We start from the raw sequence: 41323 nt of genomic DNA on the forward strand, positions 1-41323 counted from the left end.
TGGCTAATTATGAAACAATTAGTTTATAAAATATGCTTTTTGACTGTCCAGTTTAAAAATAAAAAGCAATTCATTGTAGAATCGAAAAAACTATTTTAATAACGCGTGATCTGCGGGTAATTTGTTTTTTATCCAGATGGCCAACCTATGCTTCATACTGAGTAAATCTTCTGAATCCTCTCCCAAGGAAGCAATTAATTTATCATTCACGAGTAGCCGGTAAATAATTTCAACTTTCTCTTTTTGGCCCATGGTTTCGCTAAAACCGTCAAAGCCCCGGTTCTTAGCATAGGTTTCCCCTACGCTAATGGCCATTTTAAGCAACTGCTGTTCATTTTTTATTTTTTTCAAAAATAATTCCTTAACGCCAAAGCTCAGATATTCAGATTGTTAAGATGGCTTATTCTGAGCTCTTGATTCAATCAGGGTAAAACCATATCCCATTCTTCTTCGGGGAAAAACCCAATTGCTGCAAATAGTTTTCATGTTTTAGGCTGTCTGCCTTTGCAAAAACCGCCCCATAGCCAAACTGAGTCTTTAAACGTTGTCCCTGTCCCAAAACAAAATGACCAATTCGACAATCTCGATAGGCGGGTATAACAAAATCAAAATCAACAATAAAATTATTATTTTCATCAGCATAGCCTGAAAGTAAACCCGCCACTTCCGTATTTTCCATCATAAAATAATAACGACGTTGGGTTTGCTGCATTTTTTTGAAAAAACGCGGAAAGTGGAATTCAATATCTTGACGATGGTATTCAAGGAAAAAATCCACATAATTGGAGGGCATGCTCACTTCTAATACAGAGAAATGTTGCTCGGCTTGCATTAGCATTTTACGCAAATAGACAATATTGGTGATCGCAATAAAACCATTTAAGAATGCCACAGGAGATGCCCCTATGATTATTCCATAGATGCAAAAGGAAGATGCGCCAAATAAATTGTACCAACGCAGCCTTACAATGGAATCTCGAGTAAGTGAAAACGCAATTAAAGCAGATGCACAGTAGCCAAAAATTTCTACGCCAGTGAGTTGCAAGGGTAATATCCTATTCTTGTAGTCGGTTTTAAAACCATTTCAATTAAACATAGTTTGATTATACGTGAGTTCAACGGCAATTCCTGCTTATCTAAACAATAATTGCCGCCCACCTAACAACTAAGCATAATTAATATCAACTCACGATTGCTTGGCTTAGCAAGGTTATGGGACAATATGCACAATCGAAGTTATAAAAGCCAAACACATGCCAGCACAACTGATAAATGGAAAATCAATTGCCAAACAGGTAAGAGAAAATGTTGCTTCCCAAGTAGAAGCTATAACAGCGGCAGGAAAGAGACCTCCCGGCCTTGCAGTCATTAAAGTCGGTCATGATCCAGCTTCTGGTGTATACGTTGCCAATAAACGTAAAGCCTGTGATGAAGTGGGTTTTGTTGATAAGGCCCATGATTTACCAGCTAATATTACCCAGCAACAACTGTTAGAGCTAGTTGACTCACTCAACCTGGATCCTCAAGTCGATGGAATTCTGGTGCAGTTGCCTCTTCCAGCGGGTTTAAATGCCGAAGAGGTATTAGAACGTATTCGTCCTGATAAAGATGTAGATGGATTCCACCCTTACAATATCGGTCGTTTAGTGCAACGTATGCCAGCCCTGAGGCCCTGCACACCAAAAGGTATAATGACCCTAATTGAATCAACTAAACGTCCAGCAAAAGGATTAGATGCGGTCATAGTAGGGGCATCAAATATCGTCGGGCGTCCTATGTCTCTTGAGCTACTGTTGGCGGGTTGTACAGTTACCACTTGTCATAAATTCACCCAAGATTTAAAAAGCCATGTAAAGCGTGCTGATATTCTAGTAGTCGCAGTAGGTAAAGCAGAATTTATTCCTGGTGATTGGATTAAACCTGGTGCGATTGTCATCGATGTGGGTATCAATCGACAAGCGGACGGCACCTTAGTGGGCGATGTGGAATTCGACGTCGCTAAAGAGCATGCCGGATGGATTACCCCGGTTCCTGGCGGTGTGGGCCCAATGACTGTGGCGAGTTTAATTGAAAATACCTTAGAAGCATATGTGAAGTACCGTAGCTAGTGACGGACCTAGGTGAAGAGTTTGCTAACCAAGGGATTGAAGAAACCAAAGCCTGGTTAAATCAAGTGGTTATCGGCCTTAATTTTTGCCCGTTTGCCAAGCGCGAAGTGCTACGTAATTCGATTCGCTTCACCGATTGCGATACAAAAAAATCTAAAGAGGTGCTCAGCTCTTTTGCTCAAGAAGTGCTTTGTTTAGACAAAAATGCGCAAATTGAAACCACGTTAATGATACTTACTGGCGGCTTTAAGCAATTTTTTAGTTATCTAGACATAGTAGATTTAACCCAGACCTGGTTAGATGAAAACGGCTATTCAGGTGTCTATCAAATTGCCAGCTTTCATCCTGATTATGTTTTTGAAGGGGAGCCTGAAAACTCCCCAGCAAATTACACTAATCGTTCACCCTACCCCATGTTGCACCTGCTTCGAGAAGAAGGCTTAGACAAAGCAATTCGCTCTTATAAAAACCCTGAACAAATACCACAAAACAACATCAATAAAGCGCACAATATGGGTGAAACCGCACTGAAGGCATTGCTGTTATCCTGTATGAAACCCTAAGTCTTTAGATGACCCATTAAAATACAGCAAAATAACAAAGCCTCGACTTTTAGGGTTACGATTTCATTCTGAGTTTTGTTCGTCCCCCTTGCAAAATGCGCTATTGAGGCGACTCACCTTCATCAATTGGAAATTCCTGGGGCTGTTGAATTTGAGTATTTTTGTCTTCGATGAAATCGTTGTACTCTTTTTGTATTTGCCCTGCAGAAAAGCTAGACAACTGATAATTCACGTCATACCAGTACTTGCCCGCATCCCCCTCAAAGCGAGCGAAAGTGGCCCCCTCGACTGCCCACAGCCAGATATTAATTATCCTGCCATCTTCTAAACCAACTTCAAACGTAGCTGTCACCGACTGAGGATCAAATACAACCTCTTCTGCTATTTTCTCAAATTTCAGATTAACCAGGTTGTCTACATAAGCACTTAAAATACTGTCATATTTAAGTTGCTCTTTTTCACCTATCTCGCTTAATTGGAACTCATCTTCTTGCTGGAAATCTTTGACAATTTCAAAACCTAAGTTCCCTTCACGGCGGACATAACTTATTTGCTTAGAGGAGATATCCAAAATAGGCTGCTTGAGCCAAGAATTTTGATCTGTTGGTAAGCTTATGATGCGATCCAATAACCATGTTTGCTTTTCCCCCACTAATCGGACGTAGGAGCCCTGCCCTAAACTCGCCCGCAAGCCAATTAGGACCTGATAAGTTTGCGAGCCTACAGCTATTTTTACCAGTGTGGCTTGACTGTCTACTGCGTTTATATCTTGCAACCCCAAGCGTGCAAAGTTTTGACTCTTGGCGGTTTTGGCTTCAAATAGTACCGCTTTTGATAAACCATCCACCAGTTCAGATAAAGCCTCTTGTTGTAGTGGGTACTCACGTTCACGGACTGGCAGTATCGTTACCCACCCATCGGCATCCTGACGAGCATCAACTAAGATTCCATTTGCATTGGCAAGATGAATTTTTTGAATCTTTTGTGCTTGTTTAGCCAGCTCAGGAAACAACTTCACTTTTTCTCCAGAAGCTTGATTTTCCCCCATTGCTAAAAAGTAGATAGCCGCCACTAAAGCAGCAATAATAACCACTAACGACATCAATTGCTTATTCATAGGGTAAACCCTCATCACCTTTAGAACGCGTCCTCATTAGCCTTGCAAGCAACATCAGAACAAGCATTAACACTATGGGAGCTACCGCAATGTTAATGAACTTCAACCAATTGCCAAGCTCCTCTATGTCTTTGTCCAATTGGTGGCGGACTTCGCGCAACGCTTTTCGGATTTCGGTACGCTTTTCAACAAATTCATCTAATGCTTGTTGCTGTTCTGGCGTCATCACCAGACCAGCGCCTTCAACTTGTTGATTTTGCAATTGCGCGAGTTGTTGTTCCGTCTCATCCAATTGTTGCTGCAAAAGCTGCTCTTGCTCTCGGAACTTGCGCTCTGCTTCTACTTTCAATGCATCTACAGTGTTAAACGGACGCGCGAAAGTGCCTCGGCTGCGAATACTGATAAGCGCATCACTGCCACTCAAGTTCTCTACCGCATTGGTAACAAAATCGCCATTATTGGCAAAAGGTGTATAAACCGTTTCCCCAAAGAAATTGGCCTGCTGTACCCAGAATCGGTCAGCCAACAAGTCTGTATCTCCCACCACAATGACATTTATTTGATGAGTAGAAGACATGTGTGTGCTATCAAGTGTGACGTCATCTGGCGCTTGCTTGTATGCCGAAGACGCTCTGCCTTGTAATCTCGCAGCCAATACGTGGTTTCGATTTTGGTTTTTAAACTCCCTTGCCAACGCATTGGGATCTTGCAACGACGAATACGTAAACACGTCCATAAAACCAGAATTTGCTGAAGAACGCATTAAGGGGGTCCACGAAAGAGAGCTACCATTAGATTTACTGAACGTGCCAAATGAAGCTCCATTAATAATCTCCAGATTTGCAGTGGTAACATCGTCACGGTCAAGTTGTTGAGATTGAACCCCAACAAAACCAAAGTGCCTGGCAACCCCACCATCAGCTGTACGAATATCTAACCCTAGCTCGGCATCAAGTAAAACCTGACTATCATCGAACTGCAGTCCCCAGGCATCAAACAAGGTCGCCAAATTCGAGCTATTTTCAGCCGATGCTCCCATACCGGCCATCATTGCCATGGGATCAGATTCATTTTTTGGATCAACAAAAGCAAGCAATTTTCCGCCGTGCATGACGAATTGATCAATGGCATACAATAGTTTCTCATTTAACGATTGAGGATGAACTAACATCAGCACATCGGTATCCTCGGGAAAGGTTTCATCACTATTTGAGATTTGTTCCACTTGATACAATTGTTGTAACTGGCTGTAAAACGTCCAAGCCGGGTCGAATTGTCCTGTCATGGGATTTTGTCCACCAGCAAGGGGTAAATCCGTCACTAAGGTTATTTTAACCGACTCAGGTTGAGACAACTTGTGAATTAATTTACTGATTTCATACTCGAGAAATTTTTCTTTTTGTGGATCAAAGAAACCAATAGTTTCTTGATCATCTAAAGCATTGGTTGCGGCTAACCCTAAATAAACAGCATCTCCCAAATTACCCAAAGTTGCAGCAGTAAGCCCAAATTCATTGGCTTGATCTTCTGCTTCTGAAAAAGGTTCTGGATCAACAATGTGTAACTTGATTTTACCATCCGCCGCTTTTTCATATTCTCGCAACATGGTTTCCACGCGATTCGCATAATTGCGTAAAGCCGTCATGCTCTTAGATGACTTATCTGAGAAGAAGAAATACAAATTAATGGGTTCATCAATGTGAGAAACAATTTCCTTACTGCCATCAGATAAAGAATAAACCTGGTTTTCAGTCAAATCGAGGCGAAATGGACTCAACAACTGATTATTAAGTACCGTTAAAGCAAAAAATAAAACGGCCAATAAAATTAGAATTATAGAGGTGGAAAATTTACTCATACTATTAATCCGCCTTTTTACGTTCGATTATCAATAAACTGGCGTACAACCAAATTACAATTGAAATGCAGAAATAGCCCACATCATTGAGGGCAATTACCCCTTTGGCAAGTGACTCATAGTGCGTTAAAAAACTAAACGAGGCCACCGTATCAATCAACATAGATGGCGCCCAATTTTTAAATGCATCCAACACAATGTTGCTACCGCTAACGACAAACAAAAAACACACAACCACTGCCAATATAAAGGCCACTACCTGATTTTTAGTCATCGCTGACATACACATTCCAATGGCTAGGAATGCACCTGACATTAACCAACTGCCAATATAAGCCGCAACGACCACCCCATTATCAGGTTCGCCGAGATAATTAATCGTTAGCCACAATGGGAAGGTAAGCAGCAGTGATAAGCCCAGGACAGCCCATGAGGCTAAGAACTTTGCTATAACTGCTTGCAAACTACTCACAGGTAAAGTCATCAACAGTTCAATACTTCCACTTTTGCGCTCTTCAGACCAAGTACGCATGGCAATTGCTGGTACTAGAAATAAATATAACCAAGGATGGAAGTTAAAAAATGGGAGTAAGTCTGCTTGTTCCCGTTCGTACAAACTCCCTATAAAAAATGCAAAAACTGCTGATAAAATCAGAAATATTGTAATAAAAACGTAAGCAACAGGCGTAGCAAAAAAACTTGCAATTTCCCGTTTAAATAGCGTCAAAATCATGCCCATTAATCTTTCCCTCCCTGTGTCAATTCTCTAAACACTTGATCAAGACGACCTGGTTCAACATACAAGGTATCTACTGGCAAACGCCGTTCATGAATATGCTTATTTACATCGTGCAAAATATCTTTGCCCGGTTCAGTCAATAAGGTCACTTTTCCAGACGCGCGATCTGATAAAATATCAACGATGCCTGGTACATCTAGAAAACCAGAGGTATCAGATGGATAGCTTAAGTGTAAGGTGATGGCATTGTGATATTTGGATTTTTGGATGAGTTCTTTTGGCGTACCATTAAATTTCATCTGGCCGGCCGCAATGATCATCACTCGATTACACAAGGCCGAAACCTCTTCGAGTATATGAGTGGAAATAATCACTATTTTGTCTCTGGCAAGATTTTGTATAAGTTCACGTACCTGATGTTTCTGGTTGGGATCCAGACCGTCTGTAGGTTCATCTAAAATCAATATCTGTGGATCATGCAACAGCGCCTGAGCTAATCCCACACGACGCTTAAATCCTTTAGACAAATTATCAATGGGCTTATCTAACACCGATTGTAAATCTATTCTATTGATAACATGGCTAATGCGTTGCCGTTTTAGGTCTCCTTTTAAGCCTCGAATCGCGGCAATAAAATTTAAAAACTGCAAAGGTGTCATATCCCCATATGCAGGAGCGCCCTCTGGCAGGTAACCTATTTTCTGTTTTATTTTTTTGGCGTCTTCGTAAATTGATAAATCGTCAATTAAGATGTCGCCATCATCAGGTGTGATAAACCCCGTAAGCATTTTCATCGTGGTAGATTTGCCCGCACCATTGGGACCTAAAAATCCAACTACATCGCCTGGCTGGATATCAAAACTAAGGTGATTAACAGCGACAAAATCACCAAAAATCTTCGTTAAATTTTTTACATAGATCATGCTATTCCCATTATGATCAGTGAGTTATCCACATTGCTATTGAATATGGTACTCAGAAAAAAGAAATCAAGAATTTACGCGAACAATTAAGAAAAATTTTTATTATATGTAAGACGTCAGAATCTCACACTTCATTGCAAAAAAGTGTATTAAAAATGCAATCTAATGCCAATATTTTTTAGAGTACCAAAAAAAAAGACCTAAACTCGGTAAAATGTTAATTTAATCCAAGTTTAAGTCTAAGGTTGGTTCGGGAAGTGAACAACTAAAGCATAACAGAAATCCTTTGTTATTGAGGTTTCAATTTAATGTCATTGTGTTGCAAAATGTGTTTTCCCCTTCCCCCACCAAAAATAAACCCCATGAAATACAAAGGTCTACATGTCTATTGAAATAAGCCCCATTGGCTATATTAACACCCCATACAAAGAGAAGTTTGCTATTCCCAGGCAGCCAGGCCTGGTAACTGCGGCCAGGGGGCAGATACATTTTTACCAAGCATTTAATTCTGTTGACTTTATTCGAGGTATCGAACAATTCAGCCACTTATGGTTAATATTTCAATTTCATCAAACTGCCAATAAATCCACCTCGCCATTGGTGCGGCCACCGAGACTTGGTGGAAATGCAAAAGTTGGCGTTTTCGCCTCCCGCAGTACACACCGTCCCAACAACCTAGGAATGAGCGCAGTAAAACTAGAAAAGATAATCAGCGAAGATGGGCAACAGAGTTTACTGATTTCAGGAATGGATCTGTTGGATAACACCCCAATTATCGATATTAAACCCTATATTCCCTACTCAGACAGTATCCCTTTAGCTGAAGCGGGTTATGGACAAACTAGACCTCAAGACTCATTAGTCGTTAAATTTTCCCAAGCTGCCAATGAGCAGTTGATTATCCACCAACCGCAATATCCACAACTAACTGTCTTGATTGAACAAATTTTAGGACAGGATCCTCGTCCTGCGTATCACAAAAATAAACCCAGTGAACGTCTATACGGAGTCACACTGTATAATTTAAACATCCAATGGCGTGTTGACGGCAAAACGTGCGTAGTAGAGCATATCAACAAAGTACAAAACGAAGGGCTAGTACCTTGAGCCGTTCTCATTTTTAATTACTCAATCCCCTAAATACTCATCGCTTAATCAACGCCTTTTTTCACAACGGGGATAATATCTCTTTTGCCTTTTAGAGGGTGCTGGTAGAATGTCGTCCGTTTTCGATTTAACAGCAAAATAAGGATCTACTAAGCTGATGCGTACCAGCCAATATCTGTTATCTACCCAAAAAGAAACTCCTGCCGATGCGGAAGTCATTAGTCACAAATTGATGTTACGAGCGGGTATGGTTCGTAAGCTTGCTTCTGGCTTATATACATGGCTGCCAAGTGGATTACGTGTGCTTAATAAAGTGGCTGATATTGTTCGCCAAGAAATGAACAAAGCTGGGGCAATTGAAATGTTAATGCCTGTTGTTCAACCTGCTGATCTATGGCAAGAAAGTGGCCGATGGGATGAATACGGTCCTGAACTCCTGCGCATCAAAGATCGCCATAACCGCGATTTTGTTTTGGGTCCAACTCATGAAGAAGTTATCACCTCGTTAGTCAAAAACGAAATTAGCAGTTACAAACAATTGCCCATTAACCTTTATCAAATACAAACTAAATTTCGTGATGAAGTACGTCCTCGATTTGGCATAATGCGTGGTCGCGAATTCACCATGAAAGATGCCTACTCATTTCATACATCTGAAGAATCATTGCAACAGACTTACGATAAAATGTTTCAGGCCTACTGTAATATTTTCGAACGACTCGGTCTGGAATATCGCCCTGTAATTGCTGATTCTGGCTCCATTGGTGGTGCAGTTTCCCATGAATTTCATGTTTTAGCAGAATCAGGCGAAGACGCCATCGCATTCAGTAATGGGTCTGACTATGCGGCCAATATTGAAATGGCCGAAGCAATTTCACCCGTAACAGAAAAAGCTCCCGCTATGGCGGTTAAAACACAAGTTGCTACGCCTAATGTGAAAACCATTGAGCAAGTCTGCGAGCAATTTGACATCAGCCCAGACAAAACGGTTAAAACGCTAATCGTACTTGGTGAGCAAGATGATAAAGGTCAGCAAGGATTAGTAGCACTGGTGCTTCGCGGTGATCACACGTTAAATGACATCAAAGCCGAAAAACTTGATTCTGTCTATGCACCTTTAACAATGGCAAACGACCAACAAATATTCCAAGACTTAAATTGTGAAGCCGGTTCTATTGGGCCCCTTGAACTATCAATCCCTGTCATTGTAGATAAAAGTGCAGCCCACTTAACGGATTTTGTATGTGGGGCGAACAAAACAGGGTTCCATTTCACAGGCGCGAACTGGGATAGAGACATTGTTGACTATCAAGTTGCCGATTTGCGCAATGTTGAAGCTGGTGATCCTTCTCCCGACGGACAGGGCTCACTAGAAATCAAACGTGGTATTGAAGTTGGTCACATCTTCCAATTAGGTGATAAGTATTCCGAAGCCATGGGCTGTGGGGTGTTAAACGAGCAAGGCAAACACCAAGTATTAGCTATGGGATGTTATGGCATAGGTGTATCGAGAATTGTTGCCGCCGCCATAGAACAGAATCATGATAAATACGGCATAATTTGGCCTGAAGCTATAGCGCCTTTCAAAGTTGCATTGATCCCAATGAACATGCACAAATCCCACCGTATTCAGCAAGTAGCGGAATCACTTTATGAAGAACTCGTCGCCGCAGGAATAGATGTACTTTTTGATGATCGTAAAGAACGCCCAGGCGTGATGTTCAATGATATGGAATTAATCGGTATTCCTCACACTATTGTTATAGGTGAACGCAACCTAGACGAAGACAACGTTGAGTATAAACATAGACGTACAGGCGAAAAGCAGATAGTTAGTATCAAAGATGTTTTATCCCTATTGCAAAAACAGTAGTCAAAAAATAAGAGTACCAAGATCATGCTTGGTACTCTTTTGACTAAGTTCTATTTCCATATACTTTTCAATAACTTTGAATAAGTTTACATCTTATTTTTTGAATTTCTCAGTGATAGTCTATGCTAATATTTACGCATAACAGGTTCGTGTGCACAAACGGCAAAAAAGAGATGGCATATGCAATTAACGTTTTACGGTGTTAGAGGTTCAATTCCAGCGCCGGGTCCAGAATATGTAAAATATGGTGGCAATACAGCCTGTGTGCACATTGCGTTGGATGATGGCACGGACATTATTCTAGATGCCGGAACGGGCATCAAAAACCTTGGTCAAAAATTAATATCCAAGCAATCGGATGTACATTTATTGCTAACCCACAATCATTGGGATCATATTCAAGGGTTTCCGTTCTTTGCACCTATATATCAGCCGGATAGAAACATATTCATCACCCCGGGTATGACAACATTAGATGAAAGTAATGCCATTTTAGAACAGATGTCTGGTAGTTATTTTCCGGTTCATCACAACACATTGCAATCCAATATCGAATTAAAATCAATACCAGAGGGCATCAATAGTTGGAAAATTGGCAGCGCTAAAATTTCTCGTCACCCTATGAATCACCCTGGTAGTGGAAGCTCATACTTAATAGAAGCCGATGGCGCTAAAGTGGCCTACATAACGGATAATGAACTTTATCCCCCCTACGTCAAAGAAACTGATTTTTTACAATGGGTTGAGTTTGCAATGAGTGCGGATATTATTATCCATGACGCTCAGTATATGTTATCGGATATGCCTGGAAAATCCGGTTGGGGGCACTCGGTAGCAGAAGAAGCAGTTAAGTTGGCGCTAGCTTGCAGGGCTAAACGATTAGCACTTTACAGTCATGATCATATTAGAACTGACGATGATATTGCTGCCATTGAATCCCATTGTCAGGAAGTCATAGCCATTGCAGAGGATGATCTACAAGTATTTGCTGCTGCAGAAGGAAAGACCATAGTTTTCTAGAGGTAAAGTAATGTTCTTACTTTGTCGAAACCATCAGGTTTACAGTCTAATTTTGCGGTATGCTTTGGTCGACAACGCAGTTTCGTCCTTTTTCTTTAGCAAAGTATAAACGTTCGTCGGCTTTAACTAGCAATTCATCCAAATCGGTGCCATCAGTACCGTAATGGGATATTCCAGCACTGAAGGTAATATTGATTTTTTGTTTATTATAAATAAAAGGCGTTTCCATTAACTTTTTGCGTAATGAATCAATTTGTTGAAAACTATCTTTTGATTTAGACGCTTGCATTACTAATGCAAATTCTTCACCACCAAAGCGCGCTAGTAAATCGCTTTTTCGGGTATATTTTTTCAGAAATTCAGCCACAAAACGTAAAGCTGCATCCCCACCATGATGGCCGTATAAGTCATTTACATTTTTAAAATAATCCAAATCAAAAAGCACCACAGACATATCAACTTTATGCCTTTTTGCATAGTCACTGGTGGATGCAAAAGAATCAAACAATTTCATTCTATTTGCTAGCCCAGTCAATTTATCAGTGCCGGCCAATTGCATTAGTCGCTCTTCGTTAGTCTCCCTATTACGCTCATAAACATGAGCTAAGGCAATCATAAGCACGCCACTCAATATCACATTTAAAGACACCGTAATATTCAATGGAATATCATCTGTTAGAAATTTTAAATGGAATATCGTAATCCCTAAGGTCATAAAAAAAATCGAAAAGTAGAAACCAATTTTTCGTCCCATTAGCAAATAGGAGATCACAGGGATCGTCAAAATCCATACGTAAATAGATTGGGAAGAATTAGGCACTGATAAGGCGTACATCATTATCGAAAAGAATGGTAAAAGATAAGCCATTACCCATATTTGAAAATGTTCAGTGCGGACAACACGTCGCCACACGAAAAACGAAAAAATTCCGTACACAATTTCAAGAAAAGCTAAGGCGTAAACCCCGCGATAAATATTAATCAAACCAAAAACAAAGCCGCCCACAAAGGTTATCAGCAACAATACTAGTAAAACCTTGCGGCGGTATTCGGTATTATGATCAAAATCGCTAAGCATAAACAGTCTCGTACAACAAAAATAAGCCTACGGATTTACTTGAATTCGAACCGCCAATCCATGGGTCACTTACTTCAAAAGAGAAAAAATAATTTTGGAGTAAACATTAGTCTAATGTGTTTAACATTAAAAAGGTATGTAAACTATGCCGAATATGTAAGAAAGTTGCCAATATAAGGAATAAGCCTGCAGTTTTTTGCCGCTAAATGACTAAGTTACGCCGCTTTATAACAGTTTTTCCCATTCAGTTTCGCTGCATACAAGGCTTTGTCTGCCCGATTAAACAAGGTTTCGTCAGTATCACCAAATTGATACATGGTACTGCCGATGCTACAGGAAATATTGTATTTAGCTAAAACTGTATTTCGGTTCATAAACCCTTGAATACGTTTAGCTATTTTACTATTTGTCAGTTCATCGCTACCCGGCAACAAACAACAGAATTCATCACCACCAAAGCGAAAAGCATAATCGCTATTGCGTAAGGATTGATTTAATACATTCGCAACTGCAATCAATACCTGATCACCTTCTTGGTGGCCAAAAGTATCATTTACTAATTTGAATTTATCCAAATCAATCACCAGTAAACCAAAGCTTTCACTGGCACGTTTAGCATGACTAAGCAGTCTTAATAAAGACTCTTGATAGTGTACTCTATTGCCCAGTGATGTCAGGTGATCTTTGAGCGCTAGTTGTTTAACACTATGAAATTCCAGTGCATTTTTTAAAGGAAATTTAAATAATCGATGTAAATCAGTGAGTATTGCCGTTTCTCGTAAACTCAATACATTCGAAAATGAGTAGATTAGGGTAGCAAAGATTTTATGCTGACTAACTTGATCTAATGTTTTGTTATTTTTAGATTTTTCAGTATTACCAAAGGTCAATAAACCATCAGGAAATTTAATCGATAAGCCCTGTAGATTTATTTTTGCCTTCAATTGACGATAAAACAGTTGTGCGATTTCTTCTAAATCAATACTGGTTGATAGTTGCAACATGATTTGGTGCGACTCAGTATGACTTAAGCCACTATTATGCATACCTGAGCTGAACAGATTATTATCTTTCAACCCAGCGTCAAAAACCGGTGTCATGTGTTCCAAAACCAGTGCTCCTGCCAATTTTTTGGCGAATAAAGGGCTTAATACCCATTTAGTTAATTAGAAAAGTCTTATTACTGGTTAATTAGCAATCACTGTGCCACAGATTACTGCTAATATTAAAATAACTGATTGGCGAGATATTAAGTCACAAAAATCCCGTTAAGCCTGCCTGTATAGCACCACAATTAGCAAAGTTAAGAGCTCAGATTTATGCATGCGGGTTTCGCAAACCCACTAATATAAATGACTGCTGCCATTTTGACTGTGTGGTGATTCAGACGGATGAATTTGTCGCCTATTCTTGTTTACTTAGCTTGTCGCGTAGCATCAGATCCACTGGCTATGTTGTAACAACGAAAAAATCGTCGAGTCTGTGGAGACAGCCCCTTCAGCCTAACGATGTTATTGAGCTCATAAGGAAAACCTCATCCGCTGGACCACATTAAACATTTTTGATTAGCGGGGCATTTAAAAACGCTGTTAGCCTTATCAATTGGGCGATTTTTAATCCATGGGTTTTAGTTGCTGTGACGATTTTCATATGTTGGCTTTTTTCGTTGGCACGGAGTCAAAAGAAGGAAAATATGTGGAATAGAGGGGGTTTGCAGAACTTAGTCAACGCTACTTGTGAACGGGCTATTTTTCAACAAGCAATGAATAATATGGCATTATTAGATAAAGCTTGCGCGCTTGAAATTGATAGCTTAGCTGCTTATCAACGCGTCATTAAAACCATAAGCATAGAAGCCTTAAATGAAAATGCAGCCTGGTTACAGCTGCATAGAATGAACGCTTATCAAGTTCAGGTAAGTTAGCCTGAATTCCCCGGCAATTAAATTTTTGTTAACCAACCATGGGTATCCGGAGCTTCACCCCATTGGATTTGATTTAGCGCTTGACGCAATTGAATGGCTTTAGGACCCGCTTCTCCAGTACCGACTTTAATATCTTGGCCTTTATGGATTAAGGTGCCCACTGGAGTCAAAACCGCAGCCGTACCAGAAAGTGCAGCTTCAGTGCCTGGCTTTGCCACACGTTCTAAGAGTTCGTCTACAGAAAGGTTACGTTCACTCACTTTCATACCTAAGTCGGCGGCAAGAGTCAGTAGCGTACTACGTGTAATTCCATGTAAAAATGAGCTATCCAAAGCTTTGGTGATGATTTCATTACCATCGATCAAAATAAAGTTTGCAGCGCCGGTTTCTTGTACATCACCATCCGGGCAAAATAGAATTTGGTCAGCATCAAATTTTTCTTTGCCTTCGAGTATGGGTCCTAGAGCACTAGCATAATTGCCACCACTTTTGATCATACCCATATGAGGCGCACAACGCATACCATCCTCTGCCAATAGCAGTCTTAATGGACGAGCTCCTCCCGCAAAGTAATCACCCACTGGTGATAACAGAACATACAACATTGAAGTCGCTGACGGTGCTGCTGCTTTACCAATAGAAGGTTCTGTACCGATATGGGTTGGACGAATATACATAGAACCAGGAGGCTGCGGCACTTCGTCAGCGTATTTCGTTACCATTTCAACGATCATTTGCGACAATTGATTTTCATCAACTTCCGGTAAAAACAATAATTTGGAACTTTGTACCATTCGTTTAATATTTTCTTCCATACGAAAAATATTCACGCTGCCATCTTTATGTCGAAATGCTTTTAGTCCCTCGAAACATGTACTGGAATAATGTAAAACATGGGCCCCAGGATGCATCTGAATACTTTCAGCGCTGACAAACTCAGCCTTACTCCAGTGATCATTTTCAAAGGTAGTAAGTGCCATTTCAGGCATAAAAACAGTTCCAAATGCAGCCATAACAGTCTCAAATCTCCAAAATATTAATAAGATCAATTTACCGATAGAATTAAAAGTAATCCCATCAAGGATTATATATTCGATTTTACGCTAGAAGCAGGGGCAAACACTAGCATTGTAAGGATAAAAATATATTTTAATGCTTAGCAATCCATATCCGCTCATATTTTGAACTAAAAATGCACAGAGATACATCAAAGTTGTGGTGGATTGACCCGAAAATGAATACTTGAAGTGAGCTCAACAGGCACGTCATTGGCAAAAATAATTTGTTGTTCACATATCACTGCAATCACTCTATCTTGCCAGCATAGAAGCAAACTACGCTCTCTTTCCCATACTGGCACATCCCACTGTTTAAACCATTGTTTCAACAATTTTGAATGGCTCGAACCAAGTGGTTTGAATTTCAGGCTGTTAGCACGAGATTTAATCATCAATTGCCCGACGTACTTCTCTGCAATGCGTAAATGCCCTAAATCATTGGGTAAATCTGTGCTCGCTGTAGTTAAAACAAGATCCACTTCAGATTCTAACACTTGCTTCTTTACACAATATAAGTGTTCTCTAAAGCGTCGCAGCTGATAAAGGCCGATATCAATCATCGGGTTGCCATCTTGTTTGGCACATAAGAGTTTTGGTAATTCGCCTAAGGCGGTGTGAGAGGGCATCTCGACTTTCTGTTCAGAAAGCCAATATCGTACTATTTGATTCTGCCAAGGGGTTGAAAGATCGAGTAACTTATTAATATCAATGGCAAACCGTGAATTTATCATTGATTGCAAATGTTTAGCATTAACTTCATCAAGAAGTTGCTGCTGTTGTGCACATAATTGGGCTGAGCGGCTGGCAGCAGAGGCTAGATTTGGCCAGCGTTCTAACATCGTTGGAATGACTTCCGAGCGCAAAAAGTTGCGGTCGAATCGAGTATTTTGATTTGACTCATCTTCGATCCATTGCAAGCCTTTTTGTTGCGCCAATTGCAATATTTCACGTTTTTCCAATTCAAGAAACGGTCGAGCCAGTGTAATGCTATTTTCACTTACTGCTGATTGGGCCATGGCTGAGAGCCCTTTAGGGCCTGCACCACGTTTTAATTGCAACAAAATTGTTTCCAGTTGATCTTGAACATGTTGACCTAGCAAGATCAAACCATCATGTTCCGTCATGGCCTCTAAGGCTTGATAACGAACTTTTCGAGCAGCAGCTTCCAGACCGCCATTTGCCCTAGCGTCCACCTTCACCTGCTGAACTTTAAACGAAATATCTAGATCTGCGCACACTTGCTGACAATGCCGTTGCCACTGATCCGCATTGGGGCTTAAGCCATGGTTAACGTGTATTGCCAAATAATTGTGTGCGGGATATTGGCCCATCAGTTCTGCCACCGTTACCAGCAACAAATGAGAATCCACCCCACCACTGTAAGCAACAACAACTTGCCTGCCAGATCCTTCAAGAAATTGAGAAACACATTCTGTGATACGATTTTGTAGTTTCATAAGGCAAAAACCGCCTTGTAAAAACAAGACGGTTTGGAAACGCGATTAATGGTTAGCTTAACAATAACCAAAAGACATGATTCGCTCATAACGTTGTTCGAGCAGTTCATCTTTAGATAAGCTCATCAATTGTGATAATTGTTGCTTGAGGGTTGCTTTAAGGTTTGCAGCCATGGCGTCATGATTACGATGGGCTCCGCCTAAGGGCTCCTCTACGATATTGTTAATCAATCCGAGGTCTTTTATCTGACCTGCACTGACACCCATAGCTTCAGCTGCCAACGGCGCTTTTTCGGCACTTTTCCATAGTATGGACGCGCATCCTTCAGGAGATATAACCGAGTAAGTACTGTATTGCAGCATATTTACTCTGTCACCAACACCAATGGCAAGTGCTCCACCTGAGCCACCTTCACCAATCACCGTACAGATAATAGGCACATTCAAGTCCGCCATTTCTTTAAGATTACGGGCAATGGCTTCACTTTGTCCACGTTCCTCCGCACCAACTCCGGGATAGGCTCCAGGGGTGTCGATGAAGGTAATAATAGGTAAATTAAATCGCTCCGCCATATGCATTAAACGTAGGGCTTTGCGATACCCTTCAGGTTTAGGCATACCGAAGTTGCGGCGGATTTTTTCATGGGTATCACGGCCCTTTTGATGACCAATCACCATAACGGGTTGACCATCAAAGTCTGCTAACCCACCAACGATAGCTTTATCATCTGCAAAAGCACGATCACCAGCTAACTCATCAAACTCTTCAAAAAGGCGCGGAATATAATCCAGTGTATAAGGTCGCATTGGGTGCCTTGCAATTTGTGAAACCTGCCAAGCTCCCAAATCGGAAAAAATTTTAGCAGTCAGTTCTGCACTCTTTTCCCGCAACTTAGTGATGGACTCTTCAATGCCGACATCAAACTCACCGCCTTGATTGACTAACCGTAGTTCTTCAATTTTTGCTTCTAAATCAGCGATAGGTTTTTCGAAATCAAGATAATTCAAACTCATTCCAAACCTTATATTTGTTTACAAACACACTATTGGTGTTAACTAAATTGCAGCTCTACCGCTTGTTTAGGTAGCATTTGCTGCAATTCATAAATTAATTGGTCTTCTGGTGTCACGTACCACTGCGCACCAAATGCTAAAACCATTTCTGCATCGGGATGAACAACCCGCATATTAACCGGACAACTTCCACCTTGATAATTTTGCAGAACTGCTTGCAGTTTAGCCACTCTTTCATCGTTACACCAGTCAGATTCTACTTCTAACCCTAGGCATTTTACATTTTTCTCTCGAGCCTGCACGATATCCATAGCGTCACGACCGGATATTGTATTGCCACCTGAGAAATCATCAAAGCTGACCTGTCCGGAAATCAGCAGAATTCGGTCAGGTTGAAGCAGTTCTTCGTATTTCTCAAACATGTCTGGAAAAAAGCGCGCATCCATTCGAGCACTTTTATCATCCAAAGTAACAATTGCCCAACGTCGCCCTTTTTTGTTAGTCATCACTCGAACGCCAATAACTAAGCCAACGGCGACAGAGGTAGTATCCTTGTTGGTGGGTTTTAAGTCCACCAAACGAGCTGAACTATAATGTTTCAGCTCTTTTTCATACTGATTTATTGGATGACCTGTTAAGTATAGGCCAAGAGTTTCTTTTTCTCCGTCTAACCAAATTTTTTCTGGCCATTCAGGTACATTTGCAAACGCCTGTTCTACCTGATCCGGCTCTGTGGTCAATAAACCGAACATATCAGATTGACCATGAGATTCAGCTTTGGCATGTTGATCTGCCGCTGCAATCGCTTCTGGCAAGGTCGCCATGATACAGGCACGATGAGGCCCTAAATTATCCATAGCGCCAGCCATCACTAACTTTTCAAGGACTCGTTTGTTTATTTTCTTCAAATCAACCTTAGCACAAAAGTCAAATAAGTCAGAAAACTGAGTATGCTCTTTACGAGCAGCAATAATCGCTTCGATAGGACCTTCCCCTACCCCTTTAATTGCACCAATGCCATAAACGATACGGCCTTGTTCATCTACCGTAAATTTATATTGTCCGGCATTCAAATCAGGTGGCAGAATGGTCAATCCCATCCGGTTACATTCATCCACCAAAGTAACAATCTTGTCGGTATTATCCATATCAGCTGACATTACCGCGGCCATAAACTCGGCAGGATAATGGGCTTTCAGCCACAAAGTTTGGTACGACACTAGGGCATAAGCCGCGGAGTGGGATTTGTTAAAACCATATCCAGCGAATTTTTCCACCAGATCGAATATTTTCATAGCAAGATCGGGATCGATATTATTGCCTTTAGAGCCTTCGGCAAACACACTACGTTGTTTCGCCATCTCTTCAGGTTTCTTCTTACCCATTGCTCGGCGCAACATATCGGCACCACCAAGACTGTAGCCCGCCATGGCTTGGGCAATTTGCATAACTTGTTCTTGGTACAGAATGATGCCGTAGGTCGGTTCCAATATTTCTTTTAAACAATCATGTTGATATTCTGCATCTGGATAGGAAATTTCTTCTCTACCGTGCTTTCTATCTATGAAGTTATCTACCATCCCTGATTGCAAAGGACCAGGTCTAAATAGTGCTACTAATGCGATAATATCTTCGAAGCAATCAGGCTTAAGACGTTTAATTAAATCCTTCATCCCCCGTGATTCTAATTGGAATACTGCGGTTGTTTCGGAATTCAACAGGGTTTTAAAGCTTTTAGGGTCCTCTAGTGGAATCGCAGTAATATCGATTTGCTTGCCGCGACCTTCGGCAATCATGTCGATGGCCCACTGAATAATGGTAAGTGTACGTAATCCTAAGAAATCGAACTTCACCAGCCCGGCTGTTTCAACGTCATTTTTATCGAATTGAGTAACCGGATTTTTACCTTCATCATCGCAATATAGTGGCGCAAAATCGGTAATTTCAGTTGGGGAGATGACCACCCCTCCGGCATGTTTACCGGCATTACGAGTGACGCCTTCTAAGATCCTAGCCATATCAATTAGATCTTTTACTTCTTCATCTTCTTGATAAAGCTCTGGCAACCTTGGCTCAACGGCAAACGCTTTTTCTAAGGTCATACCTGGATCAGAGGGGATTAACTTCGAAATCCTATCGACAAAACCATAGGGATGGCCTAATACTCGTCCTACATCTCGAACTACCGCTTTAGCGGCCATGGTACCGAATGTGATTATTTGCGATACGGCTTGACGACCGTACATATCGGCCACGTGATCAATCACCTCATCACGTCGGTCCATACAAAAATCAACGTCGAAATCAGGCATGGATACCCGTTCAGGGTTGAGGAATCTTTCGAATAATAAATCAAATTCTAGGGGATCCAAATCGGTAATATCAAGGGCGTAGGCCACAAGAGAACCTGCACCTGACCCACGTCCTGGCCCTACAGGAATACCATGATCTTTACTCCATTGGATAAATTCCATTACGATCAAGAAGTAACCGGGGAACCCCATTTGGTTAATAACGGTTAATTCAATTTCTAAACGCTCATCGTATTCGGGTCTTTTTTCTGCTCGTTCTTGTTCGTCGGGAAACAAGAACTTTAAGCGTCTTTCTAATCCTTCCCAGGAAACTTTAACGAGATAATCAGCATCAGACATGCCGCCAGTGGGGAATTTAGGCAAAAAGTATTCGCCCAAGGTCACGGTTACGTTGCAGCGTTTGGCTATTTCAACGGTATTTTGCAACGCTTCTGGAATATCGGAAAACAGCTCACACATTTCTTCAGGGCTGCGCAGGTATTGCTGCTCACTATAGAGTTTAGGTCGTCGTTTATCATCGAGTGTATAACCATCATGGATACACACTCTAATTTCATGGGCGGCAAACCCCTCTTTGGCGATAAAACAAACTTCATTGGTGGCAACCACAGGCAGATCATGTTCCAACGCCCAATCGGTAGCGCGTTGAATATATTCTTGCTCACCCGGGCGACCAGTGCGATTAAGTTCTAAATAGTAACAATCCTGAAAGTGACTCTCATAGAATTGGGAAATTTGTGCAGCTAAAGGCATATTACCTTTGGTTAGTACTTGCCCCAGATCACCCGACAAGCCACCCGAAAGTATAATCACCCCTTCTTTATGTTCAACCAGCCATTGTTTATCAATGACGGCTCGGTTTTGCACATGACCTCGCTGATAAGCTTTAGAAATGAGCAAGGTAATATTTTTATAGCCTTGGTTGTTGCTTGCCAGCAAAGTGAGTCTAAATAACTCCTCTCCTAATTCTTCGCTTTGGACCCAAAAATCAGCGCCGATGATGGGTTTAATCCCGTTAGCATGGGCGGCATCGTAATATTTCACTAAGCCACACATATTCATCTGATCGGTAATTGCCACTGCGGGCATGCCCATTTCTTTTACTTTTCCAAGAATAGGCTTGATCTTATTCAGACCATCCATCATCGAATAATCGGAATGGACGCGCAAATGTATAAAATTTACTGGGTCTTGACTGACTTCAGACTGCACGGATAACTCCATTTTGTTGTATCAAAACCTGTTGCACTGGTTTAAAACTCATACGGTATTCTTGTGTTGGACCCAGTTCAGCCAAACGTAGCAAGTGGGCTTTGGTGGGGTAGCCTTTATGTTGATTAAAACCATATTCTGGATATTGTAAATGTAATTCCGCCATTTCCCTATCACGGGTAACTTTAGCAATAATAGATGCAGCTGAAATCTCAGCAACGCTGCCATCTCCTTTTACAATAGCTTCACTAATGTATTGCCAATCAGGACATCGGTTTCCATCGACTTTAACTAGATCAGGTTGTATTGATAAGCTTTCTACCGCTCGTTTCATGGCTAACATGGTGGCATGTAAAATATTAAGATGATCAATTTCTTTGGGGCTTGCTCGCCCCACCGACCAGGATAATGCGTTTTCAATAATTTCATCGAAAAGGAGATTGCGCTTTTTTTCACTTAGCTTTTTAGAATCATTCAATCCTAAAATAGGCTTATTGGGATCAAGTATAACCGCAGCAGTGACCACATCGCCCACTAAAGGACCACGACCTACTTCATCCACTCCGGCAATCCGCAAAGCATCATTCATATTGGGCACCAATTAATTTTAGGACTGCCGCAGCGGCTTGTTTATCTGCATCTTGTTTCAACATTTTATGCAACCCTACGAATTCCTCCGGGACCTTTAAGCTGTCTCCGCTAAACATGGGGATCAGGTACTTGGAGATAGTCTCTGGATTGACCTCTTCTTGCAACAATTCAGGGACTATGGGCTTATCTGCCAACACATTTGGTAATGAGAAATAATTAGGCTTATACATTACTTTCATGATTTGGTGTGTCAGCCATTTCAACCGATAGGCAACCACCATTGGACGTTTGCATAACATGGCTTCTAAAGAAGCTGTACCCGAAGCAAGTAAAATTCCATCCGCCGCTATCATAACGTTACGAGACTGCCTCATGACTACAGATATATGCATGTTTTTAGGATATTTTGGTGAATCTTTAAATGTCGCTACTATTGCTTCAATTTGATTTTTTCGCGACTCGTTTACCGCTGGAATAATCACATGCAAATCATCAACTGTGGCACAGACTTTACTTGCACTTAGCAAGAATATCTCAAGCAGCATACTCACTTCCCCCCCGCGACTGCCAGGTAATAACGCCAATACTTTTGCGTTTTCACTTAGTTCCACGCCATCTAATTGTTGACGAGCCAGTGCCTGATCGGGGTAAAGGGCGATGTCATCCGCCATAGTGTGACCAACAAATTGACACGGGAAGCCATGTTTGTCGTAAACCGCTTTTTCAAATGGGAAAATACTGAGTACCAAATTGGTTGCCTCAGCGATACCAAATATACGATTTTCACGCCAAGCCCAAACGGTTGGACTGACATAATGAACGGTTTTAATGCCTAGTTTTTTGAGTTTCTTTTCTAAGGGAAGGTTAAAATCTGGAGCATCCACGCCTATGAACACATCTGGCGGATCTTCCGTAAAATGTTGCAAAACGGATTTTCGAATGAATAACAGTCGTCGAATGCGAGACAGTACTTCGACTATTCCCATTACCGAAAGCTCTTCCATATCAAACAGGGTCTTGCAACCTTGTTCAAGCATATTTGGCCCAGCGATCCCTGTAAACTGCGCATCAGGATGAATGGCAAGGATCTGTTTTATCATACCCGCAGCTAAAACGTCACCAGAGGCTTCTCCGGCAACGATAGCAATTTTTAATGGACGCTCAGACATATCAGGTTGGCTCGCAGTTTGCGATAAAAACTAAACACTAAGTTTAGCGGATAATTCCTCGATTAGAGTTCGCAACAAATTCGGCCATTAAACCCACTTCTTTTGTGGTTTCTGCCATCTTGCGTAACTCTTGCACAGCTTCTTCGGCTCGATTACCATTTCGATAAAGTACTTTATAAGCACGTTTAATACTCATTATCACCTCTTTATCAAAGCCTCTGCGACGTAAACCTTCAGAGTTAATTCCGGCAGGCGTATTATCGATTCCGTTGATCATTACATAGGGAGGAATATCGCGTAATATAATCCCACCGCCACCGGTAAAGCTATTAGAACCAATTTTACAGAACTGATGCACAGCGGTATTACCACCTAATATAACAGAACTGCCAACATGCACATGACCAGCCAAGGTTGCATTGTTTGCAAAGATATTATCATCGCCAATCACACAATCATGGGCCACATGGGCATAAGCCATAAACAGATTATTAGAGCCTATTTTAGTAAGGGATTTGTCTTGAACAGTACCACGGTGGATAGTTACTGATTCCCGAAAAACGTTATTATCACCGATTTCAAGGCGAGTTTTCTCGCCAGCATATTTTTTATCCTGGCATTCTTCACCTATGGAGCCAAATTGGAAAAAACGATTGTTTTTACCAATCGTACATGGCCCTTTTATAACCACATGTGACTCGATAACAGTTCCACTGTCAATCTCAACATCTTCACCAATAACGGAATATGGTCCTATTTGAACGTCTTTTGCTAATTTAGCAGACGGATGCACAATAGCAGTATCATGGATCACAGGTTACATCTTCCTCATTGCACACATAAATTCAGCAACACAGGCTTCTTGGCCGTCGACACTGGCGACGCCCTTAAATTTCCAAATACCGCGTTTTTCTTTAACCACACACACATCAAAATCTAATCTGTCACCAGGAACCACTGGACGTTTAAAACGCGCGTTGTCTATTCCTGCATACAGGTATAATTCATCGCTATTGCCTGCCGTTTTAAACCCTAGGATACCAGCCGCTTGGGCCATGGCTTCAAGAATTAAAACACCAGGAAATATAGGCTTGCCAGGGAAATGGCCAGTGAAACACGGCTCATTAAAGGTTACATTTTTATAGGCTTTGATGGTTTCACCTAGAACGTATTCAGTCACTCTATCAATCAGTAGAAAAGGATACCTATGGGGTAAAAGCGCCATAATTTCTTCGATTTCGATAGTGTTCAAATTGTCGGCCAAAGGCTGATCTCCTTTATGAAGTAATGGTGTCGCCCCAATTACTTTGTAGTTTGTTGTTTTTCTAAAACTTTGACACGTTTAGCAATAGACGAAATTTTCTTGAGTTGAACCGCATTTTTACGCCACTCTAAATTTGGTACCGCCGGCATACCAGAAGAATATAAACCAGGTACGGTTACACTCTTGGTCACCATGCTCATTCCAGTAAAGTGCGAGTTATCGCAGACTTCAATATGTCCGTTAAAGCCACACAGCCCTGCAACGCTGCAATTTTTACCCAATTTAGTACTGCCAGCTATCACTGAGCATGCTGCCATAGCCGTATTTTCGCCAATCTCAACGTTATGGGCAATTTGTATTTGATTATCAATGATCACGCCATCGGCAATAATCGTATCCTCTAGGGCACCACGATCGATGGTGGTACTAGCACCAATCTCAACACGGTTACCTATGACAACACGTCCCAATTGCGGAATTTTAATCCATTTACCTTTATCATTAGCATAGCCAAAACCATCACTGCCAATAACGGTAGCAGATTGGATTAAGCAGTGCTCCCCCATGACAGTGTTGTGGTAGATAGTAACATTTGCCCAAAGCTTGGTTTTGTTTCCTAATTGGCAGTTTTTGCCAATAAAGGTACCCGCTCCTACTTGAACATCGTCACCCAGCACAACCCCAGACTCAATGACGGCTTGTGCTCCCACGCTTACATTTTCACCCATAATCACATCATCTGCTATTACAGCTGATGGATGAATACCTGATGCGGCATCAGGAGTCGTATCAAGGGCCTGTGCAACTAACGCGAATCCTACATATGGATTTGCATGAACCAGCGCTGTACAAGGACAATGGGATAACTCATCTGGATGTAAAATAACCGCCTGTGCTCTAGTGTCAGCTAGATGACTACGATACTTGCTATTCGATAAAAAGGAAATCTGACCAATGCCTGCATTCGCCAAGGTACTCAAACTATTAATCTGGGTATCTTCAGTATCATTGCCAGATAAATGGATGGTAGCGCCAATAAGATCTGCCAATTGTTTTAAACTGAGTGACTGCATACAGGCTCCGGTGGTTATTTCATTTGACTAACTTTTTTCAATACTTTTTCTGAGATATCGTATTGAGGAGTAGCAAAAACAACCGCTTGTCTGTCTAAAACCATATCAATTTTCTCTTCAGTGACAACCGCTTGAATAGCTTGCTGAAGAATAGTCACGATTTTAGTGTTTTCTTCTTGTCTACGTTTTTGTAATTTTTCCTGCAATGGTTTTGCTAATGCTTCAAATTCAGTATTAGCAGCTTGTAAACGCTCCTGCTCCGCTTTAATTTGCGCTTCGCTCATTGTAGGTGCGTTTTTCTTAAGTGTTTCTAGGTCAGTCGCTATTTTCTGACGCATAGCATCGACCTTTGAACCTTCGTCTTTAAATTCAATTTGTAATGCTTGCTGACTAGCAATTGCTTGCGGCATTTGCTGAATAACCGCTTCACGACTCACAACTGCAATTTTCTGTTCTGCGTAAGCAACTGAACTTAATAAAGCACTACTGAAAAGTGCAGTAACAACTAAGGTTTTAAATATTTGTTTCAAGGGAAACTCCTTCCTGGTTTAAATTATGTTCTTAGCTCAAGCTAAGTATATGATTAATAATCTTTGATTAAAGTCGTGTTTAAAATGTTTGTCCAATATTGAAAGAGAAGAATTTAACGTCATCTCCAACACGTTCTTGTAGAGCTCTTGAGAAGCTAAACACCATTGGTCCCATCGGTGAAAGCCATTGTACAGAAACTCCATAAGAAGCTCTATAGCGAGTCCAATCACTGTAATCGGCTACAGGGTCTTCACTAATCTGGTCTAAATCGCGATACAAGCTATAGTCGAACTCAGTATCCCACACATTACCGGCATCAATGAATAGACTTGAGCGTACTGAATTATCGAACTCTTCGCCCACAAAGGGAGTAGGTACAATTAACTCTACGCCACCGAGTAACATAGCATTACCACCTAAGGAGCGAGAAGAAACGGCAACTTGGTCAGATTCAGGACCTAACAAGATAGTTTCTCCGTCGGGACCAACAATACTGGTTGGAGATAATTGCACGCCACGTGGTCCTACGGTGTTATTTTCGAAGCCACGTAATGTATCGCTACCACCAGCGGTGAAGTTCTGAGTAAATGGTAGTATTTGTTCAATCCCATTTGTTTCACCATAGCCATTACCGTAGCCCGCACGTAATCGAGTCAGTACAGACCAACGTTGGTCACGACTAAGAGGGAAGTAGAACTTAGTATCAAATATCGATTTGAAATAATTGACGTCAGAATTAGGGGTAGTAATGCTAAAAGATGCACTTTGTGACGAACCTGCCGTTGGGAATATCCCTCGGTTTAAGGTACTACGTGTCCAAGATACTGATGCTAAAAAGCTTGAGTAATCAATAGGAGCATCTGGATCATCTTCATTTACGAATTGATTGTAGAAACGATCAGTCTGTTCATAGTTACTGCGTCGAGACAGCTCGACATCACTAAAGCTTAGACCAAAGTTAATTCGGTTAAATTCGTTGATTGGGTAACCTGCATTTACACCAATACTGTATTGTTTACTGTTGTATTGAACGAGGTTTGCACTACCCGCATCAAACTCACTGTATGAAATACTGCCACCTAAACTGATTCCATCAATGGTGAAATAAGGGTCAGTATAGGATAGCTGAATACTCTTTTGATAGGATACCGTACTCACATTAAATGCTATTCGTTTACCCGTACCTAGGAAGTTATCCTGTTGAATACCCGCTTGTAAGCTCAGTTTTGTTCTATCACCGTACCCTACACCCGCGTTAAACGAACCTGACGGTTGCTCTTTAACTTTATAGACGACGTCGACTTTATCATCTTCACCTGGTAAACGGACGGTTTCGAAGTCCACTTCTTCCATATAGGTCAAGCGTGATAAGTTGTTCTTAGATGACTCCAGTGAACTATTAGACAACCAAGTTCCTTCCATCTGACTCACAGATTGACGCAACACTTCATCGGCTGTCACAGTGTTTCCTTCAAAGGTAATGCGGTTCACGTAAATCCGCTTACCAGGATCCACCGATAAGGTTAATTTAACAGTTTTGTCTTCATCATTAATTTCAGGAATGGTGGTGACTGTAGGATAAGCATATCCAAAGCGACCTAGGTACTTACTGAAGAATTCTTCAGTATAAGTAACCTCTGCTTGGTTGTATAACTCACCAGCTGTAAGCGGCAAAACGGCGCGCATGTATTCTTCGTTGCCTAGCAAGTCACCGATTAGGTCTACTTCTGAGATGGTATATTGCTCACCTTCAGAGATATTCATTGTTACATAAATACCGTCTTTTTCTGGGGTCATGGAAACTTGAGTTGAATCCACTTGATAACGCAAATATCCGCGGTCTAAATAGTAGCTTCTCAAGGTTTCCATATCGCCAGATAGCGTTTGTTTTTGATAACGAGTTTCAGATAAGAAATCCCACCATGGCGTATCAAACTTCAATTCCATCTGTCTAAGTAACTCTGCATCAGAGAAGACTTCATTACCCACAATATTAATTTGTTGAATTTTTGCCGAGTCACCTTCTTCAAACAACAGCTTCAAATCAACGCGGTTACGGGGCAATGGCGTGACAATGGCACTTACGTCAGCATTATATTTACCGATACTGTAGAAAAAGTCTTTCAAACCATTTTCGATACCGGTCAAAACGGTTTTATCTAAAGGTTCACCAACTCGAATGTTGTTACCATCCAAACTTTCTTGTAGCTGCTCATCTTTAATATCGTCGTTGCCGTCAAAGATAATATTACTAATCGTGGGGCGCTCTTTCACTTTAACAACCAAAGTGGTGCCGTCACGAAGAATTTCGATGCTTTCAAAGTGAGTAGATGAATACAGGCTACGAATTAACTGCGCCGAGCGGAAACTGTTCATGGTATCGCCGACTTGCACCGGCAAATAGGTCAGTGCAGCCCCCAAAGCAACCCTTTGTAAACCTTCAACTTTGATGTCGGATACGACAAACTCTTGGTCTGTAGCAGCAAATGCAAAGCTAGCACTGGACCATATTAATCCGGCTACAACTAACTGTTTAAACTTCATTTATTAATATTCTTCCTAAGCACTCATAGCCTACTTCGGCAATGTAGTTTGTGTCATCCACACTATAAACGCGCAATGTCATTATAAAACGCTACTGTCATTAACAGTAACAAGATGATCCCGCCAATTTTAAATCCGACTTCTTGCACAGATTCTGGAACCGGTCGCCCAGTTAAAAGCTCTATAAAATAATAGAGTAAGTGCCCACCATCAAGCACTGGAAGAGGGAAAAGGTTAATAATTCCCAAATTCACACTAATAAGCGCTAAAAAGCTTAAAAATGCGACAATTCCAGCACTCGCTGTCATCCCTGCGCCCTGCGCAATCGATATAGGGCCACTTAAACTTTTTACCGATACATCGCCAGTAAAAAGCTTACCAATCATGTCGAAACTTAAGGTTATAAGTCGCCAGGTTTCACTTACTCCTTCAGATAAACCTTCAACTGGACCGTATTGTTTGTGAAATAAATACTCTTCAGGATAAGGTTCTAAATAGGTGACTACACCTAATAGACCCGTATCAGGATCGTCTGGCTTCACGCCAATAGTCGCGGCTACCTGTTGTTCAATGCCATTTCTATCGATAGTGATAGTAACATTTTGTTTCGGGTGCTGCTCAATCAGCTCAACTATTTGTTCCCAATTTGCCACAGTAGTTCCATTAAACTTGAGAATAATGTCATTCACCTGCAAACCAGCCTGTGCTGCCGGTGAAGATTCACTCACTAGCGCAAGCTGTTTGGTTGGGTTAGTTCGAAATGGAGCAAAGCCTAAGCTTGCCATGGGTGACGTGGTTTCAGGGTCAAATTGCCACCCCGTTAAATCAAGATCCAGTGCTTTGTTGTAACCGTCTTTAGTTGTTACTTGGACTTGCGTATGAGAATCACCAATTAGACGCATAACTTCATAGTTAACGGCTTGCCAATCTTTAGTTTCATGGCCAGATATGTGGGTAATCTGATCCCGTTCCTCAAAACCAGCTTGGGCAGCAATTGAGTTGGCCTCTACATTTCCAACAATAGGTTTAACCGCTTGTTCGCCTATCAACAGCATCAAATAAAGGGCAAAAATTGCGAATAAGAAATTCACCATAGGACCGGCAGCTACAATGGCAATGCGCTTGAGAACATGTTGGCGATTAAATGCGTAAGGCAAATCAGCATCGCTGACCTGCTCAACCCGCTCATCAAGCATTTTTACATAGCCACCCAAAGGAATAGCCGCAATAACGTACTCAGTACCGAGTTTATCAGTGCGTTTCCACAACGCTTTACCAAAACCTATGGAGAAGCGTTCAACTTTCACCCCACAACGACGTGCAACCCAAAAATGTCCCCATTCATGGACAGCAACGAGTATTCCTAGGGCAACCACAAATGCCGACAGGTTACGAACAAACTCGAAAATCACACTAAACTTCCTATAAACTGTTTTGCAAGGATCCTAACTTCTTTATCTACAGCTAAAATTCCTTCGATATCGTGTAGCGGCTGGCTTTCAATGCGCTGCAACATTTCTTCGTTAACCTGGGCAATTTGAGAAAAGCCAATTTGCTCTGATAAAAAGGCGTCCACAGCCACCTCATTGGCAGCATTGAGTGCTGTTGTAGCATGTTGTCCCGCGTCGCACGCATCAATGGCTAGCTTCAAATTTGGATAACGCTGAAAGTCTGGCATCTGAAAACTAAAATCCGCTAAAGCAGAAAAATCTAACGGTTTCACGCCTGCATTAATACGCTCCGGAAAGGCTAAACAATGGGCAATGGGGGTTTTCATGTCCGGATTCCCCATCTGCGCCAGTACCGAGCCATCGGCATATTGCACCATAGAATGAATAATACTCTGGGGATGCAATACAATTTGAATATCTGCCCCGTTTAAGCCAAACAACCATTTCGCTTCTATGAATTCTAAACCTTTGTTCATCATGGTGGCTGAATCAACGGAAATTTTGCGTCCCATATCCCAATTAGGATGAGCACATGCCTGGTCTGGAGTAATATCCTTAAAGCTGTCTAAAGGACGATTTAGAAATGGTCCACCAGAACCGGTTAACAATATTTTGGCAATCCCTGAAGCAGCCAAATCACCATATTGAAAGTCTTGTGGTAGACATTGAAAAATAGCATTGTGCTCACTGTCGATGGGTAAAAGTTGCGCGCCGGTTTTATTTACTTCTTGGATGAAGATATCACCACACATAACCAGTGCTTCCTTATTCGCCAACATCACCTTTTTCCCCGACTTCACTGCCGATAAAGTAGGTAATAACCCGGCAGCACCTACGATTGCAGCCATAACACTGTCAACCTTAGGATCCGATGCGACTTGACACAAACCTTCTTCGCCTAGCAACAATTCACAGTTTAGATTTGCATGTTTAACGGCCTGTTGAGCCGAAGCGTAAGAGGCTAAATCTGAAATGACTAAATAGTCAGGCTCAAATCTAGTGGCTTGAGAAATAAGCTTATTAACATTGGAGTGAGCAGTTAACGCAACCACGTTGAACTGTTCTGGATGCAGTTGAATAACATCTAACGTGCTTTGTCCTATGGATCCTGTGGCACCTAAAATCGCAATATTTTGCATTAAGCCATCCACATCACGTAACAATAAGCAAATACTGGAAATGCAGCAGTGAGACTATCAATTCTATCTAGAATACCACCATGACCAGGCAGTATCTTGCCGCTGTCCTTAATACCCGCACAGCGTTTAAACATACTTTCGTTTAAATCGCCCAATGCAGAAACCCCGACAGTTAAACCGCCAATCAAAACATGCATCCAGATTCTACCTGGATCTACCTGATAGTGCAGAGCAGCAAAGGCAATAATTGCAGTAGAAGCAGCGATACCTCCAGCCAAACCTTCGAGGGTTTTTCCTGGAGACACATTAGGTCGCAATTTGTGGCGTCCGAATTTTACACCAACAAAAAAAGCACCGATATCTGCCGCCCAAACAATACCTAGCACATAAAAGATTAGCGACACACCGTAAAAGGGGTCGATATCGTACATATGAGAACGGAGGGAGACAACAGACACAAAAGTAGGGATAAGTGTAAACACACCAAATAAACAACGTATGGCTTTACTCGTTCGCCATATCGCTGAAAAGCGTGGATAAGCAATAATCATAAGAAGTGAAACAAACCACCATATTGCAGCCACACCTAAAATATAGACGTACAGACTGTTTAACGCCCCTTGGTACCAAATAAAATCAGTGGGTACCCAGTAAACTAAGAAAAGGCAGCAAAAGAGGATAAAAAACGCATAAATTGCTTTTTGAAGCCTAGGCTTAATACTCGACATATTAGCCCATTCATAACCACCTAACCCTACTACCAGAGCAATAAATAACTCAAAACCAAGTAGGGGTAGAAATAAAATACAAATTATCGCCAGAGGAGCTAAAATAACTGCTGTGATTATTCGCTGTTTTAACATAATTAGCCTTTGAGCTTAGGTGAATACATTGTCATTTAGTTTCCACCTGCTCTCCTGTCATACCAAATCGTCTTTGACGCTCAGAATAATCATTAACTGCAAGCTGAAATGCTTGCTCATCAAAATCTGGCCAAAGGGTATCAGTAAAATAAAGTTCAGCGTATGCACATTGCCACATCAAAAAATTACTGATCCTGTGTTCTCCACCAGTGCGAATGAGCAAATCAAGTTCCGCTTGGTCGGCTAAAGCCATAAACTGATTAAAATCGGCTTCATTAGCGCTGTCGATACTCAAACCTTTTTCTACGGCTTGTTTAGCAAATGATTTAGCGGCATTCAGAATGTCCCAACGCCCACCGTAATTGGCAGCAACATTAAGGGTTAATGCGCGATTGTTTTCCGTCAGTTTTTCGGCTTTTTTAATTTTTTCAACAAGTTTACTATCGAAGCGAGATCTGTCACCAATGACCTTTAAGCGAACATCATTTTTATTCAACTTCTTGGCTTCGCTATTTAGTACAAAATTAAACAAATCCATTAAAACCCCCACTTCTTCTGCGGGACGGTTCCAATTTTCACTGCTAAATGCAAATAAGGTAAGTGACTCAATGCCATTTTGACGAGCAAAGCGAACAGCAGACCGCACAGACTCAACACCAGCTTTGTGCCCGAAGGTGCGGATCTTACCCTTCTTTTTTGCCCAACGGCCGTTGCCATCCATAATAATGGCAACATGTTTGGGGATATTTAGATTACTCATAAGGTAATAGGAATCAACCGTAAAGGTTAAATTTCCATCAACTCTTTTTCTTTATCTTGCAAAGCGCTATCGATGGTTTTTACAAATTCGTCGGTTAATTTTTGAATTAACTCTTCGCCTTTACGGCCTTCATCTTCGCTCAGCTCTTTTTCTTTTACCAACTCTTTTAGATCAGCGTTGGCATCGCGGCGAATATTACGCACGGCAATACGTGCTTGTTCAGCTTCGTTTCTAACCACTTTAATTAGGTCTTTACGACGTTCTTCTGTTAGTGGCGGTAATGGTATGCGAATAGCGGCACCTGAACTCATTGGATTTAAACCAAGGTCAGATTGCATAATCGCTTTTTCAACTGCCGCCGCGGCACTTTTATCAAATACCGTTAACGCTAGTGTTCTTGCATCTTCAGCAAAGATATTGGCTAACTGCTTAAGGGGTGTATCAGCGCCATAATATGGCACCATAATACTATCTAAAAGCGCTGGATGAGCGCGACCAGTTCTAATTTTACTTAATTGGCTCTTCAGTGCACTGATGCTTTTTTCCATGCGTTGTTTTGCATCATCATGAATGTCATTTATCACTGCAATCTCCCTAATTCTTATTATACTAATCGTTTTTAAAATCGTTGTTATTGATTGTCTGTGCCTTGATGGGAAATTGTTGTCCCTTCATCTTCGCCTAAAACAACACGGCGTAATACGCCAGGTTTGTTCATATTGTAAACACGAATTGGCAAGCTATGATCCCGCGCCAAAGTAAAGGCTGCTAAGTCCATAACTTTAAGTTCTTTTTCGAGAACTTCTTGGTAACTTACGTTTTTAAGTAATACCGCTTCTGGATTGGTGACCGGGTCATCATTGTATACGCCATCCACTTTAGTACCTTTAAGTACTGCATCAGCTTCTATTTCAATACCGCGTAAGCAGGCTGCTGAGTCTGTGGTAAAAAATGGGTTACCTGTGCCCGCAGAAAAAATCACTACCCGTCCAGATTTCAAAAGACTAATTGCCTCAGTCCAATTGTATGCATCACACACACCGTTGAGGGGAATCGCTGACATCAAACGTGCATTCACAAATGCGCGATGTAGCGCATCTCGCATGGCTAAACCGTTCATTACAGTGGCCAACATGCCCATGTGGTCTCCCACAACTCGATTCATTCCAGCTTTCGCTAACCCTTCACCGCGAAATAAATTTCCGCCACCAATGACTAATCCTACTTGCACGCCCATTTCAACTAATTCTTTGATTTCTTGGGCCATTCTATCTAGAACTTTGGCGTCGATACCGAATCCTTCGTCACCCATCAGGGCTTCACCACTTAACTTTAGCAGAATTCTTCGATATGCAGATTTTGGTGCAATACTCATTTATTGGCTATTCCTTAGTTAATTGGATAAGGGGCTCAAACCCGCTAAATTTATCCGCGTAAATAGTACATATAAAAAGGCACCTCGTATTGAGGTGCCGATAGTTTATATGACATTGGCTTTTCGCAAAAGCGAAAGGCTCAATTATTTCTTTGCGGCTTCCATTTGCGCTGCTACTTCAGCTGCAAAATCTTCTTCTTTCTTCTCGATACCTTCACCAACTTCGAAACGAACGAAATTGATAACGTCAGCACCTTTAGCTTTCAAAAGTTGACCAACAGTGTTTGAAGGATCTTTAACGAAAGGCTGACCAGTCAAGCTAACTTCGCCAGTGAATTTCTTCATGCGACCGATAACCATTTTTTCAGCGATTTCAGCAGGCTTGCCTGATTGCATAGCGATTTCAAGTTGAATTTCTTTCTCTTTCGCTACAACTTCTGCAGGTACATCTTCAGGCTTAACAAACTGAGGACTAGCTGCGGCAATATGCATCGCAATGTCTTTTGCCAAATCTTCGTCACCGCCATTCAAAATAGCGATTACACCAATACGACCGCCGTGCACGTATGCACCAAGGTTGTCACCTTCAACAGAGATAACGCGACGAGGAGAGATGTTTTCACCGATTTTTGCAACTAGTGTGTCACGGGCATCAGAAACAGTCACGCCATCGATTTTGCTATTGTTAAGCGTATCCATGTCGTTGATTTTATTTGCAGAAGCAACATCAACCAATTTGTTAGCAAAGGCTAAGAAACCATCATCGCGAGCAACGAAGTCAGTTTCACTGTTAATTTCCATCATAGTTGCTACACCATTAGCAACTTTAGTCATAATCACGCCTTCTGCTGCAATACGGCCAGCTTTTTTAGCGGCTTTTGCTTGACCAGATTTACGCATATTTTCAATTGCTAGCTCGACATCACCGTCGGTTTCTACCAATGCTTTTTTACAATCCAACATGCCTGCGCCGGTGCGCTCGCGAAGTTCTTTTACTAGGGCTGCTGTCACTGCCATTTTGGTTTCCTCAGCATATATAAATGGTTCTTAACTTAAGAAACAGGGGCCGTAAATAATTACCGCCCCTGATGAGATGTTCGTCATTTTAATGTACTTACGTCACAGAAAGATGACAGGGTCACGACAACTAAGCCGTGCCTTTTTAATTACTCAGCTGCTTCAACGAAATCGTCTTGCTCAGCTTGTACTTCAAGGTTTTGTTCACGGCCTTGGCTTACAGCATCAGCTGCTGCATTCAAGTACAATTGAACAGCACGAATTGCATCGTCGTTACCAGGAATGATGTAATCAACACCATCTGGGTTAGAGTTGGTATCAACTACTGAAATAACTGGGATACCCAAGTTACGTGCTTCAGTAATTGCAATGTGCTCGTGATCTGCATCAACAACGAATAAACAGTCTGGAAGACCGCCCATGTCTTTGATACCACCTAAGCTACTTTCTAGCTTAGTCATTTCACGTTGAAGCATAAGTACTTCTTTTTTGGTCAACTTTTCGAAAGTGCCGTCTTGAGACTGTTGCTCTAGCTCTTTCAAACGCTTGATTGATTGACGAACTGTTTTCCAGTTAGTCAACATTCCACCTAACCAACGCTTGTTAACGTAGAATTGGTCACATTTCTGTGCTGCTTCTTTAACTGCATCGCTAGCTGCGCGCTTAGTACCGACGAAAAGAACTTTACCTTTTTTAGCAGAAACACCGCTTATGTAGTTCAATGCTTCATTGAACAAAGGTACTGTTTTTTCTAGGTTAATGATATGAACTTTGTTACGAGCGCCAAAGATGAAAGGTTTCATTTTTGGGTTCCAGTAACGAGTCTGGTGACCGAAGTGCACGCCCGCTTGGAGCATGTCACGCATTGATACGTTTGCCATTATTAATTTCCTCAAATTGGGGTTAGGCCTCCATACATCCCATCTATCGATCCGTTCAGGCGGCAAACCCGAAGCGGACACCCCGACAAATGTGTCGATGTATGTGTGTTATTAGTTAATTTCGCATTCATCCAGAGCACTAAAATAATGCTATTGAATTTGCGGTGCGCTTTATACCATGCTCCCCTCATCCACGCAAGTAAAAAGCGTTAGTTAGCCCATGCAAATCACCTCAAATAAACTAAATACCCATTTCTTTCACTCGTCTATACATTTTTGAGCTGAAAAGATACAATTCAGCCCATTATTGCAATCAGTTATTTTTTAGGACGCAAAATTGACAATCACGATTAAAACACCAGATGAAATTGAAAAGATGCGTGTCGCAGGCAGACTAGCCGCAGACGTATTACAAATGATTGGCCCTCACGTTAAAAAGGGCGTGACCACCGATGAACTCAATCAAATCTGTCATGATTATATTGTCAATGAGCAACAGTGTATCCCCGCACCGTTAAATTACGGGCATCCTCCTTTCCCTAAATCTATTTGTACCTCAGTTAACCATGTGATTTGTCATGGTATTCCTTCTGATAAAAAGCTAAAAGATGGTGATACCATTAATATTGATGTCACTGTTATTAAAGATGGTTATCACGGTGACACCTCAAAAATGTTTGTCGTAGGTAAACCAAGTATTTTGGCTGAGCGATTAATTAGAGTCACCCAAGAATGCTTGTATAAAGGCATTGAACTCGTCAAACCCGGTGCCCGCCTTGGGGATATTGGACATGTGATTCAGCAACATGCAGAAAGCCATAATTACTCGATCGTTCGCGAGTATTGTGGCCATGGCATCGGTGCGAATTTTCATGAAGAACCCCAAGTAGTTCATTATGGTCGGCCTAATACCGGCGTTGAGTTGCTAGAAGGAATGTGTTTAACCATTGAACCTATGGTTAATGCCGGTAAACGTTATTCAAAAATCCTTCCTGATCAATGGACAGTGGTCACCAAAGATCGCAGTTTAAGTGCACAATGGGAACATACCTTATTAGTGACGAAAAACGGCGTCGAAATTCTCACTCTGCGAGACGATGAAACCATTGATAGAGTGATAAGTCATTAATTCAGAGTATTTTTTTACTTATTATGAATGATTATGACTAACGTAAATTAGTTATTTGCTATACAACTTCGGTTAACGGACACTTTGCATTACAGAGTGAGATTTTTAGTCTGTTTATATTTGGCGTACGGTCGTCTTATTCTAGCTTTTAGAGGTACTAACATTGTCATTAGATCAGCTCATTGAAAATATTCAGAAAATAACTGATATAAATGACATTAGCAGTTTTAAAAAGTGCGTAAGTGATAGCGTAGAATGGTTAACTCAGGAGTTCACTAAAGTTCCGGTTGACCAATTAGTTCACGAAAGAGCTGTTTTCATCGATGCTTTGCTTTTACGCGCTTGGAAATTAGTTGATTTAGACAATCAAAAAGGCTTGGCTTTAGTTGCTGTGGGCGGTTACGGTAGAGGTCAACTTCAGCCTCACTCTGACGTGGATCTGTTGATTCTCAGCGATAAAACTATCAATGCTAAGTTGCAGGAAAAAATTAGCACTTTTATTACGTTCCTGTGGGATATTAAGTTAGATGTGGGTCAGTCAGTACGCACGATTAAAGAAACCTTTAATTTAGCCAAAGGCGACACAACTATCGCCACTAACTTAGTTGAATCAAGGTTATTGATAGGCAGTGAATCTAGCTTTGACACCCTGCAGAAAAAAATAAAAGGTAAAGGCTATTGGTCCAGTAAAGATTTTTTCACCGCCAAGTATGAAGAGCAAAAAGAACGCCATAAAAAATTCAACGATACCTCCTATAATCTCGAACCAAATGTAAAGGAAAACCCTGGCTGTTTGCGGGATATTCAATCTATTGGTTGGGTTGCAAAGCAACACTTTAATGTTTGGAATGGCCACGAATTAGTTGAACACGGTTATTTTACAGAACGAGAATGGGCAGAATTGATTGAATCTCGCTCTCACCTTTGGCAAATACGCTTTGCCCTGCATTTAATATCTGGACGTAGTGAAAATCGATTATTGTTTGATTACCAAACTGATGTTGCTGAACGACTAGGCTATGGTGAAGGAAAGCAAGCAGTTGAAAGAATGATGAAGTCATTTTTTCGAACCGTTCGCCGAGTGTCTGAGCTTAATGGCATGTTGCTGCAATATTTCAAACAGGATATTCTCGAGTTAAAAGTTAAAAACCATCAGATAATTGATGACAAATTTGAATTGTTAGATGGCTTAATCAGCCCTCTTCAAGACGACGTTTTTACCACGCCAAAAGATATACTTTCATTTTTGCTACTCATAGCCAACACTCCAGATTGCACCGGATTGCATTCCAGCTGTTTGCGTCAACTTCGCAATGCACGCCGAAAACTCAATGGCCAGTATTATTGTGAAATCCCCGAGTGTCGTAAGTTGTTTATGCAGCTTATGCGTCATCCTAATTTCTTTGGATTAGGATGGGATTTAATGCATAAGCACGGAATTCTTCAAGCGTATTTACCGCAATGGGACAACATTGTAGGTATGATGCAATTTGACCTATTTCATGCTTATACGGTGGATGAGCATACTCACAGACTAGTAAAACATGTATATAGTTATCACAGTGAAGAAAATAGAGATTTCCCCCGCTGCAAAAAGATTGTAAGAGAAACGGATAAACCGGAATTATTATATTTGGCCGCTATTTTCCATGATATTGGAAAAGGTAGAAACGGCGATCATTCAGTATTGGGTGCAGAAGATGTCGTTACGTTTTGCCAGTCCCATGGCATCGATGGTGATGATGCGGAATTAATTCGTTGGTTGGTAGAGAACCATCTTCTCATGTCTGTGGTTGCTCAACGAAGAGACATCTATGATCCCGAAATTATTGGTGAATTCGCTCGTGCAGTGAAAAGTCAAAATCATTTAAAACATCTATATGCCTTAACTTTAGCGGATATTCGAGCCACCAATAATAACCTCTGGAATGATTGGAAAGCGTCCTTAATCAGAGAGTTGTATTTATTGACCCAAAAGGCATTAGATAATGGCCTTCAGTGCGGCATTACCTTGCTAGAAAGAGTGAATAAACATCAAATAGAAGCCAGAGAGATGCTGAATAAGCAAGGCATTACTGCTGCACAGATAGACCAATTTTGGCATCGGTTAAATAATGATTATTTTGCTAGATTCAGTCCTAAGCAATTGGCATGGCACACAAAAGAAGTGGCGAAAGCAGAAAGCAAAGATGAAAATACCATCACCATTGCGTTAAACGATACAACCGCTAAAGCTGGCACAGAGTTATTAGTTTACGGTAAAAATCGCCCTGCATTATTTGCACAAATAGCGTCGGTTTTAGATAGTCGAAACTGTTCCATTCACGATGCGCAAATAACAATTACCGATGATGGTTATGTTTTCGATAGCTTTATTTTGTTAGAACAAGATGGCTCTCGCATATCCTCCCCAAGTCGTTTAAAAAGCTTGGTTGAAGCAATAGAAGACCAACTTGCTAAACCGGGTAGAGATCATAACAACAGGCGCAAAATGTCACGTCGAATGAAGCAATTAGACGTAGCCACTAAAGTTCGTTTCTATCAGAGTAACAGTGATGTCACTATGGTAGAGCTCGAAGCATTAGATGCCCCTGGTTTACTTGCCAAAGTAGGCCATTTATTTGTCGAGTTAAACCTAACCTTACATATGGCAAAAATTTCGACCATTGGTGAGCGTGCAGAAGATTTGTTTATTATTGCTAATGAACAAGATAACGCCCTCACCACTGATCAACAAGTTCAACTTAAAAAACGATTAACCCAATTATTAGATCAACCCCCAACTAGCGGTGAAGCATGTCAGAGTTAAAAAACCAAATAGAAGCAGCTTTTGAAAATAGAGCATCAATTACAGCCGCGTCAGTAGATGACGCAACTAAGCAAGCGGTCATTAGCGCCATAGATTTATTGAACTCTGGTGAAGCCAGAGTAGCAGAAAAAATAGCCGGAGAATGGGTTGTTCACCAGTGGCTTAAAAAAGCAGTGCTGTTGTATTTTCGCATCAATGATAACGACGTTATGGAAGGCGCAGAAAGCCGCTTTTTTGATAAAGTACCATTGAAATACACAGACTACACAAAAGCACAATTTGAAGCTGAAGGTGTGCGTATCGTGCCCCCCGCAGCGGTGAGAACCGGCTCATTTGTGGGTAAAAATGTAGTGGTCATGCCTTCTTACGTTAACATAGGCGCTTTTGTTGATGAAGGCACTATGGTAGACACATGGGCAACTGTAGGCTCTTGTGCACAAATTGGTAAAAATGTGCATTTATCTGGCGGTGTTGGAATCGGTGGTGTTCTAGAACCATTGCAAGCGAATCCGACCATTATTGAAGACAATTGCTTTATCGGCGCACGGTCTGAAATTGTAGAAGGTGTAGTTGTTGAAGAAGGCAGTGTTATTTCAATGGGTGTATACATCGGTCAAAGTACAAGAATCTATGACCGCGAAACGGGCGAAGTGCACTATGGTCGTGTTCCTGCAGGCTCAGTAGTTGTTTCTGGCAGCCTGCCTAGCAAAGATGGTAAATATAGCCTCTATGCTGCGGTTATCGTGAAAAAAGTTGATGCGCAAACACGCTCTAAAGTAGGTATCAACGCACTTCTACGCGCTGCAGAATAGTCCTTCCTATACCATTCATTACTAATTAAAAAAGCACATAACAACCCTGTAAAATAATCTAATTTACAGGGTTGTTTTTATTCACACAGCATATTCCTTCAACATGGACACCCACAATTACATGGACACCCACGTTTAGCTGTTGGTATTAACCACTAAACAATTACATCAATTACATCAATTACATGGACACCCACACAATTACATGGACACCCATGTTTAGCTGTTGCTATTAACCTCAATATAAAACTGAGCCAGTAGGTCAATTGAATTCTGGTCCATTTTTATCAAACTAAGTGTCCTTTGAGAGGCGGCGATTTGGGACGGATTTTAATAGACAGCCACATTTGGCTAGATAAATAGTGATCATTAGCTGGGAACAATTACATGGACACCCACGTTTAGCTGTTGGTATTAACCTCCAATTACATGGACACCAGCCACAATTACATGGACACCCATGTTTAGCTGTTGGTATTAACCTCAATATAAAACTGAGCCAGTAGGTCAATTGAATTCTGGTCCATTTTTATCAAACTAAGTGTCCTTTGA

36 protein-coding genes are annotated in these 41323 nt (G+C 41.3%); 9 read left to right on the forward strand and 27 right to left on the reverse strand.

Going from position 1 to position 41323, the window contains the following annotated elements; translation table 11 throughout:
- Positions 1–90 precede the first annotated feature (90 nt).
- Positions 91–351 carry a DUF5062 family protein gene (locus tag Q4574_RS12250; protein ID WP_303474429.1) on the reverse strand — a complete coding sequence of 87 codons (261 nt, stop codon included), beginning with the start codon at positions 349–351 and terminating at the stop codon, positions 91–93.
- A 67-nt stretch (positions 352–418) separates the two neighbouring features.
- Complete coding sequence (locus Q4574_RS12255) at positions 419–1045, reverse strand: hypothetical protein (protein WP_303474430.1); 627 nt, start codon at positions 1043–1045, stop codon at positions 419–421.
- A 208-nt stretch (positions 1046–1253) separates the two neighbouring features.
- Here Q4574_RS12255 and folD point away from each other — a divergent pair, with 208 nt between their 5' ends.
- Both folD and Q4574_RS12265 read left to right on the forward strand, forming a co-directional pair.
- Positions 1254–2108 carry a bifunctional methylenetetrahydrofolate dehydrogenase/methenyltetrahydrofolate cyclohydrolase FolD gene (gene folD, locus Q4574_RS12260; protein WP_303474431.1) on the forward strand — a complete coding sequence of 285 codons (855 nt, stop codon included), beginning with the start codon at positions 1254–1256 and terminating at the stop codon, positions 2106–2108.
- On the forward strand, positions 2108–2671 hold the full coding sequence (locus Q4574_RS12265) for a DUF1415 domain-containing protein (RefSeq protein ID WP_303474432.1): 564 nt from the start codon (positions 2108–2110) through the stop codon (positions 2669–2671). Before folD ends, Q4574_RS12265 begins: the two co-directional genes overlap by 1 nt.
- Positions 2672–2771: 100 nt before the next feature.
- Here Q4574_RS12265 and Q4574_RS12270 read toward each other — a convergent pair whose 3' ends face one another.
- The 4 genes from Q4574_RS12270 to Q4574_RS12285 are packed head-to-tail and all read right to left on the reverse strand — an operon-like array spanning position 2772 to position 7308.
- Positions 2772–3788, reverse strand: a complete 1017-nt coding sequence (locus tag Q4574_RS12270; RefSeq protein ID WP_303474433.1) for a DUF4340 domain-containing protein — start codon at positions 3786–3788, stop codon at positions 2772–2774.
- Positions 3781–5646, reverse strand: coding sequence for a Gldg family protein (locus Q4574_RS12275; protein WP_303474434.1), 1866 nt, complete (start codon positions 5644–5646; stop codon positions 3781–3783). Before Q4574_RS12275 ends, Q4574_RS12270 begins: the two co-directional genes overlap by 8 nt.
- A 4-nt stretch (positions 5647–5650) precedes the next feature.
- Positions 5651–6385 (reverse strand): ABC transporter permease subunit, encoded by a 735-nt coding sequence (locus Q4574_RS12280; protein WP_303474435.1) that lies wholly within the window; start codon positions 6383–6385, stop codon positions 5651–5653.
- Positions 6385–7308 carry an ABC transporter ATP-binding protein gene (locus tag Q4574_RS12285; RefSeq protein ID WP_303474436.1) on the reverse strand — a complete coding sequence of 308 codons (924 nt, stop codon included), beginning with the start codon at positions 7306–7308 and terminating at the stop codon, positions 6385–6387. Before Q4574_RS12285 ends, Q4574_RS12280 begins: the two co-directional genes overlap by 1 nt.
- A gap of 381 nt (positions 7309–7689) precedes the next feature.
- Here Q4574_RS12285 and tsaA point away from each other — a divergent pair, with 381 nt between their 5' ends.
- The 3 genes from tsaA (at position 7690) to Q4574_RS12300 (ending at position 11308) form a co-directional block, all read left to right on the forward strand.
- The gene (gene tsaA / locus Q4574_RS12290) at positions 7690–8415 is read left to right on the forward strand and encodes a tRNA (N6-threonylcarbamoyladenosine(37)-N6)-methyltransferase TrmO (protein WP_303474437.1); all 726 of its coding nucleotides are present in this window, start codon (positions 7690–7692) and stop codon (positions 8413–8415) included.
- A gap of 157 nt (positions 8416–8572) precedes the next feature.
- The gene (locus tag Q4574_RS12295) at positions 8573–10288 is read left to right on the forward strand and encodes a proline--tRNA ligase (RefSeq protein ID WP_303474438.1); all 1716 of its coding nucleotides are present in this window, start codon (positions 8573–8575) and stop codon (positions 10286–10288) included.
- A gap of 180 nt (positions 10289–10468) precedes the next feature.
- Positions 10469–11308 (forward strand): MBL fold metallo-hydrolase, encoded by an 840-nt coding sequence (locus Q4574_RS12300; RefSeq protein WP_303474439.1) that lies wholly within the window; start codon positions 10469–10471, stop codon positions 11306–11308.
- A gap of 46 nt (positions 11309–11354) precedes the next feature.
- Here the strand turns inward: Q4574_RS12300 and Q4574_RS12305 are convergent, their stop codons facing one another.
- On the reverse strand, positions 11355–12386 hold the full coding sequence (locus Q4574_RS12305) for a GGDEF domain-containing protein (RefSeq protein ID WP_303474440.1): 1032 nt from the start codon (positions 12384–12386) through the stop codon (positions 11355–11357).
- Between the two features lie 215 nt (positions 12387–12601).
- Positions 12602–13486 (reverse strand): GGDEF domain-containing protein, encoded by an 885-nt coding sequence (locus Q4574_RS12310; protein WP_303474467.1) that lies wholly within the window; start codon positions 13484–13486, stop codon positions 12602–12604.
- Positions 13487–14079: 593 nt separating this feature from the next.
- Between Q4574_RS12310 and Q4574_RS12315 the strand changes: the two genes are divergently transcribed.
- A complete protein-coding gene (locus Q4574_RS12315; protein WP_303474441.1) occupies positions 14080–14310 on the forward strand; it encodes a hypothetical protein in 231 nt (76 codons plus the stop codon).
- A 17-nt stretch (positions 14311–14327) separates the two neighbouring features.
- Here the strand turns inward: Q4574_RS12315 and Q4574_RS12320 are convergent, their stop codons facing one another.
- The 19 genes from Q4574_RS12320 to rpsB all read right to left on the reverse strand — a co-directional run bounded on the left by Q4574_RS12320 (position 14328) and on the right by rpsB (position 36021).
- Positions 14328–15323, reverse strand: a complete 996-nt coding sequence (locus Q4574_RS12320; RefSeq protein WP_303474442.1) for a branched-chain amino acid aminotransferase — start codon at positions 15321–15323, stop codon at positions 14328–14330.
- A gap of 194 nt (positions 15324–15517) precedes the next feature.
- Positions 15518–16825, reverse strand: a complete 1308-nt coding sequence (tilS, locus tag Q4574_RS12325) for a tRNA lysidine(34) synthetase TilS (RefSeq protein WP_303474443.1) — start codon at positions 16823–16825, stop codon at positions 15518–15520.
- 57 nt (positions 16826–16882) lie between these two features.
- Positions 16883–17839, reverse strand: coding sequence for an acetyl-CoA carboxylase carboxyl transferase subunit alpha (accA, locus tag Q4574_RS12330; RefSeq protein WP_303474444.1), 957 nt, complete (start codon positions 17837–17839; stop codon positions 16883–16885).
- Between the two features lie 38 nt (positions 17840–17877).
- Positions 17878–21375 carry a DNA polymerase III subunit alpha gene (dnaE, locus tag Q4574_RS12335; RefSeq protein ID WP_303474445.1) on the reverse strand — a complete coding sequence of 1166 codons (3498 nt, stop codon included), beginning with the start codon at positions 21373–21375 and terminating at the stop codon, positions 17878–17880.
- Positions 21353–21952, reverse strand: coding sequence for a ribonuclease HII (rnhB, locus tag Q4574_RS12340; RefSeq protein WP_303474446.1), 600 nt, complete (start codon positions 21950–21952; stop codon positions 21353–21355). The genes dnaE and rnhB overlap by 23 nt, the downstream gene beginning before the upstream one ends.
- On the reverse strand, positions 21945–23123 hold the full coding sequence (gene lpxB, locus Q4574_RS12345; protein ID WP_303474447.1) for a lipid-A-disaccharide synthase: 1179 nt from the start codon (positions 23121–23123) through the stop codon (positions 21945–21947). Before lpxB ends, rnhB begins: the two co-directional genes overlap by 8 nt.
- A 43-nt stretch (positions 23124–23166) precedes the next feature.
- The gene (lpxA, locus tag Q4574_RS12350; RefSeq protein ID WP_303474448.1) at positions 23167–23937 is read right to left on the reverse strand and encodes an acyl-ACP--UDP-N-acetylglucosamine O-acyltransferase; all 771 of its coding nucleotides are present in this window, start codon (positions 23935–23937) and stop codon (positions 23167–23169) included.
- 3 nt (positions 23938–23940) lie between these two features.
- Positions 23941–24387 carry a 3-hydroxyacyl-ACP dehydratase FabZ gene (gene fabZ / locus Q4574_RS12355; RefSeq protein ID WP_303474449.1) on the reverse strand — a complete coding sequence of 149 codons (447 nt, stop codon included), beginning with the start codon at positions 24385–24387 and terminating at the stop codon, positions 23941–23943.
- A 38-nt stretch (positions 24388–24425) separates the two neighbouring features.
- Complete coding sequence (lpxD, locus tag Q4574_RS12360) at positions 24426–25460, reverse strand: UDP-3-O-(3-hydroxymyristoyl)glucosamine N-acyltransferase (RefSeq protein ID WP_303474450.1); 1035 nt, start codon at positions 25458–25460, stop codon at positions 24426–24428.
- Between the two features lie 14 nt (positions 25461–25474).
- Positions 25475–25990 carry an OmpH family outer membrane protein gene (locus Q4574_RS12365; RefSeq protein ID WP_303474451.1) on the reverse strand — a complete coding sequence of 172 codons (516 nt, stop codon included), beginning with the start codon at positions 25988–25990 and terminating at the stop codon, positions 25475–25477.
- A 79-nt stretch (positions 25991–26069) separates the two neighbouring features.
- On the reverse strand, positions 26070–28535 hold the full coding sequence (gene bamA / locus Q4574_RS12370) for an outer membrane protein assembly factor BamA (protein ID WP_303474452.1): 2466 nt from the start codon (positions 28533–28535) through the stop codon (positions 26070–26072).
- Positions 28536–28597: 62 nt separating this feature from the next.
- Positions 28598–29944, reverse strand: a complete 1347-nt coding sequence (gene rseP / locus Q4574_RS12375; RefSeq protein WP_303474468.1) for a sigma E protease regulator RseP — start codon at positions 29942–29944, stop codon at positions 28598–28600.
- Positions 29944–31125, reverse strand: a complete 1182-nt coding sequence (gene ispC, locus Q4574_RS12380; protein ID WP_303474453.1) for a 1-deoxy-D-xylulose-5-phosphate reductoisomerase — start codon at positions 31123–31125, stop codon at positions 29944–29946. Before ispC ends, rseP begins: the two co-directional genes overlap by 1 nt.
- On the reverse strand, positions 31125–31988 hold the full coding sequence (locus tag Q4574_RS12385) for a phosphatidate cytidylyltransferase (RefSeq protein WP_303474454.1): 864 nt from the start codon (positions 31986–31988) through the stop codon (positions 31125–31127). Before Q4574_RS12385 ends, ispC begins: the two co-directional genes overlap by 1 nt.
- Before the next feature lie 31 nt (positions 31989–32019).
- The gene (uppS, locus tag Q4574_RS12390) at positions 32020–32748 is read right to left on the reverse strand and encodes a polyprenyl diphosphate synthase (protein ID WP_303474455.1); all 729 of its coding nucleotides are present in this window, start codon (positions 32746–32748) and stop codon (positions 32020–32022) included.
- A gap of 26 nt (positions 32749–32774) precedes the next feature.
- Positions 32775–33332 carry a ribosome recycling factor gene (frr, locus tag Q4574_RS12395; protein ID WP_303474456.1) on the reverse strand — a complete coding sequence of 186 codons (558 nt, stop codon included), beginning with the start codon at positions 33330–33332 and terminating at the stop codon, positions 32775–32777.
- 47 nt (positions 33333–33379) lie between these two features.
- Positions 33380–34123 carry a UMP kinase gene (pyrH, locus tag Q4574_RS12400; protein WP_303474457.1) on the reverse strand — a complete coding sequence of 248 codons (744 nt, stop codon included), beginning with the start codon at positions 34121–34123 and terminating at the stop codon, positions 33380–33382.
- A gap of 144 nt (positions 34124–34267) precedes the next feature.
- Complete coding sequence (gene tsf, locus Q4574_RS12405) at positions 34268–35140, reverse strand: translation elongation factor Ts (RefSeq protein WP_303474458.1); 873 nt, start codon at positions 35138–35140, stop codon at positions 34268–34270.
- A 149-nt stretch (positions 35141–35289) separates the two neighbouring features.
- Complete coding sequence (gene rpsB / locus Q4574_RS12410) at positions 35290–36021, reverse strand: 30S ribosomal protein S2 (protein ID WP_303474459.1); 732 nt, start codon at positions 36019–36021, stop codon at positions 35290–35292.
- 337 nt (positions 36022–36358) lie between these two features.
- Here rpsB and map point away from each other — a divergent pair, with 337 nt between their 5' ends.
- The 3 genes from map (at position 36359) to dapD (ending at position 40771) form a co-directional block, all read left to right on the forward strand.
- Positions 36359–37150 (forward strand): type I methionyl aminopeptidase, encoded by a 792-nt coding sequence (gene map / locus Q4574_RS12415; protein ID WP_303474460.1) that lies wholly within the window; start codon positions 36359–36361, stop codon positions 37148–37150.
- 163 nt (positions 37151–37313) lie between these two features.
- Positions 37314–39959 carry a [protein-PII] uridylyltransferase gene (glnD, locus tag Q4574_RS12420; protein ID WP_303474461.1) on the forward strand — a complete coding sequence of 882 codons (2646 nt, stop codon included), beginning with the start codon at positions 37314–37316 and terminating at the stop codon, positions 39957–39959.
- On the forward strand, positions 39947–40771 hold the full coding sequence (gene dapD, locus Q4574_RS12425; protein ID WP_303474462.1) for a 2,3,4,5-tetrahydropyridine-2,6-dicarboxylate N-succinyltransferase: 825 nt from the start codon (positions 39947–39949) through the stop codon (positions 40769–40771). Before glnD ends, dapD begins: the two co-directional genes overlap by 13 nt.
- Positions 40772–41323: the final 552 nt, after the last annotated feature.

It is taken from the genome of Aliiglaciecola sp. 3_MG-2023 (assembly GCF_030548205.1).
Taxonomy (GTDB): domain Bacteria; phylum Pseudomonadota; class Gammaproteobacteria; order Enterobacterales; family Alteromonadaceae; genus Aliiglaciecola.

Excerpts from the sequence above, each read along its gene's own strand:
- folD (WP_303474431.1), top strand. The coding sequence starts at position 1,254 with ATGCCAGCACAACTGATAAATGGAAAATCAATTGCCAAACAGGTAAGA.
- Q4574_RS12270 (WP_303474433.1), bottom strand. The coding sequence starts at position 3,788 with ATGAATAAGCAATTGATGTCGTTAGTGGTTATTATTGCTGCTTTAGTG.
- Q4574_RS12275 (WP_303474434.1), bottom strand. The coding sequence starts at position 5,646 with ATGAGTAAATTTTCCACCTCTATAATTCTAATTTTATTGGCCGTTTTA.
- Q4574_RS12280 (WP_303474435.1), bottom strand. The coding sequence starts at position 6,385 with ATGGGCATGATTTTGACGCTATTTAAACGGGAAATTGCAAGTTTTTTT.
- Q4574_RS12285 (WP_303474436.1), bottom strand. The coding sequence starts at position 7,308 with ATGATCTATGTAAAAAATTTAACGAAGATTTTTGGTGATTTTGTCGCT.
- tsaA (WP_303474437.1), top strand. The coding sequence starts at position 7,690 with ATGTCTATTGAAATAAGCCCCATTGGCTATATTAACACCCCATACAAA.
- Q4574_RS12295 (WP_303474438.1), top strand. The coding sequence starts at position 8,573 with ATGCGTACCAGCCAATATCTGTTATCTACCCAAAAAGAAACTCCTGCC.
- Q4574_RS12300 (WP_303474439.1), top strand. The coding sequence starts at position 10,469 with ATGCAATTAACGTTTTACGGTGTTAGAGGTTCAATTCCAGCGCCGGGT.
- Q4574_RS12305 (WP_303474440.1), bottom strand. The coding sequence starts at position 12,386 with ATGCTTAGCGATTTTGATCATAATACCGAATACCGCCGCAAGGTTTTA.
- Q4574_RS12310 (WP_303474467.1), bottom strand. The coding sequence starts at position 13,486 with ATGACACCGGTTTTTGACGCTGGGTTGAAAGATAATAATCTGTTCAGC.
- Q4574_RS12315 (WP_303474441.1), top strand. The coding sequence starts at position 14,080 with ATGTGGAATAGAGGGGGTTTGCAGAACTTAGTCAACGCTACTTGTGAA.
- Q4574_RS12320 (WP_303474442.1), bottom strand. The coding sequence starts at position 15,323 with ATGGCTGCATTTGGAACTGTTTTTATGCCTGAAATGGCACTTACTACC.
- tilS (WP_303474443.1), bottom strand. The coding sequence starts at position 16,825 with ATGAAACTACAAAATCGTATCACAGAATGTGTTTCTCAATTTCTTGAA.
- accA (WP_303474444.1), bottom strand. The coding sequence starts at position 17,839 with ATGAGTTTGAATTATCTTGATTTCGAAAAACCTATCGCTGATTTAGAA.
- dnaE (WP_303474445.1), bottom strand. The coding sequence starts at position 21,375 with ATGGAGTTATCCGTGCAGTCTGAAGTCAGTCAAGACCCAGTAAATTTT.
- rnhB (WP_303474446.1), bottom strand. The coding sequence starts at position 21,952 with ATGAATGATGCTTTGCGGATTGCCGGAGTGGATGAAGTAGGTCGTGGT.
- lpxB (WP_303474447.1), bottom strand. The coding sequence starts at position 23,123 with ATGTCTGAGCGTCCATTAAAAATTGCTATCGTTGCCGGAGAAGCCTCT.
- lpxD (WP_303474450.1), bottom strand. The coding sequence starts at position 25,460 with ATGCAGTCACTCAGTTTAAAACAATTGGCAGATCTTATTGGCGCTACC.
- bamA (WP_303474452.1), bottom strand. The coding sequence starts at position 28,535 with ATGAAGTTTAAACAGTTAGTTGTAGCCGGATTAATATGGTCCAGTGCT.
- ispC (WP_303474453.1), bottom strand. The coding sequence starts at position 31,125 with ATGCAAAATATTGCGATTTTAGGTGCCACAGGATCCATAGGACAAAGC.
- Q4574_RS12385 (WP_303474454.1), bottom strand. The coding sequence starts at position 31,988 with ATGTTAAAACAGCGAATAATCACAGCAGTTATTTTAGCTCCTCTGGCG.
- uppS (WP_303474455.1), bottom strand. The coding sequence starts at position 32,748 with ATGAGTAATCTAAATATCCCCAAACATGTTGCCATTATTATGGATGGC.
- pyrH (WP_303474457.1), bottom strand. The coding sequence starts at position 34,123 with ATGAGTATTGCACCAAAATCTGCATATCGAAGAATTCTGCTAAAGTTA.
- tsf (WP_303474458.1), bottom strand. The coding sequence starts at position 35,140 with ATGGCAGTGACAGCAGCCCTAGTAAAAGAACTTCGCGAGCGCACCGGC.
- rpsB (WP_303474459.1), bottom strand. The coding sequence starts at position 36,021 with ATGGCAAACGTATCAATGCGTGACATGCTCCAAGCGGGCGTGCACTTC.
- dapD (WP_303474462.1), top strand. The coding sequence starts at position 39,947 with ATGTCAGAGTTAAAAAACCAAATAGAAGCAGCTTTTGAAAATAGAGCA.